This is a genomic window from Terrabacter koreensis (genome assembly GCF_054783315.1).
The window spans coordinates 227,501-283,171 of the sequence record NZ_BAAGQU010000002.1; the positions used below are offsets into that span (position 1 = coordinate 227,501).

The following is a 55,671-nucleotide window of genomic DNA, read 5'->3' on the forward strand; positions in this document are numbered from 1 at the left end:
GTCGGCCCGGTCGGTGGCTCGTCCGGCGCGGCCGACCTGCTGGTAGTAGGCCACCGGTGACGACGGGGCGCCGAGGTGCAGCACGAAGCCGAGGTCGGGCTTGTCGAAACCCATGCCGAGGGCCGACGTCGCGACGAGGGCCTTGACCTGGTTGTCGCGGAGGGCCTCCTCGAGCCTGATGCGCTCGGCCGGCTCGGTGCGCCCGGTGTAGGCCGCCACCTCGTGGCCGGCCTCGCGCAGCGCGACGGCGACGTCCTCGGCGGCGGCCACGGTGAGGGCGTAGACGATGCCCGAGCCCGGCAGCTCGCCGAGGTGGGCGATGAGCCAGGCCAGCCGCTGCTCGGGAGCGGCGAGCGGCAGCACCCCGAGCCGCAGGGAGGCCCGGGCCAGAGGGCCGCGCAGCGTGAGCACGTCACGGCCACCGGCGCCCAGCTGCTCGACGACGTCGGTGACGACGCGGGCGTTCGCCGTGGCCGTCGTGGCGAGCACAGGGGTGCGCTCCGGCAGGGTCGTCAGCAGGTCGCGGATGCGGCGGTAGTCGGGCCGGAAGTCGTGCCCCCAGTCGCTGATGCAGTGGGCCTCGTCGACGACGAGGAGACCGCACGACTCGGCGAGCGCCGGCAGCTGCTCGTCGCGGAACCGAGGGTTGTTGAGGCGCTCGGGACTGACGAGCAGCACGTCGACCTCGCCCCGGGCGAGCGCACCGGAGACGGCGCCCCACTCGTCGGCGTTCGTGGAGTTGAGCGTCACGGCCCGGATGCCGGCGCGCCCGGCGGCAGCGATCTGGTCACGCATGAGGGCCAGCAGGGGGCTGACGATGACCGTAGGGCCCGCACCCTCGGCGCGGCGCAGGGCCGTCGCCACGAAGTAGACGGCGGACTTGCCCCAGCCGGTGCGCTGGACGACGAGCACCCGTCGCCGGCCCGCGACCAGCTCGCTGATCGCCTCGAGCTGGCCGTCACGGAAGTCGACGTCGTCGCGACCCACGAGACGTCGGAGAGCCGTCGTGGCCCGCTCGCGCAGCCCGGGGTCGACGTCGGCTGCAGACAGGGCGGCGGGGGAGGTCGACATGGCACCCAACCTACGTGGCGGGACAGACGGCGCCGACCGGCATACCCGGGCTGTGGACGAGGCGGCTCGTCCGCCAGGGGGATGGGGACGACCTCGCCCGACCGTGGCTGGAAGGATGGGCCCATGACGCAGACCGGCGAACCGCAGGTGAAGCCCTATGCCGCGCAGGTGTCGCTGCGCTGGTCCGACATGGACGCGTACGCCCACATCAACAACGTGCAGTTCCTCCGGCTGCTCGAGGACGCCCGCGTGATCGCCTTCCGCGACTGGTTCGACGGCGGCGGCGCAGGGGACAAGTCGCTGCTCGACGAGGGCGTGCTCGTGTCGCGCCACGAGATCGAGTACCGGCGACCGCTCGGCTTCCGGCACGAGCCCGTCGAGATCCAGCTGTGGGTCTCCCGGGTGGGCGGCGCCGGTTTCGACGTCGCGTACATCGTCACCGACCCCGACGGGGTCGAGACCCCCGACGGCGAGCGCCGCGTCTACGCCGTGGCCGAGACCGAGCTCGCTCTCTACGACTTCGCGACCGAGTCGCCCCGCCGAATGCGCCCCGAGGAGCGCGCATCACTGCGCACCCACGAGGGCGAGCCGGCACCCTTCCGTCGGCGGCGCCGGTGACCGGCACCGCGCAGATCGACTTCGGCGACCCCCGGGGCCTCGCCGACCTCGGCACCTACCTGGGGCGCGCACGGAAGGCGAACCCCGACGGTGCGGTGCGCCTGCAGGTGCTCGGGACGCTGCTCGTCACCACTGTCGCCGTGATCGAGGGCAGCGGCCTGATGGGCGACGGCACGGTCCTCGGTATGCGGGTCGTGACCATCGCGCCGTCCGACGCGGTCGACACGACGGTGTCGTTCACGTCGGTGGCCGATCGGCTCGCCCGTGACGGCGCAGGCTCCGTCCTCAGCGTGCCGCCGACGACGGTGCGCGCTCCGTGGAGCGGCCTCACGCCACCGCGTGACGGTTGGGAGCCGGTGGGTCAGCTCGACGGTGACGTCGTGGACTCGATTGCGCGGCAAGGAATCTCGCAGGTCGCGGAGGGAACACCCGACGGCGCCGGAGCACACGCCGTCGACGCGTTGCGACGCCGCACGTGGGCGGCCATGAGCGACACGGTGCCGCCGATCGCGGGCGGTCTCGCGTTCGGGGCCCACGTGCTCGGCTTCACCGCGGCGGGGGAGGCGGCAACCATCTCCGCCCACGGGCGCTGGACCCGGCTCAGCACCGCTCGCGGGCACGTGCTCGTGCGCTGAGTCGACGGCTGCTGTCAGGGCCGCCCCGTCCACTCCCCGCGCTCCACGAGGACGTCCTTGAGGACGTCGATGCGGTCGCTGACGAGGCCGTCGACCCCGAGGTCCAGCAGCCGGTGCATCTCGTCGGCCTCGTCGATCGTCCACACGTGGACCTGCTTGCCGTAGCGGTGGGCGGCCTCGACGAGGCCCCGCGTGACCACCCGGACGGACCGCCCCCGCAGCGGCACGCTCGGTGGGACCTGGAACACGTCGGCGGGCGTCCGCAGCAGGGCGGTCACCCAGCGCGGACCGAACCTGGCCAGCGCCGTGCCCACCTCGGCGGCGGCGGTGGCGACGCGGCCTCGGGAGAGGCGCCGGAACTGGGAGATGTTGCGCTGCGAGAAGGAGCCGACACACACCTGGTCGTGCAGGCTCCGCTCCTCGATGAGCCGCCACAGCGGCAGCGCGGTGCCCGGCGCCTTGAGGTCGATGTTGAGGTTGATGTCAGGCCACGCGTCCAGCACGTCCGTGAGCAGGGGGACGTGCTCGCCGTCGCCGATCACGGCATACGAGACCTGCGACCAGGGGAGGTCGCGGATCAGGCCGCGCGTGTTGCTCACCCGGTCGAGCCGCGTGTCGTGGAAGGCCACGAGCATCCCGTCGTGGGTGATGTGCACGTCGGTCTCGAGGTGCGTGTAGCCGAGCGCCACGGCGTTGCCGAAGGCGGTCATCGTGTTCTCCAGACCGATGTTCGGCGCGTAGAGCGAGCCGCCGCGGTGGGCCAGCGCCACAGGCGTGCGGTCGAGGTAGGGCCTGCGCGTCACCATGCCGCCGAGGCTATCCGGCTCCGCTGCCGGCTTCGCGCAGTCCGCCTCCAGGACTCGGATCTTGCTCCCCTCCGCGGAGCAAGGTCCGAATGGACGCGGGCACACGAGCTTCACTGCCGACCGAGCGCCGGCCCGGCGGACGTTCAGTCGTCGATCGGACGCTCGACGAGCCACGCGCGCCGTCCACGCTCCTCGCCTTCGGTGGTGGCCTCGAACCAGACGAAGAACGAGTCCTGTGCCTCGTCGTGGTCGCTGCGCCAGACCTCAGCGATGCGGCGGCACGCCTCGTCGGACGTCACCGGCCACGGTCGGAAACCATCTCGAGTCACATCACCCGGGATAAGCAGTTGTGACAGGACGAGCTCGGTGACGAGGCCGATGGCTTGCTCGACGAAGGCGTCCTCGTCGGTCGGCCAGGCGAACCTGGCGACGTCGAAGACGTCACCGGGTTGGACCCAGTCATCCGCCGCACGTGCGAGGATCTCGTCCAGCTGCTCCTCGCGTGTCATCTGCGAAGCCGGTTGCCCCATCTCACGACGCAGATCTGCCCGCGTAGTACTCCGCGCGCCGATCGAGATAGGAGCGCCAGCGCGCCACGATCGCGGCAGTGCCCACCTCGGTGCCTTCATGCACCGGGAGAAAGCGAACGAAACCCTGCATCTCCTCGGGATAGTCGAAGTCTGCGTAGACCGATTCGACCTCTGCCAAGGGATCCGCGACGGCATCGCGGTTGTTCCACAGGTCGGCCAGCACGAGGAAGAGCCAGACCTGTAGAGGGTCCGCAGCAGCCGGGTCCTGGTCAGCCCGCTCCGGGATCAAGTCATCGATTCGCCTGTAGTCGTCGGACAGGAGGAGGGCTGTCTCCTCGATCCAGTCCGGGACGGTCCCGCCGTCGCTCAGCAGGCGCTCTGCCACCTGCACAGCTCCGCTGGCGTCGAGGAAAGCCGCCCGGTAGCCCGCGGTCAGTTCGTTCGGGGTAAGGGCCACGAGTCCCAGCACGAATGAAGCCGGGATCGGTCCGTGAGTGAGTTTGTGGTTCATGGCTTGATCGGCACTCCGTTAATCCCGCCGCCGCGAACGAACATCTGGTGGGTTATGCGATCTCCATCGATGATCCACTCGAAGCGTCCATCGACGCCGTTGACGTTACCGGGGAGCTGAATCAGCGTGCGCTTGACTCCGTCTCCACCCACTATGACGAAAGCGGTTCCCTTGGTCCTGATCTCGTCCGTCACCCAGGAACCCGAACGATGCCAGACGTCGTCCTTGAGAGCCGACCCGGTGGGATGAGCTCTCGTCAGCCGGTCAGCAGCTTCGGCTGGGGACGTAGTGTAAGTGCCATCGGCCCGGGAGATCGCGTGCTCCGGCAAGCCTTTGGGCCGAGTCTCCTTGAGGCGCTCCGTCGTCCCGCCGTCGCGGACGGCGTTCCACGCAGCCCGGATCTCGTCCTCGCGGGCCTGGCGGAGCGCCTCCGCCGTAGGCAGGGTCGGAGCCCGGCCAGCTCCCCGGGTGAACGCGCCAGCGGCGCCGACTGAGGCGCGACCCACGAGGGCCTCGATGCTCGCGAGGAGGGCAGCGCGCCGCTCGTCGTCGAGCTCGGTCTGCTCGAGCTCGACGTCCGACCGGATCGCGGCGATGAGGAGGTCCTCCTCGGCGGTGCGCAGGGACCCGCCGGACGCGTACGTCTGCGCCATGGAGACGAGCCCGGCCGGCCCGCCGCGACGGATCTCGTCGACGACGTGGACGGCCTCCGCGAGGCCCTCCCACGCCGCCTTGTTCAGTTCGTCCTGGCGGCGTGCCACCGCCACGAGGGCCGCGGAGGCGGCCTGGTCGAAGAAGCCGAGTCGTGCGACTGCGGGCATCACGTCGAGCCCAGATGCCGCAGCCTGCTCTGCTCGCTGCAGCTCGCTTCGGAGCAGGCTCTCGTACGCCGTGGCCGGCTCCCGCGCGTGCAGTCCCGTGCCGGTGTCGACGGCGAGGGCCGCCACCACACCGGCCAGCTCGCGGGCGTCCAGCATCGGCTGCGGCCCGTCGGCGGTGTCCGCGCTGTAGCCGCGAGTGAAGCTGTCGAGCGGCTGGCCGAGAGCGCGGTCGATGTTCGCGTGCATCGCAGAGAGCCACTCGATCACCTGTTGCTCGACCACTGCTGGCCCGCGGTCGTAGATGCGGGTCGTGGAGGCTTCGCGCATCGCGAAGTCGCTGGTGCGCGAGACCTCGAGCATGAGGCGGGCACGCGTCTCCGCCGCCTCGACGGTCGTGGCCGTGGAGATGCTCGGGAGCAAGCGCGTGAGGGCGGCGTCGGTCTCGAGGCGAAGGTCGTGGTGCGTCTGGGTCCCGTTGGCCTCGAACGTGATCCAGCGCCTGACAAGGTGCTCGCCCACCGTGAGCCGGTCGCCGCGGCTGTTGGCGAGCGCACCGCCGGCCACGGTCGAGCCCGGAAGGGGCTCGGCCAGCAGGGCGGCCTGTTCGGCGGGGTCGTCGCACACCTCCGTCAGGAGCAGGTGGAGGGCGTCGCCGCCGAAGTCGGACCGGTCGAACCACGACGCGAACGTGGCATCGCCTGCCGGGTGGATCGTCGTGCCGTGCCGCAGTTCGGCGTCGGCGTCCCGGGTCTCGGCGACCTCGGCAGTCGCCGTCGCGGCGGCGGCACGGCGCACGAGCCGGGCGGGCAGTGGCCGCGAGTCGCCGGACAGGCGGGCACCGGCCATCATCTGGCCGAGAAGCCAGTAGCCGCCGGCACGTTGCCCGGAGGCCCCGCCGGAGACCGTGCGCGTGGCACCCGCGACGAGGTGGTCGGCGAGCAGGGCCGACCCCGAGGCGAGCCGCGCCCTGGTGCGCGGGTCGGTGCCGGCCGGCGCCGACTGCTGGGCCGCCGTGATGACGACGGACCCCAGCACGGCCAGGAGCTGTCGGACGGTGTCGAGGCTCACTGAGGACGACGGGTCGCCGGCCTGCAGGGCCAGACGACCGAGCCCGTCGGTGCCGACCTCCTCGACGAGCGCCTGAGCGTAGACGGGGTCTTCGGCGTGCGCTCGCAGGCGTGCGACGATCGCGGCGACGTCGTCCTCACCTACCGGTGTGCGACCGCCCGCAAAGGAGGACAGGAGCCGTCGGAGCAGTGCGCCGTCGGCGAGAGCCACGTCGCCCGACCGTCGCGTGGCCTCCATCCCGTCGGCGAACCACATGCCACCGGTCACGGCGGCGCGCACCGCGGACGGGCTCGCCGAGCTGCCGTGCGGGACGGTCACGTCGGAGACGGCGAGGAGCCTTCGACTGCTCCGCAGAGCGACCGTCTCGAGCTCGTCGATGACGCCCCGATACGCGCGGCTGAGCCGCACCCGACCCGTGAGTCGCACCTCGTCGGCTCGCTGTCGGAGCGCCGCACCGAGCGCCCCCGTGAGGTCCGGCGAGTGGGTGACCCCGACGAGGGCCACGGCATGCTCGAGCTCCAGCGCGTCCCACTGACCCTGCAGCGCGAGGACACGGCGTCGGGCGATCTCGAGCGCGACGGCATACGCCCGCAGTGAGTGTGCGGCCACGGTCAGGGCATCGACGGCGCCTCGCGACCTGAGGCCGAGCTGGTGGGCCTCGGCCTCGGCGGCCGACGCAGCATCGCCCGTCCACACGGCGCGGAGGCGCGGGCCCATCGTGCCCGCGACGGTCGTCGTGGCACGCGCGCGGGCGGCAGCGCGGTCGAGCGTGCGGGCGGCGTGGTGCAGCTCGTCCGGTCGCCCCGTCGGGGTGGGCAGGGCATCGGCTCCGGCAACCGCACCCGTCGTCCTCTCCTCGTGGACTCGGCTCATCGGCCACCCACGACGCCTGCCGCCTCGGCCAGTGACGACGTGACGAGCAGCTCGACCGACCGGGCCTCGGCGGTGGACTCGTCCAAACGGTCACCCAGCGCCGCCGCGGCATCGGCGACCGCGTCGAGCGCGCGAGCGTGCACCGTGCGGAAGCGGTCGAGCGACGCGCGCAGGCCGGCCGCCTGCGACCCGGCGGCCGCCATGGCTCCCGCGGTGGCCACGGCGACGGCCGACGCGCACGCCCGCAGCTCGGCGGGGTCGTGGGCCAGCGCCAGGCGCTCGCGGGACACCCCGCCGACGTCGATCGAGTAGCGCGTCATGGCCCGACCGTAGGTGCGCGGCCGACCACGCGTCGGGCGTCATCCACAGGCTCGCGAGGCCCACGTATGCCGTGAGGCCCCGTCCGGGCGGACGGGGCCTCACGACGTCGTCGGCCGGTGGCCGGTCAGTGGTTCAGCAGGTCAGGACCAGATCGCCCAGACCGTCGTGTCGGTGGGCACGAGGCCGTCCTCCAGCGGACCGGAGGCGACGACGACCTCGGCGCCCTGGGGCAGGCCGACAGGCTCGGCACCGAGGTTGGCGACCACGAGCAGCCGCTCACGCTGGTCGGCGCCGTTGGTCAGCGCGACGACGTCGGCGGCATACCCGTCGACCCACGTCAGCGACCCGGTGCCCAGGGAGAGGCGGCGACGGTGCGCGAGGAGCGAGCGGTAGAGCTCGAGGGTCGACCCGGGGACGCCCTCCTGCTGGTCGACCGCGTACTGCGCGTAGACGTCGGGCTGCGGCAGCCAGGTGCTGGCGCCCGGGCCGAAGCCGAGCGAGGGGCCGTCGGCCGACCACGGCATCGGCACACGGCAGCCGTCGCGGCCGGTCTCGGCGCCGTCGGTGCGCGCGAAGGTCGGGTCCTGGCGGAACTCGGCCGGCATGTCGGTCGAGTCGGGCAGGCCCAGCTCCTCGCCCTGGTAGATGTAGGCGCCACCGGGGAGGGCCAGCATCAGGGTGGTCGCGGCGCGGGCGCGGCGCAGGCCGAGGGCCCGGTCGGGCTGCGGGTCGGTGGCCGAGATGCCGTTCATCCGTGGCGTGCCCGGCGCGAACCCGAGGCGCGACGCGTGGCGCACGACGTCGTGGTTCGACAGCACCCACGTCGAGGGAGCGCCGACCGAGTCGGCGGCCTCCAGCGACGAGGTGATGACCGCCTTGAGGTCCTCGGCGATCCACGACGAGGTGAGGAAGTCGAAGTTGAACGCCTGGTGCATCTCGTCGGAGCGGACGTACTTCACAGCACGCTCCTGCGGCTCCACCCACGCCTCGGCGCAGAGGATGCGGTCGGGCGTGCCGTAGGACTCGAGGATCGTGCGCCAGGCGCGGTAGACCTCGTGCACGCCGTCCTGGTCCCACATCGGGCTGCGCTTGGTGTGGTCGATGCGCGGCGCGTCCTCCTGCTGGACGGCCGGGGTGGCATCGTCGTCGTGCTCGGCGTGGCCGAGCATGACGGTGCGCTCCTCCTCGGTGTCGGGCAGGCCCTGCTCCTTGATGAGGCCGTGGGCGACGTCGACGCGGAACCCGTCGACGCCCCGGTCGAGCCAGAAGCGCAGGATCGACTCGAACTCGGCGCGCACCTCGGGGTGCTCCCAGTTGAAGTCGGGCTGCTTCGGGTCGAAGAGGTGCAGGTACCACTGGCCCGGGCGGCCGTCGGCCTCGGTGACGCGGGTCCAGGCGGCGCCACCGAAGACGGACTCCCAGTTGTTCGGGGGCAGCTCGCCGTGCTCACCACGGCCCTCGCGGAACATGTAGCGATCGCGCTCGGCAGACCCGGGGCCCGCGGCCAGCGCGGCCCGGAACCAGACGTGCTCGTCGGAGCTGTGGTTCGGCACCATGTCGACGATGACCTTGAGGCCGAGCTCGTGGGCGCGCGCGATCATGGCGTCGGCGTCTGCCAGCGTGCCGAAGATCGGGTCGACGTCGCGGTAGTCGGCGACGTCGTAGCCGGCGTCGGCCTGCGGCGAGGTGTAGAACGGCGAGAGCCAGATGGCATCGACGCCGAGAGCCTTGAGGTGCGGCAGTCGCGAGGTGATGCCGGGCAGGTCGCCGATGCCGTCGCCGTCGGCGTCGGCCCACGAGCGCGGGTAGATCTGGTAGATGACGGCCTGCCGCCACCAGGCGGCGTCGGGCCGGTCCGCCGCGTGGACGGGGGTCATCTCCTCGCGCACCTCGAGGTCGCCGAGGGGGTGGGTCAAGGTCTGGGTTGCTGATCGCGTCACGGGCCACCATCGTTCCCCATCAGGGCGAAAACTCAAAGAAAGTTCTGCAACTTCTTGCAGTGCGGTCGACCGGGCCCCGCTCTGTCGGTGCCCGTTGGTAGGAACAGGACATGAGGAGCGGCTTCGTCATCCCGTATGCCACCGAGCGCGAGTTCGCCGACCTGGCTCGGCTGGGGGAGCAGTGCGGATGGGACGCCGTGCTCGGCTGGGAGGCGCTCTACGGCGTCGACGCGTGGGTGCAGCTCGGTGCGGCGGCCATGGTCACCGAGCGCATCCGCCTCGGCACCCTGCTCACGCCCGCGGCCCGGCACCGTCCGTGGGACCTCGCCTCGAAGGTCGGTTCCGTCGACCGCGTCAGCGGCGGCAGGGCCTTCATGTCGGTGGGACTCGGGGCGCTGCACCCCGGCTGGCTCGCCTACGAGCCCGACGAGGGCCGCGCCGTCCGCGCGAAGAAGCTCGACGAGTGCCTCGACGTCTACGCCGGCCTGCTCGGCGACGCGGCCACGTTCACGTATGCCGGCGAGCACTACAGCGCTCAGGCCAACGACTTCATGCTCCCGCCGCCCACACCGCAGCGCCCGCATCCACCGGTCTGGGTCGTCGGGGCGCCGACACCGGGCGGGGGCCGGCAGCGCTCCCTGGAGCGGGCTGCGCATTGGCAGGGGCTCATCCCGGCGATCCATCCCACGGACGACGGGCCCAAGACGCTCGACGCCTTCGCCGCGGTCGTCGAGCCGGTGCGCCGGCTCCGCGAGGGCCTGGGCCTGCCGTGGGACGGCTACGACGTCGTCATCGAGGCCGACTCGTGGGGCGACTTCACGAGCCTCGAGCCGGCGGAGCCGGCAGCGTTGGAGCAGGCCGGGGCGACGTGGTGGATCGAGAGCTGGTGGGACGTCCCACAAGGTCCGGAGGGGCTGGCCGAGGTGCGCCGGCGCGTCGAGTCCGGGCCTCCGGGCCTGCGCTGAGACGGCCTAACGGTCCCGGACGTCCTGCCGCGCCAGGAGCTCGCGGTGCTCGTCCGTGAGCGCGGTGAGGCGCTGCAGGTGATCGGTGAGGATCGACAGCTGCTCGGCCGACAGCTGCTCGAGCACCGGCTCTCCCGCCCGGACGAGCGGGCCGTAGGCCTCCCACATGAGCCGGTGGCCGAGCTCGGTCACCTCGACGAGGACGGTGCGGCGGTCGGTGTCAGGTCGGCTGCGGCGCACCAGGCCACGGCGCGCCAACCGGTCGATGAGGGCCGTCGTCGCGGCGGGGCGCAGACCCGTGGCGGCGCTGACCGCGCCGGCCGACGCCGGGCCGTCGGCGAGCCGGTCGAGGCAGCGCAGGTCGGCGGGCCCCAGCCCGAGGCGCCGTCCGACGGCGTCGTCGAACGCCTGGACGGACCGCTGGTAGCCCTGCATCGCCTCGCCGAGTGCGTGCACCAGACTGGCCTGAGAGGGGTGACCGGCCGGCGCCATGGACCCTGCCTTTCGATGATCGGAACGTCCGATGTTCGTGAGGAAGGCTAGCGAGCCGGCGGACGGCGGTCCTGCGCGACGGCGTCGGTGGCGGCCGGCCGACGACCCCGCACTAGCGTCTGGGACATGACGACCTTTGTCACGGCCGCGTTCTGCCTCGTGCGCGACCGTCAGCTCCTGACCGTCCGCAAGGCCGGTTCCCAGCGGTTCATGCTCCCCGGCGGCAAGATCGACCCGGGGGAGAGCGCCCGCGAGGCAGCCGATCGCGAGGTCATGGAGGAGGTCGGGCTCGACGTGGCCGGGATGGGGCTGCCGCTCGGCCGGTTCCACGACGTCGCGGCCAACGAGGAGGACTCGTGGGTGGACGCGACGGTCTTCGTCACCGACCTCGACCCCGACCACGCGCCGACGCCCCTCGCCGAGATCGCGGAGCAGCGCTGGCTCGGGCTCGACGACGAGCTCCCCGGCGACCTGGCGCCCCTGCTGCGCAACCACGTCGTGCCGGCGCTCCGAGCCCGTCTGGGCACCGACTGAGTGCTGCGACGCCACCCGACCGACCTCCACGTCGACGGGTGGCGCCCGTGATGAACGGCGTCCGTGTCAGCGCGGCCCGTCGTGCATCCCGTCGTGCATGTCGATGATCCCGGCCTTCGCCGCCTTCTTCACCGCGTCCGCCTCGGCCTGAGTCAGCTTGCCGTCCTTGACCGCCTGGGCGAGCCGGTCGTCGAACGCCTTCTGCTCGTCGGCCTCGTGGGCTGCGCGCAGGTCGGCGATGGCCGTCTTGACCTTGGCGGCGTCGATGCCGAGCTTGGCGGCGAGCTTGGTGGCGACCTCGTCCTGCAGCGCCGAGAAGTCGGGTCGAGCCTGACCAGGGGTGCGCGCGGCGCGGATCTCGTCACGCACCGCCTTGAGGGCGTCCTTGAGCTTCGTCTCGTCGACCCCGAGCTTGGTGGCCAGGGCGGAGAGGTCGGCGCCGCGGCCGACGCCGAGGCCCGGCCCGCCCGGTCCGCCCGGTCCGCCGTGCCGACCGCCGGGACCCCAGCCCTTGCCGTTGCCTGGTGTCGTGCCGTCGGTCGTGCCCTTGTTCGGGTCGCCCTGGGTCGAGGTCACCGTCGGTGTCGGGGTGGTCGTGCTGGTCGTGCTGGTCGTTGTCGCGTCGTCGGCGCGCGCCACCTGGGAGACGCCGAGCCCGATGACGGCCGCTGCGGCACCGACCGCCGCCACGCTGGCCGCCTTCTTGTTGATCGACACCATGTCGCATCCCTCTCGTCGTGGGTTCGCCTGTCTCCAGAGAACACCAGAGGGGGGCGCCGCGACCCGTGAAACGGCTGTGACTTGCTGTGAGTCCCCGCAGCGCCGGCGGCTCAGAACGTGCCGTCGGGCCCCGGGCTGTTGACGAGGGAGTACGCGGCCCGTGTGAGGTAGTCGCGCAGCCGGTCGTCGTTCTCGGGCGAGAGCTCGAGCGTGTCGACGGCGTTCATCATGTGCAGCAGCCACCGGTCGCGCATGTCGGGCGTGACCTGGAAGGGCATGTGCCGCATGCGCAGCCGCGGGTGGCCACGCTGCTCGGAGTACGTCGTGGGACCGCCCCAGTACTGCTCGAAGAACATCCGCAGGCGCTCCTGGGCGGGGCCGAGGTCGTCCTCCGGGTACAGGGCGCGCAGCGGCTCGTCCTCGGCGACGCCTCGGTAGAACTCGCGCACGAGCTTCGCGAACGTGTCGTGGCCGCCGAAGTCGTCGTAGTAGCTCACGCCGGCCAGTCTCCCAGAGCCGTGGGGCAGCTCACTTGTGAGGGGTTCCGCCGAAGGGCGGCAGCATCGGCATCGGGCTGCGCACACCCTCCCGGTCGAGGGCCACCTTGATCCGCTCGCGCATCTCGCGCTGCACGCCGAACTGCTCGTTGGCGATGGTCTTGGCGATGATGCGGATCGTGATGGCGCCGTTGGCGATCGACTCGACGCCGACGACGTTCGGCTCGTCGAGCAGGATGTCCTTGTACGCGCCGTCGTCGTCCATGACGCTGACGACGTCGCGGATCACCGAGATCGCCTTCTCGACGTCCTGGTCGTAGGCGATGGCGATGTCGACGATCGCGGTCGACCACCCCTGCGTCTTGTTGCCGATGCGGATGATCTCACCGTTGCGGACGTACCACGTCATGCCGTCGGCGTCACGCAGCTGCGTGACGCGCAGCGACACGTTCTCGACGGTGCCGACGACCTCGCCGGTGTCGATGACGTCGCCGACGCCGTACTGGTCCTCGACGATCATGAAGACGCCGGAGAGGAAGTCCTTGACGAGGCTCTGCGCGCCGAAGGCCAGGGCGACGCCGCCGACGCTGGCCGAGGCGAGCATCGGACCGAGCGGGATGCCGACGAGCGACAGCACGGTCAGGGCCGTGATGCCGCCGACGACGAACGTCGTGATGCTCTTGAGCAGGGCGCCCATCGTCTGGGTGCGCTGGACGTGGCGCACGTTGGCGACGCCGACGGCCTGGAGCGCGCGGCCGGCGCCGGGGAGGCTGGCGATCCGCTCGGCCCGGCGGGACGTCGCGGTCGTCACGACCCGGTTGATGAGCCGGTGGAGCAGGAACCGGGCGAGCAGACCGACGGCGACCACCGTGATGATGAGCAGCGGCGTGCCCACCAGCCAGTCGCCGACGCCGGACCAGGTCAGGCTCGAGAGGTCGGGCATCGAGAGGTCCACGGGCAGCTCCTGCAAGGGAGACGGGGAGGGGGTGGGGCTCGGCGGCGGGGTGCCGTCGGCGGTGTGCAGTGCGGGCAGTGCGGTCAGGTTCGTGAAGGCGTGGATCACAGGGTCTCAGTCAGGGGTCGGGTTCGGGCGTGAGGTCGTGGGCCGACCCGGCGGTGCAGGGTCGGCCCACGACGAGATCAGGTCAGCCGCGGCGGTCGCGCTCCTGGGCCACGAGCGCCCGCGCGACGGTGTCGCGGTTCTCGGCCACGGTACGCACCAGTCCGGCGGCGGCGTCGGGGTGGGCCTCTAGCCAGGCGTCCGAGGCCGCCTTGAGCTGCTCGCTCGCGAGCGAGAACGGGTAGAAGCCGCCGACGACGCGCTCGCCGATGGCGACGCTGCGCTCGGCCCACGCGTCGACGAGCATGGCGTGGTAGCGCTCGACGAACGGCTCGAGCAGCGACAGGTCGGTGCTGCGACGGAAGCCGGCGCCGATCGCCTCGACCATCTGGTTCGACAGGTCGTTGCGCTCGACGGCCTTGGCCCACGCGTCGGCCTTCGCCTCGGCTGTCGGCCGAGCCGCGAGCGCCTCGGCGGCGCGCTCCTTGCCCGTGGCGGTCGGGTCGCGGTCGAGCTCGGCCTTGATCTCCGCCTCGTCGGCAGCACCGAGGGCCGCGAGTGCCTTGGTGAAGGTCCAGCGCAGCTCGGTGTCGACCTTCAGGTCGGGCAGCGACTCCTCGCCCGAGAGCAGGGCGCGCAGCCGCGGCTCGTCGTCGCGGTCGGCGGTGTTGCCGGCCCACGCCTCGACGAGCTGGAACTGGGCGTCGCTGCCCGGCTCGGCGGACTCGGCGAGCGAGCGCAGCGAGGACGAGAGCAGGGCCGAGACCTCGGCGCGGTGCTCGGGGGCCGTGTAGAGACGGGCGGCCGTGGAGGCCTGGCCGAGCAGCACCCGCAGCAGGGTCGAGTCGGTCTCGCCCGGCAGCGACTCGAGGACGAAGCGCACGAAGGCGCGGGCCGGCATCTCGCCGTCACGCGTCATGTCCCAGGTGGCACCGAGCACGAGCGAGCGGGGGAGCGAGTCCTGGAAGCCTCGGGGGAGAGCGAGCGCCGTCGCGAGCGACCGCTCGTCGAGGCGGATCTTGCCGTAGGCGAGGTCGTCGTCGTTGAGCAGCAGCAGGTCGGGCTGCTCCTGGCCGACGAGGGCGGCGAGGTCGGTGCGCTCGCCGGCGACGTCGACCTCGTCGTAGCCGACGCGCTCGAGCACGTCGCCCGCGTCACCCTGCCGCACGGCATACCGGCCGATGCCGATGCGGTGTGGGCGAAGGGTCGGGTACTCGTCCGTGGCGGTCTGGGTGATCGCGAACGAGCTGTAGCGGCCGTCGGCGTCGACCTCGAAGACCGGGCGCAGCGTGTTGACACCGGCCGTCTCGAGCCACAGCTTGCTCCACTCGGTCAGCTCGCGGCCCGAAGCCTTCTCGAGCTCGCCGAGCAGGTCGGAGAGGGTCGTGTTGCCCCACGCGTGCTTGCGGAAGTACTCGCGCAGCGCGGCGACGAACGGCTCACGACCGACGTACGCGACGAGCTGCTTGAGCACGGACGCACCCTTGGCGTACGTGATGCCGTCGAAGTTGACCTCGACGTCCTCGAGGTGGCGCATGTCGGCCGCGATGGGGTGCGTCGAGGAGAGCTGGTCCTGGGTGTAGGCCCACGCCTTCTCGGACGTGCCGAACGTGGTCCACGCGCTCGTCCACTCGGTGGCCTCGGCCTGGCACGTCGTCGACGCCCACTCGGCGAACGACTCGTTGAGCCAGAGGTCGTCCCACCACTTCATCGTCACGAGGTTGCCGAACCACATGTGCGCCAGCTCGTGCAGGATCGTGAGGGCGCGGCGCTCGATCTTCGCCTCGGACACCTTGGAGCGGAAGACGTAGATCTCGGTGAACGTCACGGCACCGGCGTTCTCCATCGCGCCCATGTTGTACTCGGGCGTGAAGATCTGGTCGTACTTCGCGAAGGGGTAGGGCTGGTCGAACTCCGCCTCGAAGAAGGCGAAGCCCTTCTTCGTGCAGTCGAAGATGTTGTCGGCGTCGAGGTACTGGGTCAGCGACTTGCGGCAGAACACACCGAGCGGCACGACACCACCTCGCGTCTGCACCTCGTCGCGCACCTCGTCGTACGGGCCCGCGACGAGAGCCGTGATGTACGAGGAGATGCGCTGCGTCGGCTCGAACGACCACGTCGCGCGCTCGACACCGTCGGCCACGCCCGCCGCCGTCGGAGCGGGCGTGGGGGAGTTGCTGATGACCTTCCAGTGGGCGGGCGCGGTCACCGTGAAGCGGAAGGACGCCTTGAGGTCAGGCTGCTCGAACACGGCATACATGCGGCGGGAGTCGGGCACCTCGAACTGCGTGTAGAGGTAGACCTCGTTGTCGACGGGGTCGACGAAGCGGTGCAGGCCCTCGCCGGTGTTGGTGTAGCGACCGGTGGCGTCGACCGTCAGCTCGTTCTCGGCCGCGAGGCCCGGCAGCGCGACGCGCGAGTCCGCGAAGACCTCTGCGGGGTCGAGGTCGACACCGTTCAGGGTCACCCGCTCGACCGAGTCGGCGATGAGGTCGATGAACGAGTCGGCGCCGGGCTCCGAGCAGGAGAACGTGACCGTGGTGACGGTGCGGAAGTTCTCCGGACCCGTCGTCAGGTCGAGGCTGACGTCGTACGCGTCGACGCGCAGGATGCCTGCGCGGGTCGCCGCCTCGTCGCGGGTCAGGTTCTTGCCGGGCACGTAGGGACCTCCTGGGACGGTGTGTGGGCGCGGCGCAGCGTCGGTCCGACGGCGCCGTCGCGGGCCATCCTCGCACGGAAAGCCGCGGCCTCCACCACCGCGCGGGGCAGGTGGCGAGCAGTGCCATGATGGGCCGCATGGCCGAGACGACAGACCCGCAGAAGGCCCTTCGCACGGACGCGCAGCGCGCCGAGGTGGAGATGTGGTTCGACCCGATCTGCCCGTGGGCGTGGATGACGTCGCGCTGGCTCATGGAGGTCGAGACCCTGCGCGACATCGACGTGACCTGGTCGGTGATGAGCCTCGCCGTGCTCAACGAGCACCGTCACGACCTCGACGCCGCCTACCGGGCGCGCATGGACGAGGCGTGGGGCCCGGTCCGCGTCATCATCGCGGCGGTCGAGGCGCACGGCGACTCCGTCATCAAGCCGCTCTACGACGCGATGGGCACGCGCATCCACCTGCGGAAGATGAGCGACTTCGACCAGGTCGTCCGCGAGTCCCTCGAGGAGGTCGGCCTGCCCGCCGAGCTCGCGAAGGAGGCCCACCACAAGAAGTTCGACGCCGCCCTGCACCGTAGCCACAAGCGCGGCATCAGCCTCGTGGGCACCGAGGTCGGCACCCCGATCATCTCGGTCGGTGGCGTCGCCTTCTTCGGTCCGGTCGTCACTCCCGCCCCCAAGGGCGAGGACGCCGCGAAGCTGTGGGACGGCTGCGTCCTCGTCGCGAGCACACCCGGATTCTTCGAGCTGAAGCGCACCCGTACGCTCGGCCCGATCCTCGACTGACAACCCCCGGCACCCGACGCACCCAAGGACCCAGATGCGCATCCACATCGGCGGCGACCACGCGGCCTACGAGCTCCACCAGTCCCTCCTCGCGCACCTGCGCGAGGCCGGCCACGACGTCGTCGACCACGGGCCCTTCGCCTACGACGCGCAGGACGACTACCCGGTCTTCGTGCTGCGCGCGGCCGAGGCGGTCGCCGCCGAGGAGGGCTCGCTCGGGGTCGTGCTCGGAGGGTCGGGAAACGGTGAGCAGATGGCCGCCAACAAGGTGCGGGGCATCCGCGCCGCCTTGGCGTACAGCGCCGAGCTCGCGAGCCTGGCCCGCGAGCACAACAACGCGCAGGTCGTCTCCATCGGGGCGCGGTTCACCTCTGATGCCGTCGCGAAGCAGATCGTCGACACGTTCGTGGCGACCGCGTTCACCGATGAGGAGCGCCACAGCCGGCGTCTGGGTATGGTTTCCGCGTACGAAGACACGGGGGATCTGCCTGCACTGCCGGACGCCGCGCTCTGACGCGACCGCGTCGGCACTTCCCCCTGTCGTTTCCCCTCAACGCCGCAAGGGAGGCCCGTGGCCCACAACGAGAGCATCGTCTCTCGACACTCGCGCTACGGTGCCGGACCGATCAGACGCCTTCGCCTGCTGGGCCCCTGGCTCGGCCGTGCCCCGTGGGCCCTCGTCTGCCTGTTCCTGCTGCTGAGCGTCTTCGCCACCGCGGCCGTCGGTAAGTTCCCCGACCAGGTCCCTTGGGGCGTCTACGGTTTCGTCGTCGTCCTCGCCGGGCTCTTCCTCGAGCCGCGGTACCTGCTCGTCGTCTACATCGGACTCTTCCTCTCGATGGCGATCCTCGGCGCGTACCTGGGCGGCGTGAAGTCGACGACGACCGGTGCGCAGATCGTCACCGTCGCGACGATGATGCTCATGCTGTGGCTCTCGCACGCGCGGGCCCAGGTCGGTGTCGTCGGCGTGAGCGGCGAGTCGATGCTCGTCGACATGCGCGACCGGCTGCGGGCCCAGGGTGAGCTGCCCGAGCTGCCGCCGTCGTGGGGCGCCGAGGTCGCACTCGAGTCGGCGTTCGGCGACGGCTTCTCGGGTGACTTCGTCGTCGCGAGCCGGTCGACCGACGGCTGCACCCTGGAGGTCGCGCTGGTCGACGTGTCGGGCAAGGGCCGTGAGGTCGGCGCCCGCTCGCTGCTGCTCTCCGGCGCGCTCGGGGGACTCCTCGGCGAGCTGAGCGAGCGCGGCTTCCTCCAGTCGGCCAACAACCACCTGTTGCGGCTGCGCTGGAGCGAGGGGTTCGCGACGGCCGTGCACGTGGCCGTCAACCTCGAGACCGGCAACTTCACCATCGGGTATGCCGGCCACCCCGCCGCGGCGCAGTTCACCGCGGGCTCGGGGCGGTGGCGCATGCTCGCGGGCGGGCGCGGCCCGCTGCTCGGGGTGATCGAGAACGCCGAGTTCCCTCGCGAGAACGGCACCCTCCGCCGCGGCGATGCGCTGGTGCTCTACAGCGACGGCGTCATCGAGGCGCGTGACAAGGCGCTCGACGACGGCATCGACCGCATGCTGGGTCGCGCCGAGTCGTTCATCCGCACCGGGTTCGAGGGGCTCGCCCAGCGGCTCTGCGACCAGGCCGCGGCCGGCTTCGGTGACGACCGCGCGGTCGTCACGATCTGGCGCAGCTGACGCGCGAAGGGCCGGCCGCCACGCAGCGCGGTTCGGACCGCCGCGACCGGCTCACTACGATTCCTGCGTGACCGACGACCCCACCGACCTCTCACGCGACCCGAGCGACCTGACCGAACCGACCGGGCAGAACGGGCCGGCGCGCCCGGTCCGGCGCAAGGAGCACCAGGTGCCCGAGCTCCCCGCCGGCGTGACACCCGCTCGGGTGCGCACCTTCGTGCGTCGCGGTCGCCTCTCGTCGCTCACCCGTGACCGCGTCGAGCGGCTCGGCCCGGCCCGCTCGCTGCCCGAGGGCCCCTTCGACGCCGCGGCCGCCTTCGGTCGCACCGCCCCCGTCGTCCTCGAGATCGGCTGCGGTCACGGGCATGCGGCCATCGCGTATGCCGCCGCGTTCCCCGAGCACGACATCCTCGCCATGGACGTCCACACCCCCGGGCTCGCGCGGATGCTCGCCGACGCGGACGAGGCCGGGGTGCCCAACCTCCGCGTCGAGATCGGCGACGCCGTGCTCTTCCTCGAGGACCGGGTCGCGGACGCCACGTTCGAGGCGGTGCACCTCTTCTTCCCCGACCCGTGGCGCAAGCAGAAGCACACGAAGCGCCGGTTCGTCAGCCCCGGCAACCTCGACCTGCTCGCGCGGGTGCTCAAGCCCGGCGGGCACGTGCTCGTCGCGACCGACCAGGACTTCTACGCCGAGCACGTCTTCGCCGAGGTGGCCGCGCACCCGCGTTTCGAGGCGCAGCGCGTCGAGCGGCCGACGTGGCGCCCCGGCGACGGGTTCGAGGCCAAGGGCATCGCGGCCGGGCGCACGATCAACGAGCTGCGCCTCGACCTGCTGCCACAGCGTCGATGAGTCGGGGTGACAGGATTTGAACCTGCGGCCCTTGCGTCCCAAACGCAATGCGCTACCAAGCTGCGCCACACCCCGTGGCGTCGGAATCGTAGCCGACGTGCGGTGACGAGCCGAGCCGGAGCGCCCGTGGGCGCGTCGATTCGGTGGAGCGGGGGCAAGCCAGTAGGATGTCGCCTCGGATCGCCGGCACCGTCCGACGGCCTGCGGGCGTAGCTCAATGGTAGAGCCTCAGTCTTCCAAACTGATTACGCGAGTTCGATTCTCGTCGCCCGCTCCGAAACCCACTTGGCCGCACCGGCCGCGTCTTCCTACCGTTGGGGCCATGTTCAGCCCCGACCTCCAGGACGCCCTGCGCGACCGCGACGCGGTGCTCCGGTCGTTCCTCTCGCCCGACGGCACCCTCACGAGCATCCCGACGAAGATCCGCAAGCGTCTGGTCGTGCTCGACCTGCTGGCGCAGGAGTTCGAGCCGGGGGAGAAGTACGACGAGACCCAGGTCAACCACCGCCTCCGTGCCTTCCACCCCGACGTCGCGGCCCTGCGGCGCTACCTCGTGGAGGAGGGCTTCCTCGACCGCGCCGACGGGCTCTACTGGCGCGCCGGAGGCACCGTCGACTGACGGCCTTCAGTCGAGGGCGCTCAGCGGAAGCCGAGCGCCTCGCTGAGGTGGCTCTCCGCCCCGTCGGCCTCGAGCCCGGCCTCGACCGCGGCCGCAGTGCGTGCCGACGGCCAGCCGTGCACCCAGAAGAGGGCCAGGCCGCCGGGCAGGGCGATGAGCAGCGGCAGCCACGAATGGGGCGTGAACGCGAACGAGCAGGCGAACGCCACGAGCACGGGAGCCTCCGCCAGGGCGGTGCGCAGCGTCGTCGTCGACGTGAAGTAGCGCAGGCTGGTCGCCTCGGCGTTCTCACGCGGCAGGCCGTGCGGCAGGGCGGGCACGGCATACCCGACGTAACGGATGAGCGCGGCCGAGCCGACGAGCGCGACGAGCGTGACCGCGACCGCCCACGGCGAGGGCAGCGGAGCCGACGGGTCGACGATGATGCGCACCGCGCTGATCATGAGCGCGCCCATGCCGACGGCGACCGACACCATCTGGATCGGCCGCAGGGCGGCGTTCGCGGAGGAGGCGAAGGGGCTCGGCGGTGTGCTCATGGCCCCCGAGCATAGGCGTCGCACGACCACGGACGATCCGCGCATTTAGCCATCGGCCGCATGGCCTATAGCATGGTGCGCTGGCCCGTCCGTTCACCGTCGACGACCACGTCGGCACCACCCCAATGGAGTACCCCGCAGTGAAGAGTGCGCTCGAGACCCTCAGCCCGACCCGGGTCAAGATGACCGTCGAGGTCCCGTTCGAGGAGCTCAAGCCGAGCCTCGATGCGGCCATCAAGCACATCGGTGAGCACATCCAGGTTCCCGGCTTCCGCAAGGGCAAGGTCCCGGCCCGCATCATCGAGCAGCGCGTCGGTCGCGCGGCCGTCCTCGAGGAGGCCGTGAACAACGCCCTCCCGACCTTCTACGGCCAGGCTCTCGAGGAGAACTCGGTGCGCCCGCTCGGCCAGCCCGAGATCACCGACCTCAAGGTGCCCGCCTCCGACGGCGAGGACTTCACGTTCACCGCCGAGGTCGACAAGCGCCCCGAGATCGACCTGCCCGACTTCAGCGACATCGAGCTGACCGTCGACGAGGCCAAGGTCGAGGACGAGGCCGTCGAGCAGCGCCTCACCGACCTTCGTGCCCGCTTCGGCACGCTCAAGGGTGTCGACCGCGCCGTCCAGGACGGCGACTTCGTCTCCATCGACCTGTCGGCCGAGATCGACGGCGAGCAGATCGACTCGGTCACCGGCGTCTCCTACGAGGTCGGCAGCAAGAACATGCTCGAGGGCCTCGACGAGGCGCTCATCGGCATGACCGCCGACGAGACCAAGAACTTCACCGCCCCCCTCGCCGGTGGCGACAAGGAGGGCCAGGACGCCGACTGCACCGTGACCGTCACCGCGGTCAAGGAGCGCGAGCTGCCCGAGCTCGACGACGAGTTCGTCCAGCTGGCCTCCGAGTTCGACACCCTCGACGAGCTCAAGGCCGACCTCACCGCCAAGGCCGAGGTCGACGCGAAGTTCGCCCAGGGCGTCGCCGCCCGCGACAAGCTGCTCGAGGCCATCCTCGAGAAGATCGAGGTCCCGATCCCCGAGAGCGTCGTCGAGGCCGAGGTGCACAGCCACCTCGAGGGCGAGGGTCGTCTCGAGGACGACGAGCACCGCGCCGAGGTCGACGAGAGCACCCGCAAGGGCCTCAAGACCCAGCTCGTGCTCGACGCCATCGCCGAGAAGGAAGAGGTCAAGGTCGAGCAGCAGGAGCTCATCGAGTTCCTCGTCATGAGCTCGCAGCAGTACGGCATGGACCCGAACCAGTTCGCGCAGTCGCTCGACCAGGACGGCCAGATCCCCGCGATGGTCGCCGAGGTCGCCCGCCGCAAGGCGCTCGCCACGGTCCTCGAGAAGGTCTCCGTCAAGGACACCGCCGGCAACACCATCGACCTCAACGAGTCCGTCCCGGGCACCGAGGGCGACGAGCTCGTCGAGATCGAGGAGATCGACGACGAGGCCGAGGACACCCAGAGCACCGAGAGCACCGAGAGCACCGAGAAGGCCGACGCCTGAGCGTCCCCTCCTGCACGCCACTGGGCCGGTTCCCGCACGGGAGCCGGCCCGGTGCCGTCTCCGGGCCCGGGCCACCGCAGGAGCGGTGGTTCCCGAGCCCCGGCCCGTGGGTACGTGTCTGCTGGTCCTCGGTCCGTCGAGGGCCACCAAGCGTGACCTGGACGAAGGAGCCGAGATGACCGCGTACGACGACCTGACCGACTCGAGCCCTGAGAGCCCGCCGTCGACCGACGCGGAGTCGCTCGCCGACCAGCCGGGCGGCGCGGCACAGACGCCCAGCGGGATCGGTGGCAGCGACGACCAGGTCGACCCGTCGGGCGACCCCGGTGGCGACGCCGACCTCGGTGACGGGCTGGGCGGTGCCGACGACGAGACCAGCGCCGGGCCCGGCGTCGACAGCTCGGACGCCGACCGGGGCAACCTCGATGGCAGCACTGCTGGAGAGACGTCCCGGGAGCAGTCGCTCGACGACGCAAGCGACGCCGTGCGTGACCCGTCCGGCGCGAGCGCCGACGCCGTCGGCGGAGACGACCTGTCGTCCTACACCGACGCCGGAGACTCCGGGCAGGACAACGGCCTCAACGAGTAGGCCACGCATCCCCCGAGACCCCGCCCGACGGCATACGTCGGCGGGGTCTCGTGCGTCCGGTTGCGCGTCATCCACTCAAGCTTGTGCGCTCACGGCGAACAGAGTGCGGTTCGGGAAATCTGGTCCGGGGGTCGGGCGTTAGGGTCAGTGACGAGCCAGCCGGCGCCGCATCCCGCGGCGAGAGGCTGGACCACTTCGACGATGGAGACTTGGGTGACTTCGGAGACCTCCGCCAACGGCAACGGCATGCCGGGTGGTCTGGACGACCACATCTACAACCGCCTGCTCAAGGAACGCATCATCTTCCTCGGGTCCGACGTCCGCGACGACAACGCGAACGCCATCGCCGCGCAGCTGCTGCTGCTCTCGGCCGAGGACCCCGAGAAGGACATCTGGCTCTACATCAACAGCCCCGGCGGGTCGATCTCGGCCGGAATGGCCATCTTCGACACGATGAACTGGATCCCCAACGACGTCGCGACCGTCGCCATGGGCATGGCCGCCTCGATGGGCCAGTTCCTGCTGTCGGCCGGCACCAAGGGCAAGCGCTACGCCACGCCCCACGCCCGCGTCATGATGCACCAGCCCTCGGGCGGCATCGGCGGCACCGCCACGGACATCAAGATCCAGGCCGAGCAGATGCTCTACGTCAAGAAGCAGATGGCACAGCTCATCGCCGAGCACACCGGCCAGACGGTCGAGCAGATCGAGAAGGACTCCGACCGCGACCGCTGGTTCAGCGCGGAGGAGGCCAAGGAGTACGGCTTCGTCGACCACGTCTTCAGCCGGTCCGACCAGGCGGTCGAGGGCAAGGGCGTCGGCCAGGCCGACGCCAAGGGCGAGAACTGACCGCGGCCTGAACAGGACTTGGAGACCACACACATGAACATCGAACCCACCAACCGCCTTGCGGTCCCGGCCCCGTCGAGCCGCTACATCCTGCCGCAGTTCGAGGAGCGCACCTCCTACGGCATGAAGCGGTCCGACCCCTACAACAAGCTCTTCGAGGACCGCATCATCTTCCTCGGTGTGCAGGTCGACGACGCGTCGGCCGACGACATCATCGCCCAGCTGCTCGTGCTGGAGTCGCTCGACCCCGACCGCGACATCCTCATGTACATCAACAGCCCGGGTGGCTCGTTCACCGCCATGACGGCGATCTACGACACGATGCAGTTCGTCCGGCCCGACATCCAGACGTTCGTCATCGGTCAGGCCGCGTCGGCCGCCGCGGTGCTCCTCGGCGCCGGCGCGCCGGGCAAGCGCTACGCCCTGCCGAACTCGCGCATCCTCATCCACCAGCCGGCGCTCTCGGGCGGCGACTACGGCCAGGCCTCCGACATCGAGATCCAGGCCAACGAGGTGCTGCGCATGCGCACCTGGCTCGAGGACACGCTCGCCGGCCACACGGGCCGCACGTCGGAGCAGGTCCGCAACGACATCGAGCGCGACAAGATCCTCTCCGCCGAGGACGCCAAGGAGTACGGCCTCATCGACGAGGTGCTCGCCTCGCGCAAGGCCTCCCTCGAGGTCTGAGCCTCCTGCGCCCACGGGCGACCCCGTATGCCGCCGGGCCCGGTCACCTGACCGGGCCCGGCGGCATACCTGCTTGGATGGGGGCTCCTGACGTCGAGGGTGGAGGTCCAGTCATGGCGAGTGCGGAGTTCGAGCAGGCGGTCGAGGCGGTCAAGGGGCTGACCGACGACCCGGGCAACGACGTGAAGCTGAGGCTCTACGGCCTGTTCAAGCAGGTGACCGAGGGGGACGTCAGCGGCTCCCGGCCGGGTTTCACGAACCCCGTCGGGCGCGCGAAGTACGACGCCTGGGCCAAGCTCTCCGGCACGTCGCAGGAGGCGGCCGAGGAGCAGTACGTCGCGATCGTCCGCGACCTCAGCGCAGGCTGAGCGCCACCGACGTACGCTTCGCCCCATGAGGGCGTATGCCGTTCGGGTCGTCGCGGTGCTCGGCCTCGCCCTCCTGGGGGTGACCGGGGGAGCGGCGCCCCGTGCCGTCGCGTCCTCGTGCGTGCCGCAGGACCCGGCCGCGGTGGCACGTGAGGCCGACGTCGTCGTCACCGGCCGCCTCACCGAGGTCGGCGAGGCCGCGGCGGACCGCCACCCCGTTCCGGTGCTCTGGACGATCGAGGTGCTCGGCGTCCACCGCGGTCAGGCGCCACAGACGCTCTACGTCGAGGCGAGTGGCAACACGCTGGCCGACCCCGGGTCGCGCTACGTCATCCCGCTCCGGCAGGTCGGTGACCGTCTCGTCGTGAACGACTGCGCGGTCTACCCGTTCGGCACCACCGAGGCCGAGGCGACCATCGCGACGGCGGGAGCCGCGCGCGCGCCGGCCGTCGCCGACTCGCTGCTCGGCAGCACCCCGCCCGACATCCCGGGCACGGGTCCGTGGTGGTCCAGCCCGCTGGGGCTGGTGGCGGTCGCCGTGGGCGGCCTGCTCGTGCTCGTGGTCGGCGGCCTCGTGGTCGCCCTGCTGACCGGCCTCGCGGTGGGCGGCAGGCGACGTGCGCGACCCTCGGATCGGGCGTCCGGCCGGCGGGATTCGGCTGGAACCCCGTTCAAGTGACACCGGCGTCGTTTGTCCGCCATCAGCGGACGAACGGCGTTGCGCGAGCGGGGGCACACCCCTCCGTCGTCTAATAGGAGTCGGCCCCTAGGTTGGGGTCGGCCGGGTGCACCTCAGCGTTCGGCGCCGACGGACCAGGAGCGAATCGGTGGCACGCATCGGAGAAGGCGGAGACCTCCTCAAGTGCTCTTTCTGCGGAAAGAGCCAGAAGCAGGTCAAGAAGCTCATCGCCGGCCCCGGGGTGTACATCTGCGACGAGTGCATCGACCTCTGCAACGAGATCATCGAGGAGGAGCTCGCCGAGAGCAGCGAGCTGGGCCTCGACCACCTGCCCAAGCCCCGCGAGATCTTCGACTTCCTCGAGAACTACGTCATCGGTCAGGACGTCGCCAAGAAGTCGCTCGCCGTCGCCGTCTACAACCACTACAAGCGCATCCAGGCCGGTGAGGGCGTCAAGCGCGACGACGACCACGTCGACATCGCGAAGTCCAACATCCTGCTCATCGGGCCCACCGGTTCGGGCAAGACCTACCTCGCGCAGACCCTCGCGAAGATGCTCAACGTCCCCTTCGCCATCGCCGACGCCACGGCGCTGACCGAGGCCGGCTACGTCGGCGAGGACGTCGAGAACATCCTGCTCAAGCTCATCCAGGCCGCGGACTACGACGTCAAGAAGGCCGAGACGGGCATCATCTACATCGACGAGGTCGACAAGATCGCCCGCAAGAGCGAGAACCCGTCGATCACCCGCGACGTCTCGGGCGAGGGCGTGCAGCAGGCGCTGCTCAAGATCCTCGAGGGCACCACCGCGTCGGTGCCGCCGCAGGGCGGGCGCAAGCACCCGCACCAGGAGTTCATCCAGATCGACACGACCAACGTGCTCTTCATCGTCGGCGGCGCGTTCGCCGGCCTCGAGAAGATCATCGAGTCGCGCTCCGGGCGCAAGGGCCTCGGCTTCGGCCAGCCGTTGCACAACCCCAAGGACCTCGGCGACAGCTTCCAGGACGTCATGCCGGAGGACCTCCTGAAGTTCGGGCTCATCCCCGAGTTCATCGGCCGCCTGCCCGTCCTCACCACGCTCGCGCCGCTCGACCAGCAGGCCCTCGTCAACATCCTCACGGTGCCCCGCAACGCGCTCGTGAAGCAGTACCAGAAGATGTTCGAGATCGACGGCGTCGACCTCGAGTTCACCGAGGACGCCATCGCGGCAGTGGCCGACCAGGCGCTGCTGCGCGGCACCGGTGCTCGCGGCCTGCGCGCGATCATGGAGGAGGTCCTCCTCCCCGTCATGTTCGACGTGCCGAGCGACGACGAGATCGCACGCGTCGTCGTGACCCGCGAGGTCGTGCTCGACAACGTCAACCCGACGATCGTGCGCCGCGAGGCCGAGCCGCGCGCCAAGCGCCAGCGCAAGGAATCTGCCTGACGCCCACCGCCGCGTGCGCCCAGCCCACGTCACCGGAGGCCGACGCGATGCCCGCTCCCTTCCGCCTCGTCGCGGGTGACCACGCGCCCGTGCAGCAGACGTCGACGACGTGCGGGTCGGCGTCGCTGACGATCGCCCGCATGCTCGTGAACACGGCGTTCGCGGCGTGGATCCGTGACGGCATACGCAAGGACGCCCGTGAGGGGGACCTGCCCGACACCGGCACCGAGGCGCAGCGGTTCGCCGCCTACGAGCAGGTCGTCGCGGCACGCACGAATTCGCTGGTCGGGGCCGGCCGCCGGCTGCAGCTGCCGTGGCCGCGGGCGCTCGGCACCCCTCCGTGGGGCGCTCTGAACGAGCTCGAGCTCGGTGCGTCCGACCCCGAGGCCGACTACGAGGTGGCCTGGTTCCGCCAGCGGGGGCGGGTGGGCCTCGCGCACACGTACGCCGACCTGCGGGCCCGGGTGCGCGCCGGCCGTCCCGCGCTGCTCTACGTCGGCAGTGCGTGGGCGCCGCGCCACGTCGTGCTCGTCATGCCCGCGACGGGCGAGCAGGAGCTCGACGTCTACGAGCCGTCGGTGGGGCGGGTCGTCGACCTGCCGCAGCACGCGTTCGTCGAGAAGCGCCTGCAGGTCGGTGGCTGGAACCATCCCTGGGCCGCCGTCTGGGCACGATCGAAAGAGCGATCCGTCCCCCGGTGACACGCGACCACGGGGTCGCACGGGCAGGGACGGATCGCTCTTTCGATGGGGAGTCAGCCCATGTGGGCGGGGGCTGCTCCGTCGCTCGCGAGCTCCTTGTGGCGCACGTTGAGCGCGACGAGGGTGATGACGCCGCCGACGGCGATCATGATCGCGGCGACGAGGTAGGCCCGGCTCGCGCCGTAGGTGAAGGCCTCGTCGGAGATCATCTTCTGCGCGGCCGCGAGCTGCTCGCGGGTCGGTGCGGGACCACCCTGCGGCAGCTTCGCCGTCAGCTCGGCGACCTTGTCGTTGAGGTTGTTGACGAAGATCGTGCTCAGCGTCGCCAGGCCGATCGTGCCGCCGACCTGCTGCATCGTGTTGAGCACCGCCGACGCGACCGACGAGTCCTCGTGGGCCACGCCGTGCACGGCGGTCAGCGTGAGCGGCACGAAGATGAGGCCCAGGCCGAACGCGAGGACGACGATCCACGGCAGGAGGTCGGCGGCATACGTGCTCTGCGGCGTGAGATGGGTGAAACCCCACATGCCGAGCGTCGCGAACGCGGCGCCGGCGCCGGAGATCCATCGCGGGTCGACCCGCGCGATGAGGAACGACGCGACCTGCGCCGCGACGACGATGCCGACCGAGAAGGGCAGGAACGCGAGGCCCGACTTGAGCGGGGAGTAGCCGAGGATGTTCTGGATGTAGATGCCGAGGAAGTAGAACATGGCGAACATCCCGGCGCCCACGACGAGCATCACGAAGTACGAGGTGCCGCGCGTGCGGTCGCCCGGGATGCGCATGGGCAGGAGCGGGTGCGCGACGCGGGTCTCGATGACGACGAAGGCCACGAGCAGCGCCGCGCCGATCGCGAGGTAGGTGACGGTCGTCGCGTCGCCCCACGACGTGCTCGCCGCGTGGGTGAGGCCGTAGACGAGGGCCGACAGACCGGCGATCGAGGTGATCGCCCCGGGGATGTCGAGGGAGCCCCGGCCGTCCTCGGACTCGGTGAGGATGCGCTGCGCGAAGACGGCGACGAGCACGCCGATCGGCAGGTTGATGAAGAAGTTCCAGCGCCAGTCGACCTCGGTGAGCGCGCCACCGAGGATGAGACCGATGGCGGCGCCGGCGCCCGACATGGCGGCGAAGACGCCCATCGCGCGGTTGCGCTCCTTGCCGGCGGGGAAGGTGGTCGTGATGAGCGCGAGCGCGTTCGGGGCGGCGAGCGCGCCGCCGAGACCCTGCACGGCACGGGCGGCGAGCATCATCGCCTCGTTCTGGGCGACGCCGGCCACGAGCGAGGCCAGCGTGAAGAGCACGATGCCCCAGACGAACATGCGGCGCCGGCCGTAGAGGTCGCCGAGGCGGCCGCCGAGCAGGAGCACGCCGCCGAACGCGAGCGTGTAGATGGTGACGACCCACTGGAGGTTGGCCTGGCTGAACGCCAGGTCGGTCGCGATGTGGGGGAGTGCGATGTTCACGATCGTGCCGTCGAGCACGATCATGAGCTGGGCGGCGCAGATGACGATCAGCGCGAGGCCGAGCCGCCGGGGCGGGGTGTCGTGCGAGGTGAAGTCGCCCGTGGGCTCTCCCACCTGCAGCGATGTGGTCGAAGACATGGGGTTCCTCTCGGGAGCACGCCTCGGGCGTGCGGAACGGATGCGCCGTGGCGCGTGCGGGATCGGCGCGCGGCGACGTCGGCGGGCGCGATGGGGCCGGCCGAGGCCGGCGGGTGGTGTGGTCGGGCCGGTGGTGCGTGTGGTGCGTGTGGTGCGTGTCGTGCTTTGGTGCGGGGGTGCTGTTGGTCGGGTGCCCGGTCAGCGCGCCTCGGGCGCGGGGGCGAGGGTGGCGGCGCAGGCCGGGAGGACGACGGCGTCGACGAACTCGGCGATGCGCTCCGGCCCCGGCCGCCTCCCCGAGAGCAGCGCCTCGTGGATCGACAGGGACGGCAGGATCATGAGCAGGGTGTCGAGGTCGGCGTCGGCGCCCACCTCGCCCCGGCCCCGGGCGTTCTCGAAGACGGTGCGGGCGGCCGCGATCTTCGGGGCCACGAACCGCTCGTGGATGCCGCGGGCCAGCTCGGGCTCGCGGTGGATGACGGGGAGCAGGGCGCTCCACGTGCCGAGGACGACCTCGTCGTCGAGGCCGCCGTCGGCGCACGCCTGTGCGAGCAGGTCGCCACGGAGCGAGCCGGTGTCGGGGTCCTGCTCGGCAGGACAGTCGACGAAGAGGCCCACGGCGTCGATGACCAGGTCGCGCTTGTGCGGCCAGCGCCGGTAGAGCGTCGCCTTGGACGCCCGCGCCGCCGTGGCCACCGCATCGAAGGTCAGTCGGTCGTAGCCGAGGTCGCGCAGCACGTCGATCGCCGACTCGAGGATCTCGACCTCGCGGTCGCCGGCCACGCGAGGGCGACTGGCGGGCTGCGCCCCGGTCGCGTCTGCGCTCGTGCTCATCCCGTCCTCACTCTCCGATGGATGAAACGAAACTGTTTCGTTTCATCCGAAGAGTAGATCGCGTCTCACCGAAGTGCAAGCGCCTTCCGTGCCGTACCCGGGGGAGGGGGGTTCACTGGTGCTCGAGCGGCGGGCTCGTGCGCATGAGCCAGACCGCGACCGACACGCCGAGCAGACCGATCACGTATGCCGCCGGGCTGAGCGGGTTCGAGCGCCCGGCGAGCAGCCCCGCGAGCAGTGTGACGGGGACGGCCGCGAGGAAGGCCACCCAGGTGTGGCGCAACCAGCGGCGGCCGGTGCGCGGCGTGAACGAGCCGGCCGGCGGCGACGACGCGGACAGGGCCGTGGCCGCGTGGCCCACCACGCATCCCGCCGCACCGGGCAGCGACCACCACGAGAAGGAGCCGGCAGGGGTGAGGGTGAACCATCCGAAGAGCAGCAGTCCCCAGTAGAGGAGCGGAGCGGCCGAGCCGGCCCACATCATCGTCAGCAGCGGCAGCAGGACGAGGGACCACCAGACGGCGTCGAAGCCGCCGGCGGCGAGCCACAGGCTGACGAGGTAGACGAGCACACCACCCATCGCCGCGGCCGTCGCGCCGAGCTGGCTGAGGGACCACTCGGGGCCGGAGCCGAAGCTGAGCGTGCGGCGCACCGGGTGGACTGCCCGGTGTGCGTCCGGGTGCCCGTCGGGCGTCCCGGGCCCGATCGGTGCCTGGGGCACGGTCATCGCCTCGCCATCCGGGGCGCGGAGGCGCGGCGCGCGATGTCGCGCAAAACGTTGTCGAGCGACCCGGGGCCGCGCCACGGCACGACCGGCACGCCGCGCATCCGGAGGTTGTGCACGTCGGCCTCGCGCCCGAGCAGTCGGATGCGCCACGCGAGCGCCTGGTAGATGCTCTTCGGGTCGTGCACCAGATGGTCGGGGAAGGTGTCGACGACGACGACCGTCATGCCGCGGGCGGCGAGCGTGTGCGCCAGCTTCACCATGGTCGGCTCGACGAGCGGCGACAGCACGAGGCAGAGGGCCGCCGGGTCGACCCCGCGGATCGCGTGCTCGCCGGTGTCGCGCCGCTCGGTCGCCGGCACGATCGTGGCGAGCGTGTCGAGGACGCGCCGGAGGTGGTTCGTCCCGGAGCCGACCCCCAGGGTGGGCACCTCGGCAGCCCCGACGGTGCGCAGGGTCAGCCGGTCGTTGCTGCGCAGGAAGTGCTCGCTGATCGCGCCCGCCGCCCGCACGGTGACGTCGAGGCTCGTCGGGCGCCCGTCGATTCCCTCTCGGGGGCCGAGGTCGCTGAAGCAGTCGACGAGCAGGAAGACGTGGGCGTCCTCGTCGGTGAACGTCGATGCCACGTGCAGGGTCCCGGTGCGCATCGAGACCGGCCAGTGGATCCGGCGCAGCCGGTCGCCAGGGTGGAACGGGCGGATCGTGTTGAACTCGGACCCGGAGCCGGGCCGGTTGGAGCGGTTGAGGCCGACGATCCCCCGGGGGTGCGGCGTCGGCGCGCTCGCGTCGAACGCGGCCGGCACCGGGAGCGTGGCCGCGTCGAGGTCGGGCAGGTCGACCGGCCCGGCCCGGAACGCCCCCCACGAGCTGAACAGGGTGATGCTCACCGTGCCGATGCGGCGACGACCCCACCGGGTCGAGCGCAGACCGATGGTGGCCGAGCCGTCGTCGAGCTCGGCGATGCCGCTCGACGGCTTGCGGTCCATCCACGGGACGCGCGCGACGGTCACGACTCCGTGCACGTCGGGCAGCTCCGGTTCCGTGTGCACGTAGAGGCCGGTCACCGACCCCTCGCGGAGGGTCGACTCGCCGAGCCGGGCCGTCCCGGTCACCTCGGCGCGGGGCCGGGTCAGGTGCCCCCAGACGGCGGCCACGACGAGGGGCGTGACGATGACGAGCAGGTCGGGGCGCCGGCCCAGCACCGCGGTGACCGCGCCCGCGGACCCCAGTAGGATCGCCCGCTGGTGGGCAGCCGTCGGCTCCCACGTGCCGAGTCGGCGCGAGGAGGTGCGATGGGGGCGCCAGCTGGTCACGGCCGGTCAGCCCGCCGACGGGCCCGGCACCACGGCCTCGCGTGCCGACGGCGTCGCCACCGTGCGCAGCAGGCTCTCGACGACCGCCGCCCCCGAGGCGTTGCTCATCCACAGCTCCGGCTTGACGGTGATGCGATGGGCCAGCACCGGCACGGCCACCGCCTTGACGTCCTCGGGGGTGACGTAGTCGCGACCGTCGACCACGGCATACGCCCGGGAGCAGAGCAGCAGGCCGAGCGCACCGCGCGGCGAGGCGCCCATGAGGACGTCGCCGTGGCCACGCGTTGCGGCGGCGAGGGCGACGCAGTAGCGGCCGACCGACTCGTCGACGACGGTCGCCTCGATCGCGGCCTGCATCTGCACGAGCGTCTCGGAGTCGACGACGGCCCGCAGCTGCTGCTCCTCCTGCTGCCGCGCCATCCGGTTGGCGAGGATCTGCCATTCCTCGTCGAGCGAGGGGTACCCGAACGAGATGCGCATGAGGAAGCGGTCGAGCTGGGCCTCGGGCAGGGGGTAGGTGCCCTCGTACTCGACGGGGTTGGCGGTGGCGAGCACGTGGAAGGGCCGGGGCAGCTGGAAGGTGCGACCCTCGACGGTGACCTGCTTCTCCTGCATCGCCTCGAGCAGGGCCGCTTGCGTCTTCGGAGGCGTGCGGTTGATCTCGTCGGCGAGGAGCAGCCCGGCGAAGAGCGGGCCCGCGCGGAACTCGAAGTCGCCCGCCCGCTGGTCGTAGATGAACGAGCCCGTGATGTCGCCGGGCAGCAGGTCGGGCGTGAACTGGGCCCGCTTGAACTCCAGACCGAGGGTCTGCGCGAAGCTGCGGGCGGCCAGCGTCTTGCCGAGGCCGGGGAAGTCCTCCATGAGCACGTGGCCACCGGCGAGGATGCCGGCGAGCACCAGGCGCAGCGCCTCGTCCTTGCCGACGACGGCGCGTCCGACCTCGTCGAGGACCGCGCGGCTGCGCTCGCTGACGCGGGAGAGAGGCATCACGGGCATGTCGGTCATGGTCACCACTGCTCGATTCGTCGGAGGATGGGGTCGAGTCGCTGCGGACGGTAGAGGTCGGTCGGCGGCAGCCCGACGAGGAGGTCCCAGAGGTCGGGCGGCGTGACCCCCTGGGCCCACTTCGGCTCCTCCTCGGCGATGATGCCGTGCTTGGCGAAGAGCCGTTCGCGGATGAGCACCTGCAGCTGCAGGTGCAGGTCGTGGACCAGCGACTCGCGGCCCTCGCCCCGGGTGTCGGCGGCCTCGAGCCGGCCGGCGAGGTTGGCCACCCGGAAGTCGTTGCCGCGTCCCTGGCTGCCCAGCTCGCTGTCGACGAGTGGCCAGACGGTGAGGTGCTGGGGCGCCGTGTGGTCGAGCACCTGCCAGACGATCAGCGCCACGGCGACCAGGATCGCGAGCAGGCCTGGCACGTCGGGCTGCAGGCCCAGGGCGGCAGTGAGCAGGGCGACCCCCGCCCACACGGCCACGAGGCCCGCGAGCCGCCGCTTCCACGGCCGCAGCGCCTCTCGGAGGGCGGCGATGGTCGACGTCCGCACGCTCACGGCGCCCCCTCGTCGGGTCGGCCGACCGCACGCGCGGACGCCCCGGCACCGTTCGTCGAGCTGGCACGTGCCGACTTGGCGACGCTCGCCTGCTCGTCCGCGACCCGCTCGAGGTCGGCGATGAGGATCCGGAGGTCGCCGATCGCCCGCGCGCGGTGCCCCTCGCCCAGCGGGTGCACCGAGAAGCGCGCCTCACGGTAGAGAGCTGCGAGGTCGGCGAGGCGCTCGCGGTCGACCGCCCACACGGTGATGACGCGTTCGGTGTACTCGGTCGACGTCTCGGACGCCTGTCGCGGCAGGCCCGTCGCAGCCGCGGACCCCTCGAGGTCGAGCCAGGCTGCGACGATGGCGTTGCGGGGCTCACCGGACTCGAGGTCGCGCAGGCGCTCCCGCGCCGCCTCGAGGAGCTCGGCAGGCACGAGCGGCACGGCGAAGGTCGGCTCCTCGTGCACGACCAGGTGCGGCTTGCGCAGCAGTGCCACGAGCAGCCGCGCGAAGGCGAGCAGCACGACCAGGACCGTCCCCACGAGGAAGATCTGCACGAGGGCGATGAGGAACGGCGAGGGCTCGAAGGGAGCCGTGTCGGTGGTGACCGTCGCGGACGGCAGGGCGTTCGTGTCGAAGGTCCGCGTCGCGGTGGGCACCGGGGGGACCGTCGGTACGAAGGCGGACGGCCTCGACAGGAGCGGCAGCGGGCGGCCGGTGGACGCCACGACCAGTGCGGCCATGACGACGGCACCGACGGCGATGCTCAGCTGCACCCCCCGCCTCGACATGCGCGAAACCCTATGCCAGCGAGGTCGCGCCCACCCGGATTGGCGTCAGATCGTTGCCGTCCCGAGAGGTCGGGACGGCAACGAGGGGTCGTTCACGCCTTGGCGGGCGACTTCTCGACGGGGACGAGCTCGGCGTCACGCACCTCGACGGACTCGCCCTCGGCGTACGTGAGCTCGCTGATGCGACCGCTCGCGCGCAGGTCGGCCTCGGCGGCACGGATGCGCTCGACGGAGGCGGCCGGCGCCACGAGGGTCATGGTGCGCACCTCGGCGCGCATGCCGACCTTGGCCTCGGACTTGACCTTGCGGACGCCGGCCAGGGCCGCACCGACCGCGGGCAGCACCGCGGCGTCGCCGCCGGACGGCAGCTCGTCGCGCGTCGGCCAGGACTGGCGGTGCACCGAGCCCTCGCCGAACCACGACCAGACCTCCTCGGTGGCGTAGGGGATGAACGGCGCGAGCAGGCGCAGCAGCGTCTCGAGCGCGAGGCGCAGCGCGGCGCGGGCGCTCGCCGCCGCCTCGTCACCCTGACCGCCGTAGGCGCGGTCCTTGACGAGCTCGAGGTAGTCGTCGCAGAAGGTCCAGAAGAAGCTCTCGGTGACCTCGAGTGAACGCGTGTAGTCCCAGCCCTCGAAGCCCTGCGTCGCCTTCTCGACGACGTCGGCGAGCGCCGCGAGCATCGACAGGTCGAGGGGGTTCGTGACCGCGGAGCGCAGGTCGCCCGACACGTCACCGAAGCCGAGGGCGAACTTGCTCGCGTTGAGCACCTTGATCGCGAGCCGGCGCCCGACCTTCATCTGGCCGGTGTCGTAGGCGGCGTCGGTGCCGAGGCGACCGGAGGCCGCCCAGTAGCGCACGGCGTCGGCGCCGTTGGCCTTGACGACGTCCTCGGGCGTCTCGGCGTTGCCCTTGGACTTGCTCATCTTCTTGCGGTCGGGGTCGAGGATCCAGCCGCTGATGGCGGCGTGGCGCCACGGTGCGACGCCGTGCTCGAAGAACGACCGCGTGACGGTGGCGAAGAGCCACGTGCGGATGATGTCGTGCCCCTGGGGGCGCATGTCGTAGGGGAAGATCGAGCCGAACAGCGACTCGTCGGAGCCGAGGCGCTCGCCGTCGGGGGCGCCCTCGCGCACCGGCCAGCCGGCCGCGATCTGGGGCGTCAGCGACGACGTGGCCCAGGTGTCCATGATGTCGGGGTCGGCGACGAAGCCACCGGGCACGCCACGCTGCGACTCGTCGTAGCCCAGCGGCACGTCGACCTGCGGGTCGACCGGCAGCGACGCCTCGGGGGCGACGATGGGGTGGTCGTAGTCGGTCTCGCCCTCGGCGTCGAGCGGGTACCAGACCGGGAACGGGACGCCGAAGAAGCGCTGGCGCGAGATGAGCCAGTCACCGTTGAGGCCCTCGACCCAGTTCTTGTAGCGCGAGCGCATGAAGGCGGGGTGGAAGTCCACGGCGTCGCCCATGCCGACGAGCTTGCCGCGGAGGGACTCCTCGCGGCCACCGTTGCGGATGTACCACTGGCGCGACGTGACGATCTCGAGCGGCTTGTCGCCCTTCTCGTAGAAGTTCGCCTTGCGCTGTGTCTTCTGCGGCTCGCCGTCGAGGTCGCCCGACTCGCGCAGCGCCGCGACGACGGCCTCGCGGGCGCTGAAGGTGGTCTTGGTGGCGAGCGACTCGGCGTAGAGGGCCTCGCCCGGGCCGCCGGCGATCCACTCGGGGGTCTCGGCCTGCAGGCGGCCGTTGCGGGTGATGAGCGAGCGGATCGGCAGCTGCAGCTCGCGCCACCACATCACGTCGGTGAGGTCACCGAACGTGCAGCACATGGCGATGCCGGCGCCCTTGTCCATCTCGGCGGCGTGGTGGGCCAGCACCGGCACCTCGACGCCGAAGAGGGGCGAGGTCACGGTCGTGCCGAAGAGCGGCTGGTAGCGCTCGTCGTCGGGGTGCGCGATGAGGGCCACCACCGACGGGATGAGCTCGGGACGGGTCGTCTCGATGTGGACGGGCTCGCCTCCCGCGCGGTGGAACGCCACCCGGTGGTAGGCGCCCGGGTAGTCGCGGGCCTCGAGCTCGGCCTGCGCCACCGCGGTCTGGAACGTCACGTCCCACAGGCCCGGTGCCTCGCTCTGGTAGGCCTCGCCGCGCTCCAGGTTGCGCAGGAAGGCCTGCTGCGCGACGGCGCGCGAGCGCTCGTCGATGGTGCGGTAGGTGATGTTCCAGTCGAGCGAGAAGCCGAGGCGGCGGAAGAGCGACTCGAAGGTGACCTCGTCCTTGACGGTGAGGATGTCGCAGAGCTCGATGAAGTTCTTGCGGCTGATCGCCTGCTGGTCGGCCGGCTTGATCGCCTTGCCCTTGGCGTCGACGCCCTCGGTGAACGGCGGCTCGTAGCCCTCGACGTAGGGCAGCGTCGCGTCACCGCGCACGCCGTAGTAGTTCTGCACACGGCGCTCGGTCGGCAGCCCGTTGTCGTCCCAGCCGATCGGGTAGAAGACCTCGAAGCCCTGCATGCGCTTGTAGCGCGCCATGCAGTCGGTGTGCGTGTAGGAGAACACGTGCCCGACGTGGAGCGAGCCGCTGGCCGTCGGCGGTGGGGTGTCGATCGCGAAGACCTGGTCGCGCGGCGCGGCGAGCGCCTTGGCGCGGTCGAACGAGTAGGTGCCCTCCTGCGCCCATACCTGCATCCACTTCTCCTCGAGGCCGTCGAGCGAGGGCCGCTCGGGGATCCGAGAGTCGGTGGTGGCGGGTGCGTCAGTCATGCGCCCAATCCTTCCATGGGCGAGAGGGTGCCCTCGACCGGCTTTCAGGGCGTATGCCGTCGCGCCGGGTGAGCGGCTGCGTTCCGTGTGCGCCGTCGCCCGTTCCGTCAGAAGTCGCAGCCGGGCAAGTCGCAGCCGTCGAGCCCGTCGCCGCACCCGGACAGACCCTCGAACGAGAAGAGCGAGTCGGTGGCGTCGGTGAAGCCGTCGACGCCGTCGAAGACGTCGCCGACGTCGAGATCGCCCAGGTCGCCCGCGGCGTCGCCGAAGTCCGTCAGGGCGTCGCCGAGGGAGACGTCGCCGCCGTCGCCGCCGAAGTCGTACCAGTCGAGCCCGTCGACGTAGTCGGTCCAGTGGCTGTCCTTCGCCAGCTCGCGCAGCAGCCCTGCGAAGTGGCCGGTCAGGCCGAACGCGACGGCATACGGCAGGTAGCTGCTGAGCAGGGCGCGCTTCTCCTCGAAGCGGAGGCGGTCGGCCTCGGCGGTCGCGAGGTACTCGCGAAAGCCGAGCGCCTGGATGCGCAGCGCGCTGCCCTCCGCGGTGCGCGGCGTGCGCGCCCCGCCCCAGCGGGCGAGGGTGACGAGGGCGAGGACGAGTCCCACGAGCAGCGGCGTGAGGGACCAGTCGTGCGCGTCGGCGAGGTCGGTGGCGAGGACGACCGCCGCGACGAGGGTGAGGGGGACGAGCACGACGAGGCCGACCGCTCGGGTGCGTCCGTTGCGGGCCCGCGGGTGCCGGGCGTACCAGCCGCGGTCGACGACCTCGCGGTAGAGGCCGACCTGGGCCTCGCGCATCGTCATCGCGAACGAGCCCTCGAGGCTCGAGAGCCGCACGGTGTCGCGCCCCTCGAAGAGTCGGTCCAGGAGCAGCTGCTCGAAGGCCGTGGGTGACTCGGCGGGCGGACTGGCGGCTCGACGCAGCTCCCAGTCCCGGGGCCGGCCCCGACCCGTGTCCGTGGCCGGGTCGGCCGAGCCGTGCTCGGGGTCGCGCTCGCGGCTGGCGTCGGCGCCGACCTCGACGATCCGGAACCAGCCGCGCACCGCGAGGTCGACCACCGTCGCGCTCACGTCGTGGGCGTGCGCGACGCCGTCCACGACCGTGCCGACGACGCCGGGCCGCACGTCGCGTGGGGGAGCGAACGCGGGGGCGACCACGCCCGACCACTCCCCGCCTCGCACCCGGTGGCGAGGGGCGTGGGCCGGGTCGTCGGGCACCAGCCCGGGGGTGACGGCGTCGAACACCTCGTCGCGGCCGCGCCACCACTTGACGAGGACGACGAGACCGGCGAGCGCGAGCGGCACGAGCCCGAGGGCCGTGGCACCCACGAAGGTCTGGCGGTCCACGAGGGCCGGCGCGGCGGCGTACGCGCCGGCCTGCCCGACCATCGGCCCGACCCCCGGCCAGGTGATGCTCATCACGTCGTCCCCTGTCGTCAGCCGGGGCCTGCGAGGCGCGCGGGGCCACCGGCGTGCCGAAGCGTAGCCGCGCAGGGCAGAGTGTCCCCATGGAGCCCGTCTACTCGTCCGTCATCGGCTTCGCCCGCGGGGTGTTCGCCATGCAGGGACTCAAGTTCACCATCCTCGGCGACGACAACGTGCCGCGCACCGGCGGCGCCGTCATGGTCGTCAACCACACGGGCTACATGGACTTCGCCTACGCGGGCCTCGCGGCGCAGAAGTCGGGCCGGCTCGTGCGGTTCATGGCCAAGGACGGCGTGTTCTCGCACCCCGTCAGCGGCCCGCTCATGCGCGGCATGAAGCACATTCCCGTCGACCGCACCGCGGGGGCGGCGTCGTATGCCGCCGCCGTCGACGCGCTCAAGGCGGGGGAGATCGTCGGGGTCTTCCCGGAGGCCACGATCTCGCGCTCGTTCGAGCTCAAGGACTTCAAGACCGGCGCTGCCCGGATGGCCGCCGAGGCCGGGGTGCCGATCCTCCCCGTGGTCATCTGGGGCTCGCAGCGGGTCTGGACCAAGGGGCACCCGAAGCGCCTCGGGCGCACCAACGTGCCGATCATCATGTCGGTCGGCGAGCCCATCCCGGTCGCGGCCGACGCCGACCCCGAGGAGGTGACCGCCCGCTACAAGGCGGTCATGGCGCACATGCTCGACGTCGCCCGGGCCGCCTACGAGCCGCTCACCGGTCCCGACCTCAAGTACCTCCCGGCGAGCATGGGCGGCACCGCCCCGACGCTCGCCGAGGCGACCCGGCTCGACGAGGCCGAGTCGGCCGAGCGGCAGCGTCGCGCCGACGAGCGGCGCGGCTTCTCGTCCGACGCGTGACAGGGGCACCTCCGCCGCGCCGGTAGCCTTTCGGGCATGGCTCGTCAGGCACGTCAGCGCGTCCCCGAGGGTCCGGCCCCGGACCCCGCGGTCCAGAAGCTCCGGATCCGCTACACGAAGCGGGGGCGCCTGCGGTTCACCTCGAGCCGCGACTTCCAGCGTGCGCTCGAGCGCGCCCTGCGCCGCGCGGACGTGCCGATGGCGTTCTCCGCGGGCTTCCACCCGCACCCGAAGATCAGCTACGCGAACGCCGCGGCCACGGGCACGGCGAGCGAGGCGGAGTACTTCGAGATCTCGGTGACGCAGCGCGTCGACGTCGAGTCGGTGCGGGAGGCCCTGGACGAGGCCCTGCCCGACGGCATCGACATCCTCCAGGTCGTCGAGGCGGCGCCCGGCGCGCTCGCCGACCGCCTCGAGGCGAGCGACTGGGTGCTGGAGTTCGCGGGGCTCCCCGTCGAGGTCCTCGAGACCGCCGTCCAGGCGCTGCTGGCCCGCGACACGGCCGAGGTGACACGCATGACGAAGTCGGGTCCGCGCACCTTCGACGTGCGTGGATCCATCGTGTCGGCACGCGTGACGACCTCTGCCGACGCGCTCACGGACGTCGTGGCGACTCACGTTGTCGGCGACGACTGTGCGATACTGCGCATGGTCGTACGGCACACCACACCTGCTGTACGCCCCGACGACATTCTGACCGCGCTGCGTGAGATCGCCGACCTGCAGCCTCCGCGTCCGCCACTGGTGACGCGTCTGGCGCAGGGACCGCTCGACACCGCAACCGCGAGGGTGACCGACCCGTTGGAATGACCCACCAGGTCATGACGGCGAAGCGGTTGCCGACGAGAACGCCGACGGCATTCGATCACGGGGCCGCGCCCAGCGCGAACCGTTTTCGGGTGTAGCGAGACGACTTCCGTCCCGCCGCACTCGCGGCGCGACGACTGCAACCGCACTCGTGCGGTGTTGACGGCCCCGGCCGGCGTGTGGGTCACACCGCACCTGACGGGAGACTGCCTGATGGCACCCAACGACAACACCAACGGCGAGAACTCCGGCGAGGGCTTCGGCGAGAGCGTCCGCGACAGCGCGGGCGACGACACGCTGTTCCCGGCCGAGAAGGCCCCCCGTCGTCGAGCCACGCGCCGCACGACGAAGAAGGCAGCCGCCGCCGAGCCGGCCCTCGAGCCGGCATCCGTGCAGGAGGCGGAGGCCGCTGCCGAGGCCGGTGCCGAGGTCGGTGACACCGGAGCGGCGCCTGCGGAGGCCGCCGACACCACCGGCACAACCGACACCACCGACACCACCGACACCAAGCGTCCGGCCCGCAAGCGCGCCACCCGCAAGAAGGCCGCCGACGCCGGTGAGGTGGCACCGGCCGCGAAGGCGACCTCGAGGCGCGGATCCCGCACCACCAAGGCAGACCGTGCCGCCGCGGCCCTCGAGGAGCTCATGGCAGAAGTGGGGTCCTCCGACCCCGTCGAGGCGCCGACCGACGCCGTGACCGAGGGTCTGACCGAGGCGCCCACGGACGCACCGCTCGACCCCGCGTCGCTCGTCGACGTCGAGGCGCTCGACGAGACGGAGGAGCCCGAGGCGATCTTCGGCGCGAAGGGCAGCGACGACTCGGGCGACGACGACCGCCCCGCGGCGGTGGTCCCCAGCTTCAGCGTCCTCTTCCAGGCCCCCGACGCGTCCAAGGCGGCGCCGACCCGACGCCGCCGCGCGGCCTCCGCGCCCGAGCAGGCTCCCCAGCCTGCCGCGGACGCCGAGGACGCCGAGGACGTCGAGGAGGTCGAGGAGCCGCAGGCCGCCGACGAGCGGGGCCCAGTCGACGAGCAGACCGACGACGACGCCCCTCGACGCTCGCGCCGCCGTCGTGGTGGCAAGGGCCGCCGGGGTCGCGCCTCCGACGAGGACGAGTCGCAGGACCAGACAGCTGACGAGGCCGACGACGAGGGCGGTTCGCGCCGCTCCTCCGCCGATGCGGGAGACCGCGACGAGTCCGACGTGGAGTCGGCCGGCGACTCGGCCGATGGCGAGGGCGAGGGCGACGACGAGGGTGGCTCGAGCCGCCGTCGCCGGCGTCGTCGCCGTGCGGGCTCCTCCTCCGACGCGGGTGACGACAGCCCCAACGTGTCCACCCGCGTGCGCCAGCCGCGGGCCCAGAGCGACGAGCCGGTGGCGGTCAAGGGCTCGACCCGCCTCGAGGCCAAGAAGCAGCGCCGCCGCGAGGGCCGCGAGGCCGGGCGTCGCCGCACGATCATCACCGAGGCCGAGTTCCTCGCCCGCCGCGAGGCCGTCGACCGTGTCATGGTGGTGCGCAACAAGGACGGTCGCACCCAGATGGGTGTGCTCGAGGACGGCGTCCTCGTCGAGCACTACATCGACCAGGCCACGAACGTGTCGATGGCCGGCAACATCTACCTCGGCCGCGTCCAGAACGTGCTGCCCTCGATGGAGGCCGCCTTCGTCGACATCGGCAAGGGTCGCAACGCCGTGCTCTACGCCGGTGAGGTCAACTGGGATGCCGCCGGTCTCGAGGCCAACCAGCCCAAGCGCATCGAGAACGCGCTGAGCTCCGGCCAGACGGTGCTCGTCCAGGTGACGAAGGACCCGATCGGCCACAAGGGCGCGCGTCTGACCTCGCAGATCTCACTGCCCGGCCGCTACCTCGTCTACGTGCCCAACAGCTCGATGACCGGCATCAGCCGCAAGCTGCCCGACACCGAGCGGGCGCGCCTGAAGAAGATCCTCCGCGAGGTCGTCCCGGACTCGGCGGGCGTCATCGTACGCACCGCGGCCGAGGGGGCGAGCGAGGAGGAGCTGCGCGCCGACGTCGAGCGCCTCACGCGTACGTGGGAGGACATCCAGGCCAAGGCCGAGGCCTCGTCGACCCCTCGTGCCGGCAAGAGCAAGGGCAAGAAGAAGAACGGCGGCTCGGGCTCCGCGACCGGCGGCGGCCAGGCCCCGATGCTCCTCCACGGCGAGCCCGACCTCACGGTGCGCGTCATCCGTGACGTCTTCAACGAGGACTTCAAGCAGCTCGTCGTCGCCGGCGACCAGGCGTGGAACGAGATCCACCCCTACATCAGCGCGGTCGCTCCCGACCTCGCCGACCGCGTCACGAAGTGGACGGCGGAGGAGGACCTCTTCACGCACCACCGCGTCGACGAGCAGCTCTCCAAGGCGATGGACCGCAAGGTCTGGCTGCCCAGCGGTGGCTCGCTCGTCATCGACCGCACCGAGGCGATGACGGTCGTCGACGTCAACACCGGCAAGTTCGTCGGCTCGGGTGGCAACCTCGAGGAGACCGTCACCAAGAACAACATCGAGGCGGCCGAGGAGATCGTGCGCCAGCTCCGGCTGCGCGACATCGGCGGCATCATCGTCATCGACTTCATCGACATGGTGCTCGAGAGCAACCGCGAGCTCGTGGTCCGGCGCCTGCTCGAGTGCCTCGGCCGTGACCGCACCAAGCACCAGGTCGCCGAGGTCACCTCGCTCGGCCTCGTCCAGATGACGCGCAAGCGGGTGGGCTCGGGCCTCATCGAGGTCTTCTCCGAGACGTGCGAGCACTGCAACGGGCGCGGCTTCATCATCCACGCCGACCCGGTCGACCGCGGCGCGCACCAGCACGAGTCCGGCCAGGGCGACGGGGGCGGCAGCAGCAGCCGCCGGCGTGGGCGCGGTCAGGGCGGTCAGGGTGGCGGCCAGGGCGGTCAGGGCGGCAGCTCGTCCGGCGGCAACCAGGGCTCCGGTCAGGGCGGCTCGCAGGGCAACGGCCAGCAGGCCCCCGGCCACGCCGAGAGCAAGCCGAGCGGGCCCACGGCGGCGCAGATCGCCGCGGCTGCCCACGCGGCGGCGCTCAAGAGTGCCTCGGGCCAGCCCGCCGGTGAGGCGGCCGAGGAGGCCATCGCCGAGGTCAAGGCGGAGGTGGCAGCCGAGGTCGCAGCCGGGGCGAAGGCCGACGGGCACCCGCACGCGTTCCCCGAGGACTCCGGGCCCTGGTCCGGTGACGACGCCCACGAGGGTGCGTCCGACGACCAGGGCACTCAGGGTGGCTCGCACGTCGAGCTCGAGTCCGACGTCACCGACGAGACGCCCACCGAGACCTCCACCGACACCTCCACCGAGACGCCCACCGAGGAGCCGGCCGAGGTGCCCGTCGCCGCGTCGGTCGAGTCTGAGGGCCCGACCCGGGTCGAGGCCGTCGTGGACGTGCAGCCGGCAGCGCGTGGCCGACGTCGTCGCGGCCGGGTGGTGGCCCCTGCCGGGCCGCCGCGTGCGACCGGTGGGTCAGGCCCGTCGAGCGAGGCCTGACCTCGGTTTGGAGCTGGGCCGTCCCAGCCGGTAATCTTGTTCCTTGGTGCGCCCACCGGGCCCGTGTTGACGGGCCGGTGCCGAAAGCGGCGTTCCGAACCCTGATGAGAGAGTGAGTTTCACTGTGTACGCGATTGTTCGCGCTGGCGGTCGCCAGGAGAAGGTGTCGGTGGGCGATGTCCTGCTCGTCGACAAGGTGACGGGTCAGCCCGGCGATGCCATCGAGCTCACGCCGCTGCTCCTCGTTGACGGCACGACCGTCACGTCCGACGCCGACAAGCTGTCGAAGGTGTCGGTCAAGGCCGAGGTCGTCAAGGCCGCCAAGGGCCCCAAGATCGTCATCATGAAGTACAAGAACAAGACCGGCTACCGCAAGCGTCAGGGCCACCGTCAGCCGCTGACCCAGGTCAAGATCACTGACATCACCGCGTGATCGACGCCTGACCGGCTCGGCACAGAACCTCTCAAGGAGTAACTGACATGGCACACAAGAAGGGTGCGTCCTCGACCCGCAACGGTCGCGACTCGAACGCACAGTTCCTCGGCGTCAAGCGTTTCGGTGGCCAGAAGGTCAACGCGGGCGAGATCCTCGTCCGTCAGCGCGGCACGCACTTCCACCCGGGTGAGGGTGTCGGTCGCGGTGGCGACGACACGCTGTTCGCCCTCGTCGCCGGCGCCGTCAAGTTCGGCACCAAGCGCGGCCGCAAGACGGTCAACATCGAGCAGGTCGAGACCGCCGCTGCCGAGTGATCACCTGATCACGCACTGAGCTTTCTTCGGAAGGGCGGGCCCGCGTGGCCCGCCCTTCCGCCTTTCCCGGCCCACCCGGCATACGTCATCGCGTATGCCGGTGGGCCACCCTGATCTGGAAGAGTGACCTCCCATGGCAGTGACCTTCGTCGACCGCGTGGTGCTGCACCTCAGCGCCGGAGCGGGCGGGCACGGTGTGGCCTCCGTCAAGCGCGAGAAGTTCAAGCCGCTGGGCGGCCCTGACGGCGGCAACGGCGGCCGGGGCGGCTCCGTCATCCTGCGGGTAGACCCGCAGTCGACGACGCTGCTCGAGTACCACCGCCACCCGCACCGCAAGGCCGGCAACGGCGCGCCGGGTGCCGGTGACGAGCGCAACGGCGCCGACGGTGACGACCTCGTGCTTCCCGTGCCGGAGGGGACCGTCGTCAAGGACCGCTCGGGCGAGGTCATCGTCGACCTCGTCGGCATGGGCACCGAGCACGTCATAGCCGCGGGCGGCCGTGGGGGACTCGGCAACAAGGCTCTGGCCAGTGCCCGGCGCAAGGCTCCGGGCTTCGCCCTGCTGGGCGAGCCGGGCGAGGACGTCGAGGTCGTGCTCGAGCTGAAGTCGCTCGCCGACGTCGCCCTCATCGGGTTCCCGAGCGCGGGCAAGTCCTCCCTCGTTTCGGTGCTGTCGGCGGCCAAGCCGAAGATCGCCGACTACCCGTTCACCACGCTGGTGCCGAACCTCGGCGTCGTGACGGCCGGTTCGAGCCGGTTCACGATCGCCGACGTGCCGGGTCTCATCCCGGGCGCCCACGAGGGCAAGGGCCTGGGCCTCGAGTTCCTGCGCCACGTCGAGCGCTGCTCGGTGCTCGTGCACGTCATCGACTGCGCGACGCTCGAGCCGGGCCGCGACCCGATGACCGACCTCGACGTCATCGAGAAGGAGCTGTCGCTCTACGTGCCCGACGCCTCGCTCGGTGGCCGGCCGCTGTCCGAGCGCACCCGCATCGTCGTGCTCAACAAGGCCGACGTCCCCGAGGCGCGCGAGCTGGCCGAGATGGTCAAGCCCGACCTCGAGGCGCGCGGCATCGAGGTGTTCATCGTCTCGGCGGTCGCCCACCAGGGCCTGCGCGAGCTCACCTTTGCGATGGCCCGGCACGTGGACCAGGCGCGGGCCGAGATCGAGGCCGAGGCGGCGGTGCCGAAGCGGGTCGTGCTCCGGCCGAAGTCGGTCGACGACAAGGGCTTCGCCGTCACGAAGGAGAACGGCTCCGACGGCGTCTTCTTCCGCGTCACCGGCGACCGCCCGGTCCGCTGGGTGCGCCAGACCGACTTCAGCAACGACGAGGCCGTCGGCTACCTCGCCGACCGCCTCGGGCGGCTCGGCGTCGAGGACGAGCTCTTCAAGGCCGGGGCCGTCGCGGGCGACACCGTCGTCATCGGCGCGACCGACGATGCCGTCGTCTTCGACTGGGAGCCGACGCTGCAGGCGGGTGCCGAGCTGCTCGGCTCGCGTGGCACCGACCTGCGCCTCGCGGAGTCCTCGCGTCCGACGCGTGACGAGAAGCGCGAGGCCCAGCGCGACCGCTACGCCGCGCGAGCCGCGACGCAGGAGGAGCTCGAGGCCGAGCGCCGCTCGGGCCTGTGGCATCTCGCCGCCGACTCCGACGACGACGCCTGACGGGAAAGCGCGCACTCGACGCCAACCCCACTCGAGTGCTCACTTCCTGACGGCATGGCCCCGTCGAGTGCTCAGTTCCTGAGGTCGGAAAGTGAGCACTCGACGTGACGGGAGCGCGGCAAAGTGCCCACTCGACGGTGGGGGCGGCCGTCGCGCCTTAGGGTGTCGGCATGAGCTCGTGGGGCACGCTGTGGCGTCGCGGTCACCTCGGCACCGAGGCCGACCGCGCCACCTACCGCACCCTGCACACGGCCCTGCTCGCCTCGCCGCCGCTGCGGATGGGCCTGACGCCCACGGCAGCCGAGCGCTCGCTCAAGCACCTGCGTTCGCTGCTCGGCGCGCCGGCCGTGGCGATGACCGACACGAACGGACTGCTCGCCTGGGACGGCGGCCGCTCGCACCACTCGCACCAGCCGGCCGTGATCTCCGCGGGCACGCTCGGTCACGGCCGCACGACGGTCGTCGACGGCGCCGACGTGGCCTGCGCCGAACCGTCGTGCGTGGTGCGCCAGGCGATCGTCGCACCGCTGGACGTCGACGAGAAGGTCGTCGGGACCTTGCAGGTCTTCACGGGCAACGCCTCCGCCGGCCTCGTGCGCGCGACCACCGAGGTGGCGCGCTGGGTCTCGGGTCAGCTCGAGCTGGCCGAGCTCGACGCGTCGCGCACCCGTCTCATGGAGGCAGAGGTGCGGGCCCTGCGCGCGCAGATCAGCCCGCACTTCATCTACAACTCGCTCACCGCGATCGCCTCGTTCACCCGCACCGACCCCGAGCGCGCGCGTGAGCTGCTCGTGGACCTCGCCGAGTTCACCCGCTACTCGTTCCGTCGGCACGGCGAGTTCACGACGCTCGCCGAGGAGCTGCGCTCGATCGAGGCGTACCTCGTCATCGAGAAGGCCCGCTTCGGCGACCGGCTCACGGTGACGGTCCGCGTCGCGCCCGAGGTGCTGCCCGTCGTCGTGCCCTTCCTCTGCCTGCAGCCGCTCGTCGAGAACGCCGTCCAGCACGGCATCGAGGGCCGGGCCGGCGAGGGCCAGATCAGCATCCTCGCGCAGGACGTCGACCACGAGTGCGTCGTGACGATCGAGGACAACGGTGTCGGGGAGGACCCCGAACGCGTACGCCGGGTGCTCGCGGGCGACCCGGGCAGCGACTCCGTGGGGCTGGCCAACGTCGACGAGCGGCTGCGCACGGCCTTCGGCGACGACTACGGGCTCGTCGTCGAGACGGCGCCCGGCGCGGGCACGAAGGTCGTCGTGCGCCTGCCGAAGTTCCGACCGGGGGTGCACGTGTGAGCAGCACAGCCACCTCGCCCGCGCCGAACGGCAACCAGCTGCTGCGGGTGCTCGCCGTCGACGACGAGGCTCCCGCGCTCGACGAGCTCGTCTGGATGCTCGGCCGCCACGAGTGCGTGCGCCAGGTCGTGCCGGCGGGTTCGGGCGAGGCCGCGCTGCGGGTGCTGCACGAGGGGCAGGTCGACGCGATCTTCATGGACGTGCAGATGCCCGGCCTCAGCGGCCTCGACCTCGCGCGGGTGCTCTCGCGGTTCTCGACGCAGCCGCCCATCGTCTTCGTGACGGCGCACGAGCAGCATGCCGTCGACGCGTTCGAGCTCAACGTCGTCGACTACGTGCTCAAGCCGGTGCGTGACGAGCGGCTCGACCAGGCCGTCCGGCGCGTCGTGCGGCAGGTCCAGGGCCGCGAGAGCGCGGCGGAGACCTACGACGACGAGCAGATCGTCGTCGAGCTGGCCGGGGTGAGCCGGCTCGTGCCGAGGTCCGAGGTTCTCTTCGTCGAGGCCCAGGGAGACTACGCACGCCTGCACACAGCGAGCGAGAGCCACCTCGTGCGGGTCCCGCTCTCCGCGCTCGCCGACCAGTGGCGCGAGGCCGGCTTCGTGCGCATCCACCGCTCATCGCTCGTCGCGCTCGGTCACATCACCGAGTGGCGCACCGAGGCGGGCCGCACCACCGTCGTCGTCGGTGGCCACGAGCTCGTCGTGAGCCGTCGCCACACGCGTGCCCTGCGCGACCTGCTCGTGCGTCGCGCGCAGCCGCTCGGGCGGGGCGGGTCGTGAGCGCAAGCGACGACACCACCCCTGGCCGTATGCCGCCGGGCGGGGGAGAGCGGCCGGCCGCCGACCCTGCCCCGGCGCCCGGAGGGGCAGCGCGTGCCAGGGTGCGGGTGACGAGCCCTCGCACGTCGGCCGCCCGCACGCGTACGGTCTCGATCGCCTCCGAGATCGACGAGCAGACGCGGCTCGGCGAGGTCTACATCACCTCGCTCATGCGCAGCCAGCTGCGCCTGGCCCTCGGCGTGCTGCTCGTCATCGCCTCGACGCTGGGGCTGCTCCCGCTCGCGTTCCACCTCTTTCCCGAGATCGGGCGGGTCGACGTGCTGGGGGTGCCCCTGCCGTGGCTGCTGCTCACCGTCGTGGCGTTCGCCGAGATCATCACGCTCGGATGGCTCTACGTGCGTCGGGCCGAGCGCAACGAGGCGACCTTCAGCGACCTGCTCGAGGGTCGGTGAGCGACGTGGCCGCTCCGACGCGGGGGAGCGAGCCGTGACCAACACGGCCAGCATCGTCGCCGTCATCCTCGTGTCGATCGCCTCGCTCGCCGTCGGGGCGTTCGGGCTGCGGTTGTCGCGCACCATGAGCGACTTCTACGTCGCCTCGCGTGGCGTCAGCCCGGTGCTCAACGCGTCGGCCATCAGCGGCGAGTACCTCTCTGCCGCATCGTTCCTCGGCGTCGCTGGCCTCATCCTGGCGCGTGGCGTCGACATGCTGTGGCTGCCGATCGGCTGGACCGCCGGCTACCTGCTGCTGCTCGTCTTCGTCGCGGCTCCACTGCGTCGCTCGGGTGCCTACACGCTGCCCGACTTCGCCCAGCTGCGGCTCGAGTCCGTCGTCGCGCGCCGCGTCTCGAGCCTGCTCGTCGTCGCCATCGGGCTGCTCTACCTCATCCCGCAGTTCCAGGGCGCCGGCCTGACCCTGCGCACCCTGACCGGGGCGCCGTCCTGGGCCGGCCAGCTCGTCGTCGCCCTCGTGGTCTGTCTCAACGTGCTGCCCGGTGGCATGCGCAGCGTCACGCTCGTGCAGGCGTTCCATTACTGGCTCAAGCTGTTCGCGCTGCTGACGCCGCTCTTCTTCTTCCTCGGGGCGGTCGGCTCGCGCAGCGGCGGCCCCGACGTCGGCACGGTGTTCGTCGCCGACTGGGTCGAGCCCCTCGGGGGTCAGAACGCCCTCTACCTCACCTACTCGCTCGTGCTCGCCACCTTCTTCGGCACGATGGGGCTGCCCCACGTCGTCGTGCGCTTCTACACCAACCCCGACGGCCGGGCGTCGCGCCGCACGACGCTCGCGGTGCTGGTGATCCTCTCGGGCTTCTACCTGCTGCCCGTCGCCTACGGCGCCCTCGGGCGCTGGTTCGCCTCCGACCTCGTGGCCGCCGGGCGTGCTGACTCCGTCGTGCTCGAGCTGCCGAGCCGCGTCTTCGACGGACCCCTCGCAGAGGGGCTCACCGCCCTGCTCGCAGCCGGTGCCTTCGCCGCCTTCCTGTCCACGTCGACCGGCCTCGTCGTCTCCGTCGCAGGCGTGCTGAGCCAGGACCTCGTGCGATGGGGAAGCGGGCACCGACAGGGAATTCGCGCGTTCCGCATCTCGACCGTGGTCGTCGTCGCCGTGTCGCTCGGGCTCACCTTCGTCGCGGCCGGGGTGCCCGTGGCCCGGGCCGTGGAGCTGACCTTCGCCGTGGCCGCGTCGACGTTCTGCCCGATGCTCCTGCTCGGCATCTGGTGGCGCGGCCTGACCGCGACCGGCGCGATCGCCGGCCTGCTCGTCGGCGGCGGGCTCTCCATGGGGGCGGTGCTGTCGACGACCTTCGGCCACGGCAGCGACGGGTGGTTCGGCGTCGTCATGACGCAGCCGGCGGCCGTCAGCGTGCCGCTGTCGTTCGCGACGATGGTCCTCGTCTCGCTCGCGACGCGGTCGCGCACCCCCGAGCACGTGTCGCAGACGATGGTCCGGCTCCACGCGCCCGAGCACATCGACCTCAACCGCGGCTCGTTCCACCCGGAACGCTGGAACCGCAGCAGCGCCCGCACCGGCACGACCTCCGCCGAGGTGTCCGGTCCGCACGGTCCGAGCGACGCGCGAGGGCCTGCCGACCCGGGAACTGCGGCGTCGTCCGGGGCGCCGCACACGGCATACGGGAGCGGGGAGCCGACCGCTCGTCGCCGGGGAACGACCGTTCGTCGCGGCTGAGCCCGCGCACGGCGAGTCGTCGCCGCCACTGGGCGATGCCGCCGGTGCTGCGGCTGCCGGTGGGCCTCCTGCGCTCCTACCTTGGGTGTCGCCGGCCGCGTGGCCGTCACGACAAACCGCCCCGGAGGTGGCCAAGTGAGCAAAGAAGCTCCAGAGCGCGTGGTGGACGACGCCAATGTCGCCATGCAGAACTCCGCCGAGTTCGCCCAGCTGCGGACCAAGTTCCGCAAGTTCGTCTTCCCGCTGACCGCGCTGTTCCTCGCGTGGTACTTCCTCTACGTCCTGCTGTCCGTGTTCGCCAGGGACTTCATGGGCACCCGCGTCGTCGGCAACGTCACGTGGGGCCTGATCCTCGGGCTCCTGCAGTTCGTGTCGACGTTCGTGATCACGATGGTCTACGCCCGCTGGGCCGACCGCGTCTTCGACCCCGAGGCCGAGGCCCTGGCCCGCAAGATGGGAGAGCACCAGTGAGCGCGCTCGTCACGTCCGTCCCCTCGATCGCGCCCGCGGCGACGACCGTCGGCAACCCCGCGATCAACATCGGCATCTTCGCGCTGTTCGTCGTCGTCACTCTGGCGATCGTCATCCGGGCGTCGCGCAACAACCGCAGCGCCGCCGAGTACTACGCCGGGGGCCGCGCCTTCACCGGACGGCAGAACGGCATCGCCATCGCAGGCGACTACCTCTCAGCCGCGTCGTTCCTCGGCATCGCGGGGGCCATCGCGCTCAACGGCTATGACGGCTTCCTCTACTCGATCGGCTTCCTCGTCGCCTGGCTCGTCGCGCTCCTGCTCGTCGCCGAGCTGCTGCGCAACGTCGGCAAGTACACGATGGCCGACGTGCTCAGCTTCCGGCTGCGCCAGCGGCCCGTCCGCATCGCCGCCGCCATCTCGACGCTCGTCGTCTCGTTCTTCTACCTGCTCGCCCAGATGGCCGGTGCCGGTGGTCTCGTGGCCCTGCTCCTCGGCATCGACGGTGCGGTCGGCCAGCGCCTCGTCATCGCCGTCGTCGGCGTCATCATGATCTTCTACGTCATCTACGGCGGCATGAAGGGCACGACCTGGGTCCAGATCATCAAGGCCGTGCTGCTCATCATCGGCGCCGGCGTCATGACCGTCTGGGTGCTCGGCAAGTTCGGGCTCAACCTCTCGAGCCTGCTCGGCGACGCGTCGACGGCGTCACAGTCGGCCGGTGGCAAGGACCTGCTCCAGCCCGGGCTGCAGTACAAGAACCCGATCGACTTCATCTCGTTGTCGATGGCACTCGTCCTCGGCACCGCGGGCCTGCCCCACGTGCTGATGCGCTTCTACACCGTGCCGACCTCCCGCGAGGCGCGCCGCTCGGTGGTCTGGGCGATCTGGCTCATCGGCATCTTCTACCTCTTCACCCTCGTGCTCGGGTTCGGGGCCGCTGACCTCGTCGGTGCCGCCGAGATCAAGAACGCGCCCGGTGCCGTGAACTCCGCAGCCCCGCTGCTCGCCTTCAAGCTCGGTGGCGAGATCCTGCTCGGCATCATCTCCGCGGTGGCGTTCGCGACGATCCTCGCCGTGGTCGCCGGCCTCACCATCACGGCGAGTGCCTCCCTGTCGCACGACATCTACAACACGGTCGTCAAGCAGGGCCGGGCCACCCCGGAGGAGGAGGTCAAGGTCGCCCGCATCGCCGCCCTGGTGCTCGGCGCCATCGCGATCGTCGGCGGCATCTTCGCCCTCGGCCAGAACATCGCGTTCCTCGTCGCCCTCGCCTTCGCCATCGCGGCGAGCGCGAACCTGCCGACGATCCTCTACTCGCTGTTCTGGAAGCGGTTCAACACCCGGGGCGCGCTGTGGTCGATCTACGGCGGCCTGGTCAGCGCGATCACGCTGATCATCTTCAGCCCGGTCGTCTCCGGCAAGGCAATCGACCCGGTCACGAAGAAGAGCCCCTCGATGCTCCAGGGCGTCGACTTCCACTGGTTCCCGCTCGACAACCCGGGAATCATCTCGATCCCGCTCGGCTTCCTGCTCGGCTACATCGGCACCGTGACGAGCAAGGAGTACAACGCGGCCAAGTACGCCGAGATGGAGGTCCGCTCGCTCACCGGCCACGGCGCCGAGGCGGCGACCCACCACTGAGGTCGCGTCGACATTGAGCGACCCACCGTTCGAGTGGCCGTGCACCGTCAGGTGCACGGCCACTCGGCTTCTCGGCGGACAGGCGCGTCAGAGGATGACGAGGTCGTCGCGGTGGATGACCTCGCGCTCGTACTCCGGACCGAGGTCCTGGGCGAGCTCGCGGGTGGAGCGGCCGAGCAGCGACGGCAGCTCGTTCGAGTCGTAGTTCACCAGGCCACGGGCGACGGGGGTGCCGTCGGGTGCGCAGACGTCGACGGGGTCCCCGTCGTGGAAGGTGCCCTCGACCGCAGTGATGCCGGCCGGCAGCAGCGACTTCTTGCGGTGGACGAGCGCGGTGACGGCGCCGTCGTCGATGACGAGCCGGCCGCGCGCCGTCGTGGCGTGCTCGAGCCACAGCCGGCGGGAGCGGCCGCGCACCCCGATGGGCAGGAAGACGGTGCCGACGTCCTCGCCGGCGAGCACCTCGGTGACCCGGTCGGCGGCGGTGACCGAGGTGATGACCCCGGCAGCGGTGGCGATGCGGGCGGCCTCGATCTTCGTCGTCATGCCGCCGGTGCCGACCTTCGAGCCGGTGCCGCCGATCTCGACGTCGACGAGGTCATGGGGGCCGCGGACGACCGGAATGCGCTGTGCCCCGGGCCGGCTCGGCGGTCCGTCGTAGAGCGCGTCGACGTCGGAGAGCAGCACGAGGGCGTCGGCGTCGATGAGGTGGGCGACGAGCGCGGCGAGCCGGTCGTTGTCGCCGAAGCGGATCTCGCTCGTGGCGACCGTGTCGTTCTCGTTGACGATCGGCAGGACGCCGAGGTCGAGGAGCCGCTCGAGGGTGCGGCGGGCGTTCGCGTAGTGGGTGCGCCGGGTGACGTCGTCTGCCGTGAGCAGCACCTGACCGACCGTGATGTCGTGGCCGGCGAAGGCGAGCGTGTAGGCCGCGAGCAGCGCACCCTGCCCGACCGAGGCCGCCGCCTGCTGCGTCGCGAGGTCGCGCGGCCGGGTGGCGAGGCCGAGCGGGTGGATGCCCGCCGCGATGGCACCCGAGCTGACGAGCACGATCTGCGTGCCGTCGAGGTGCTTGCGGGCCAGGGCGTTGGCCAGGGCGACGAGCCGGGCGTGGTCGAGGCCACCGTCGACACCGGTCAGCGAGCTCGAGCCGACCTTGACGACGAGGCGGCGGGCGCTGCTGATGACCGACCGAGGAGACACGTGGTCAGCCTAGTGACGGCCGGGCGCCGTCAGCCGGGCTGACCACATGTCGTCGTCGGGTCAGGGGGCCAGGTAGACGGTCGAGCCGAGCTCGACGAACTCCCGGCTCTTCTCCTCCACGCCGGCCCGTGAGGCCACGTCGTGCGTGAGACCCCGCTCGGCGGCATACCTCCTGACGTCCTGGCTGATCCGCATGGAGCAGAACTTCGGACCGCACATCGAGCAGAAGTGCGCCGTCTTGGCCGGCTCGGCCGGCAGCGTCTCGTCGTGGAAGGCGCGCGCGGTGTCGGGGTCGAGCGAGAGGTTGAACTGGTCCTCCCAGCGGAACTCGAACCGGGCCCGCGACAGGGCGTCGTCCCAGTCACGCGCGTACGGGTGCCGCTTGGCGACGTCGGCGGCGTGGGCGGCGAGCTTGTAGGTGATGACCCCGGTCTTGACGTCGTCGCGGTTCGGGAGGCCGAGGTGCTCCTTCGGCGTGACGTAGCAGAGCATCGCGGTGCCGTGCCAGGCGATGTGGGTGGCGCCGATCGCCGAGGTGATGTGGTCGTAGCCGGGGGCGACGTCGGTGGCGAGCGGCCCGAGCGTGTAGAAGGGCGCTCCGTGGCACCACTCCTGCTGCAGGTCGACGTTCTCCTTGACGAGGTCGAGCGGCACGTGGCCGGGACCCTCGACCATGACCTGGACGTCGAACTCCCAGGCGCGAGAGGTGAGCTCGGCCAGCGTGCGCAGCTCGGAGAGCTGGGCCTCGTCGTTCGCGTCGGCCGTGCAGCCCGGCCGCAGGCCGTCGCCGAGGCTGAACGCGACGTCGTAGCGGGCGAAGATCTCGCAGAGCTCGTCGAAGTGCGTGTAGAGGAAGTTCTCCTCATGGTGGGCGAGGCACCAGCCGGCCATGATCGAGCCTCCGCGGCTGACGATGCCAGTGATTCGCTGGGCGGTCAGCGGTACGTAGCGCAGGAGCACGCCCGCGTGGACGGTCATGTAGTCGACGCCCTGCTCGCACTGCTCGATCACGGTGTCGCGGAAGACCTCCCACGAGAGGCGGCTCGCGTCGCCGTCGACCTTCTCGAGGGCCTGGTAGATCGGGACGGTGCCAATCGGGACGGGGGAGTTGCGCACGATCCACTCGCGGGTCGTGTGGATGTCGTCGCCGGTCGAGAGGTCCATGACGGTGTCGGCGCCCCACTTGGTGGCCCACGTCAGCTTCTCCACCTCCTCCGCGATCGAGCTCGTCACGGCGGAGTTGCCGATGTTGGCGTTGACCTTCACGAGGAAGGCGCGCCCGATGACCATGGGCTCGCTCTCCGGGTGGTTGACGTTGTTCGGGATGATGGCGCGCCCGGCCGCGACCTCCGAGCGCACCAGCTCGACCTCGCAGGCCTCGCGGGTGGCGACGAACTCCATCTCCTTCGTCACGATGCCCGCACGGGCGTACGCCATCTGGGTGACGCGTCGGGACCCCTTGGCGCGCAGGGGCTCCCGGCGTTCGCCACGCCACTCGCGGGACGCCTCACCGCGGCGCACCGCCGAACGCCCGTCGTCGGCGAGCGACCGCTCGCGGCCGGCATACGCCTCGACGTCGGCCCGCTCGGACACCCAGTCCGCGCGCAGCGGCGGTAGCCCCACCTCCGGCTCGCTGCCGGGACCCGACGTGTCGTAGAGGTGGAAGGGGGCGTGGCCCCCCGAGAGGGTGACCTCGGTCGACGGCACGGGTATGCCGTGTGGCCGGCTCGGCGTGTGGACCTTGCGTCTGGCGGCGGGCCGGGTCTCGGGCTCGGTGTCGGGCTCGGTGTCGGGCTGCCTGTCGGTCATGCGGAGTCTCCTCTGGAGTCGGTGGTGGTCGGTGCGAGGTGGCTGACGGGTCCGCGGCCACGGCCCAGCTGCCAGCCGGCTGCTGCGGTGAGGCAGCTCCGGACGAACGCCCCGGCGTCGCCCACGGCCCTCTCGACAGGGCGTCCGTGGGCCAGTCCGGCGGCGACCGCGGCGGCGAAGGTGCAGCCGGTGCCGTGGTCGTTCGAGGTGACGAGGTCCGGGCCGGTCAGGACGTGGATGCCGGTTCGTGTCGCGAGCACGTCGTGCCGGGCTCCCTCGGTGAGGCCTCCCGTGATGAC

General features: G+C 71.5%; 54 protein-coding genes and 2 tRNA genes (2 of these 56 only partly in view). 30 read left to right on the forward strand and 26 right to left on the reverse strand.

Annotated elements, in window-relative coordinates:
• Nucleotides 1-1,071 carry the start of a RecQ family ATP-dependent DNA helicase gene (locus ACYVNR_RS01420; RefSeq protein WP_461046061.1) on the reverse strand. Its footprint begins 1,071 nt before the window's first position, so the window shows 1,071 of its 2,142 coding nt (coding positions 1-1,071); it begins with the start codon at nt 1,069-1,071; its stop codon lies off the left edge, out of view.
• 123 nt (nt 1,072-1,194) lie between these two features.
• On the opposite strand from ACYVNR_RS01420, the gene ACYVNR_RS01425 reads away from it, so the two are divergent.
• Complete coding sequence (locus ACYVNR_RS01425; protein ID WP_461046063.1) at nt 1,195-1,689, forward strand: acyl-CoA thioesterase; 495 nt, start codon at nt 1,195-1,197, stop codon at nt 1,687-1,689.
• Nucleotides 1,686-2,324, forward strand: coding sequence for a hypothetical protein (locus tag ACYVNR_RS01430; protein WP_461046065.1), 639 nt, complete (start codon nt 1,686-1,688; stop codon nt 2,322-2,324). Before ACYVNR_RS01425 ends, ACYVNR_RS01430 begins: the two co-directional genes overlap by 4 nt.
• A gap of 14 nt (nt 2,325-2,338) precedes the next feature.
• On the opposite strand, the gene ACYVNR_RS01435 is transcribed toward ACYVNR_RS01430, so the two are convergent.
• The 6 genes from ACYVNR_RS01435 to ACYVNR_RS01460 all read right to left on the reverse strand — a co-directional run bounded on the left by ACYVNR_RS01435 (nt 2,339) and on the right by ACYVNR_RS01460 (nt 9,131).
• Nucleotides 2,339-3,130, reverse strand: coding sequence for a glycerophosphodiester phosphodiesterase (locus tag ACYVNR_RS01435; RefSeq protein ID WP_045190153.1), 792 nt, complete (start codon nt 3,128-3,130; stop codon nt 2,339-2,341).
• 143 nt (nt 3,131-3,273) lie between these two features.
• Nucleotides 3,274-3,639: a hypothetical protein gene (locus ACYVNR_RS01440; protein WP_461046067.1), complete on the reverse strand. Its 366-nt coding sequence runs from the start codon at nt 3,637-3,639 to the stop codon at nt 3,274-3,276.
• Between the two features lie 22 nt (nt 3,640-3,661).
• On the reverse strand, nt 3,662-4,171 hold the full coding sequence (locus ACYVNR_RS01445) for a DUF2247 family protein (protein WP_461046069.1): 510 nt from the start codon (nt 4,169-4,171) through the stop codon (nt 3,662-3,664).
• Nucleotides 4,168-6,933: a hypothetical protein gene (locus tag ACYVNR_RS01450; protein ID WP_461046071.1), complete on the reverse strand. Its 2,766-nt coding sequence runs from the start codon at nt 6,931-6,933 to the stop codon at nt 4,168-4,170. Before ACYVNR_RS01450 ends, ACYVNR_RS01445 begins: the two co-directional genes overlap by 4 nt.
• Nucleotides 6,930-7,253: a hypothetical protein gene (locus ACYVNR_RS01455; RefSeq protein WP_045190150.1), complete on the reverse strand. Its 324-nt coding sequence runs from the start codon at nt 7,251-7,253 to the stop codon at nt 6,930-6,932. Before ACYVNR_RS01455 ends, ACYVNR_RS01450 begins: the two co-directional genes overlap by 4 nt.
• 141 nt (nt 7,254-7,394) lie before the next feature.
• Complete coding sequence (locus tag ACYVNR_RS01460; protein WP_461046361.1) at nt 7,395-9,131, reverse strand: glycoside hydrolase family 13 protein; 1,737 nt, start codon at nt 9,129-9,131, stop codon at nt 7,395-7,397.
• A gap of 173 nt (nt 9,132-9,304) precedes the next feature.
• Between ACYVNR_RS01460 and ACYVNR_RS01465 the strand changes: the two genes are divergently transcribed.
• The gene (locus ACYVNR_RS01465) at nt 9,305-10,159 is read left to right on the forward strand and encodes an LLM class flavin-dependent oxidoreductase (protein ID WP_461046073.1); all 855 of its coding nucleotides are present in this window, start codon (nt 9,305-9,307) and stop codon (nt 10,157-10,159) included.
• 6 nt (nt 10,160-10,165) lie between these two features.
• Here ACYVNR_RS01465 and ACYVNR_RS01470 read toward each other — a convergent pair whose 3' ends face one another.
• Nucleotides 10,166-10,615, reverse strand: coding sequence for a MarR family winged helix-turn-helix transcriptional regulator (locus ACYVNR_RS01470; protein WP_461046075.1), 450 nt, complete (start codon nt 10,613-10,615; stop codon nt 10,166-10,168).
• Nucleotides 10,616-10,777: 162 nt separating this feature from the next.
• On the opposite strand from ACYVNR_RS01470, the gene ACYVNR_RS01475 reads away from it, so the two are divergent.
• Nucleotides 10,778-11,185, forward strand: a complete 408-nt coding sequence (locus ACYVNR_RS01475; RefSeq protein ID WP_045190145.1) for an NUDIX hydrolase — start codon at nt 10,778-10,780, stop codon at nt 11,183-11,185.
• A 66-nt stretch (nt 11,186-11,251) separates the two neighbouring features.
• Here ACYVNR_RS01475 and ACYVNR_RS01480 read toward each other — a convergent pair whose 3' ends face one another.
• From ACYVNR_RS01480 to pepN, 4 genes are all read right to left on the reverse strand, one after another.
• Nucleotides 11,252-11,905, reverse strand: coding sequence for a hypothetical protein (locus ACYVNR_RS01480; protein WP_052677205.1), 654 nt, complete (start codon nt 11,903-11,905; stop codon nt 11,252-11,254).
• A 110-nt stretch (nt 11,906-12,015) separates the two neighbouring features.
• Entirely contained in the window at nt 12,016-12,402 is a 387-nt protein-coding gene (locus tag ACYVNR_RS01485) for a globin (protein ID WP_082080838.1), read from the reverse strand.
• Between the two features lie 31 nt (nt 12,403-12,433).
• Nucleotides 12,434-13,357 carry a mechanosensitive ion channel family protein gene (locus ACYVNR_RS01490; RefSeq protein WP_458803531.1) on the reverse strand — a complete coding sequence of 308 codons (924 nt, stop codon included), beginning with the start codon at nt 13,355-13,357 and terminating at the stop codon, nt 12,434-12,436.
• A gap of 190 nt (nt 13,358-13,547) precedes the next feature.
• A complete protein-coding gene (gene pepN / locus ACYVNR_RS01495; RefSeq protein ID WP_045190142.1) occupies nt 13,548-16,121 on the reverse strand; it encodes an aminopeptidase N in 2,574 nt (857 codons plus the stop codon).
• A 137-nt stretch (nt 16,122-16,258) separates the two neighbouring features.
• Here pepN and ACYVNR_RS01500 point away from each other — a divergent pair, with 137 nt between their 5' ends.
• From ACYVNR_RS01500 to trmB, 4 genes are all read left to right on the forward strand, one after another.
• A complete protein-coding gene (locus ACYVNR_RS01500; RefSeq protein WP_045190350.1) occupies nt 16,259-16,909 on the forward strand; it encodes a mycothiol-dependent nitroreductase Rv2466c family protein in 651 nt (216 codons plus the stop codon).
• 34 nt (nt 16,910-16,943) lie between these two features.
• On the forward strand, nt 16,944-17,423 hold the full coding sequence (locus ACYVNR_RS01505; RefSeq protein WP_461046080.1) for a ribose-5-phosphate isomerase: 480 nt from the start codon (nt 16,944-16,946) through the stop codon (nt 17,421-17,423).
• Between the two features lie 57 nt (nt 17,424-17,480).
• Nucleotides 17,481-18,596, forward strand: a complete 1,116-nt coding sequence (locus tag ACYVNR_RS01510; RefSeq protein ID WP_045190137.1) for a PP2C family protein-serine/threonine phosphatase — start codon at nt 17,481-17,483, stop codon at nt 18,594-18,596.
• Nucleotides 18,597-18,663: 67 nt separating this feature from the next.
• Nucleotides 18,664-19,449, forward strand: coding sequence for a tRNA (guanosine(46)-N7)-methyltransferase TrmB (gene trmB / locus ACYVNR_RS01515; RefSeq protein ID WP_461046083.1), 786 nt, complete (start codon nt 18,664-18,666; stop codon nt 19,447-19,449).
• Between the two features lies 1 nt (nt 19,450).
• Here trmB and ACYVNR_RS01520 read toward each other — a convergent pair.
• A tRNA-Pro gene (locus ACYVNR_RS01520) sits at nt 19,451-19,524 on the reverse strand.
• A 128-nt stretch (nt 19,525-19,652) separates the two neighbouring features.
• Here ACYVNR_RS01520 and ACYVNR_RS01525 point away from each other — a divergent pair.
• Nucleotides 19,653-19,723 (forward strand) — tRNA-Gly (locus tag ACYVNR_RS01525).
• 48 nt (nt 19,724-19,771) lie between these two features.
• Nucleotides 19,772-20,068 (forward strand): DUF2087 domain-containing protein, encoded by a 297-nt coding sequence (locus ACYVNR_RS01530; RefSeq protein ID WP_461046085.1) that lies wholly within the window; start codon nt 19,772-19,774, stop codon nt 20,066-20,068.
• A gap of 20 nt (nt 20,069-20,088) precedes the next feature.
• Here the strand turns inward: ACYVNR_RS01530 and ACYVNR_RS01535 are convergent, their stop codons facing one another.
• Nucleotides 20,089-20,604, reverse strand: a complete 516-nt coding sequence (locus tag ACYVNR_RS01535) for a hypothetical protein (protein WP_458803521.1) — start codon at nt 20,602-20,604, stop codon at nt 20,089-20,091.
• Nucleotides 20,605-20,744: 140 nt separating this feature from the next.
• On the opposite strand from ACYVNR_RS01535, the gene tig reads away from it, so the two are divergent.
• The 8 genes from tig (at nt 20,745) to ACYVNR_RS01575 (ending at nt 27,411) form a co-directional block, all read left to right on the forward strand.
• Nucleotides 20,745-22,112 (forward strand): trigger factor, encoded by a 1,368-nt coding sequence (gene tig / locus ACYVNR_RS01540; RefSeq protein WP_461046087.1) that lies wholly within the window; start codon nt 20,745-20,747, stop codon nt 22,110-22,112.
• Nucleotides 22,113-22,287: 175 nt separating this feature from the next.
• Entirely contained in the window at nt 22,288-22,701 is a 414-nt protein-coding gene (locus ACYVNR_RS01545) for a hypothetical protein (protein WP_461046089.1), read from the forward strand.
• Nucleotides 22,702-22,902: 201 nt separating this feature from the next.
• Nucleotides 22,903-23,550 carry an ATP-dependent Clp protease proteolytic subunit gene (locus tag ACYVNR_RS01550; protein ID WP_045190128.1) on the forward strand — a complete coding sequence of 216 codons (648 nt, stop codon included), beginning with the start codon at nt 22,903-22,905 and terminating at the stop codon, nt 23,548-23,550.
• Nucleotides 23,551-23,583: 33 nt separating this feature from the next.
• A complete protein-coding gene (locus ACYVNR_RS01555) occupies nt 23,584-24,237 on the forward strand; it encodes an ATP-dependent Clp protease proteolytic subunit (RefSeq protein WP_045190126.1) in 654 nt (217 codons plus the stop codon).
• A gap of 113 nt (nt 24,238-24,350) precedes the next feature.
• On the forward strand, nt 24,351-24,605 hold the full coding sequence (locus ACYVNR_RS01560; protein ID WP_045190124.1) for an acyl-CoA-binding protein: 255 nt from the start codon (nt 24,351-24,353) through the stop codon (nt 24,603-24,605).
• A gap of 25 nt (nt 24,606-24,630) precedes the next feature.
• Nucleotides 24,631-25,284, forward strand: a complete 654-nt coding sequence (locus ACYVNR_RS01565) for a hypothetical protein (protein WP_461046092.1) — start codon at nt 24,631-24,633, stop codon at nt 25,282-25,284.
• 148 nt (nt 25,285-25,432) lie between these two features.
• Nucleotides 25,433-26,710, forward strand: coding sequence for an ATP-dependent Clp protease ATP-binding subunit ClpX (clpX, locus tag ACYVNR_RS01570; RefSeq protein WP_458803512.1), 1,278 nt, complete (start codon nt 25,433-25,435; stop codon nt 26,708-26,710).
• Nucleotides 26,711-26,757: 47 nt separating this feature from the next.
• On the forward strand, nt 26,758-27,411 hold the full coding sequence (locus tag ACYVNR_RS01575) for a hypothetical protein (protein ID WP_461046094.1): 654 nt from the start codon (nt 26,758-26,760) through the stop codon (nt 27,409-27,411).
• 53 nt (nt 27,412-27,464) lie between these two features.
• On the opposite strand, the gene ACYVNR_RS01580 is transcribed toward ACYVNR_RS01575, so the two are convergent.
• From ACYVNR_RS01580 to ACYVNR_RS01620, 9 genes are all read right to left on the reverse strand, one after another.
• Complete coding sequence (locus ACYVNR_RS01580) at nt 27,465-29,012, reverse strand: DHA2 family efflux MFS transporter permease subunit (RefSeq protein ID WP_458803508.1); 1,548 nt, start codon at nt 29,010-29,012, stop codon at nt 27,465-27,467.
• A 198-nt stretch (nt 29,013-29,210) separates the two neighbouring features.
• A complete protein-coding gene (locus ACYVNR_RS01585) occupies nt 29,211-29,846 on the reverse strand; it encodes a TetR/AcrR family transcriptional regulator (protein ID WP_052677202.1) in 636 nt (211 codons plus the stop codon).
• Nucleotides 29,847-29,958: 112 nt separating this feature from the next.
• Nucleotides 29,959-30,567, reverse strand: coding sequence for a hypothetical protein (locus tag ACYVNR_RS01590; protein ID WP_461046097.1), 609 nt, complete (start codon nt 30,565-30,567; stop codon nt 29,959-29,961).
• Between the two features lie 2 nt (nt 30,568-30,569).
• Entirely contained in the window at nt 30,570-31,883 is a 1,314-nt protein-coding gene (locus ACYVNR_RS01595) for a DUF58 domain-containing protein (protein WP_461046098.1), read from the reverse strand.
• A gap of 6 nt (nt 31,884-31,889) precedes the next feature.
• The gene (locus tag ACYVNR_RS01600; RefSeq protein ID WP_461046100.1) at nt 31,890-32,888 is read right to left on the reverse strand and encodes an AAA family ATPase; all 999 of its coding nucleotides are present in this window, start codon (nt 32,886-32,888) and stop codon (nt 31,890-31,892) included.
• A gap of 2 nt (nt 32,889-32,890) precedes the next feature.
• Nucleotides 32,891-33,430 carry a hypothetical protein gene (locus tag ACYVNR_RS01605; protein WP_461046102.1) on the reverse strand — a complete coding sequence of 180 codons (540 nt, stop codon included), beginning with the start codon at nt 33,428-33,430 and terminating at the stop codon, nt 32,891-32,893.
• Nucleotides 33,427-34,206, reverse strand: coding sequence for a DUF4129 domain-containing protein (locus ACYVNR_RS01610; protein ID WP_461046104.1), 780 nt, complete (start codon nt 34,204-34,206; stop codon nt 33,427-33,429). Before ACYVNR_RS01610 ends, ACYVNR_RS01605 begins: the two co-directional genes overlap by 4 nt.
• A gap of 92 nt (nt 34,207-34,298) precedes the next feature.
• Nucleotides 34,299-36,965 (reverse strand): valine--tRNA ligase, encoded by a 2,667-nt coding sequence (gene valS / locus ACYVNR_RS01615; protein ID WP_461046105.1) that lies wholly within the window; start codon nt 36,963-36,965, stop codon nt 34,299-34,301.
• A 107-nt stretch (nt 36,966-37,072) separates the two neighbouring features.
• Nucleotides 37,073-38,380 carry a DUF2207 family protein gene (locus ACYVNR_RS01620; protein ID WP_461046107.1) on the reverse strand — a complete coding sequence of 436 codons (1,308 nt, stop codon included), beginning with the start codon at nt 38,378-38,380 and terminating at the stop codon, nt 37,073-37,075.
• Nucleotides 38,381-38,469: 89 nt separating this feature from the next.
• Between ACYVNR_RS01620 and ACYVNR_RS01625 the strand changes: the two genes are divergently transcribed.
• The 12 genes from ACYVNR_RS01625 to ACYVNR_RS01680 all read left to right on the forward strand — a co-directional run bounded on the left by ACYVNR_RS01625 (nt 38,470) and on the right by ACYVNR_RS01680 (nt 52,363).
• On the forward strand, nt 38,470-39,246 hold the full coding sequence (locus ACYVNR_RS01625; protein ID WP_045190107.1) for a lysophospholipid acyltransferase family protein: 777 nt from the start codon (nt 38,470-38,472) through the stop codon (nt 39,244-39,246).
• Between the two features lie 36 nt (nt 39,247-39,282).
• Entirely contained in the window at nt 39,283-40,056 is a 774-nt protein-coding gene (locus ACYVNR_RS01630; protein ID WP_045190105.1) for a TIGR03936 family radical SAM-associated protein, read from the forward strand.
• 210 nt (nt 40,057-40,266) lie between these two features.
• Nucleotides 40,267-43,569, forward strand: a complete 3,303-nt coding sequence (locus tag ACYVNR_RS01635) for an Rne/Rng family ribonuclease (protein WP_461046110.1) — start codon at nt 40,267-40,269, stop codon at nt 43,567-43,569.
• A 124-nt stretch (nt 43,570-43,693) separates the two neighbouring features.
• Nucleotides 43,694-44,002, forward strand: a complete 309-nt coding sequence (rplU, locus tag ACYVNR_RS01640) for a 50S ribosomal protein L21 (protein WP_045190103.1) — start codon at nt 43,694-43,696, stop codon at nt 44,000-44,002.
• A gap of 47 nt (nt 44,003-44,049) precedes the next feature.
• Nucleotides 44,050-44,319: a 50S ribosomal protein L27 gene (gene rpmA, locus ACYVNR_RS01645; RefSeq protein WP_045190101.1), complete on the forward strand. Its 270-nt coding sequence runs from the start codon at nt 44,050-44,052 to the stop codon at nt 44,317-44,319.
• A gap of 133 nt (nt 44,320-44,452) precedes the next feature.
• Nucleotides 44,453-45,985 carry a GTPase ObgE gene (obgE, locus tag ACYVNR_RS01650; RefSeq protein WP_461046111.1) on the forward strand — a complete coding sequence of 511 codons (1,533 nt, stop codon included), beginning with the start codon at nt 44,453-44,455 and terminating at the stop codon, nt 45,983-45,985.
• A 170-nt stretch (nt 45,986-46,155) separates the two neighbouring features.
• Nucleotides 46,156-47,280 (forward strand): sensor histidine kinase, encoded by a 1,125-nt coding sequence (locus ACYVNR_RS01655; protein ID WP_045190097.1) that lies wholly within the window; start codon nt 46,156-46,158, stop codon nt 47,278-47,280.
• Nucleotides 47,277-48,062, forward strand: a complete 786-nt coding sequence (locus tag ACYVNR_RS01660) for a LytR/AlgR family response regulator transcription factor (protein ID WP_461046113.1) — start codon at nt 47,277-47,279, stop codon at nt 48,060-48,062. Before ACYVNR_RS01655 ends, ACYVNR_RS01660 begins: the two co-directional genes overlap by 4 nt.
• Nucleotides 48,059-48,514, forward strand: a complete 456-nt coding sequence (locus tag ACYVNR_RS01665; RefSeq protein ID WP_461046114.1) for a hypothetical protein — start codon at nt 48,059-48,061, stop codon at nt 48,512-48,514. Before ACYVNR_RS01660 ends, ACYVNR_RS01665 begins: the two co-directional genes overlap by 4 nt.
• A gap of 34 nt (nt 48,515-48,548) precedes the next feature.
• Nucleotides 48,549-50,249, forward strand: coding sequence for a sodium/solute symporter (locus tag ACYVNR_RS01670; RefSeq protein ID WP_461046116.1), 1,701 nt, complete (start codon nt 48,549-48,551; stop codon nt 50,247-50,249).
• Nucleotides 50,250-50,432: 183 nt separating this feature from the next.
• On the forward strand, nt 50,433-50,720 hold the full coding sequence (locus tag ACYVNR_RS01675) for a DUF485 domain-containing protein (RefSeq protein ID WP_458801088.1): 288 nt from the start codon (nt 50,433-50,435) through the stop codon (nt 50,718-50,720).
• Nucleotides 50,717-52,363: a solute symporter family protein gene (locus tag ACYVNR_RS01680; protein ID WP_045190327.1), complete on the forward strand. Its 1,647-nt coding sequence runs from the start codon at nt 50,717-50,719 to the stop codon at nt 52,361-52,363. The genes ACYVNR_RS01675 and ACYVNR_RS01680 overlap by 4 nt, the downstream gene beginning before the upstream one ends.
• An 87-nt stretch (nt 52,364-52,450) precedes the next feature.
• Here the strand turns inward: ACYVNR_RS01680 and proB are convergent, their stop codons facing one another.
• The 3 genes in view from proB to thiD are tightly spaced (at most 60 nt apart) and all read right to left on the reverse strand, a layout consistent with a single transcriptional unit that may run on beyond the window.
• Nucleotides 52,451-53,563, reverse strand: coding sequence for a glutamate 5-kinase (proB, locus tag ACYVNR_RS01685; protein WP_461046118.1), 1,113 nt, complete (start codon nt 53,561-53,563; stop codon nt 52,451-52,453).
• A 60-nt stretch (nt 53,564-53,623) separates the two neighbouring features.
• Entirely contained in the window at nt 53,624-55,372 is a 1,749-nt protein-coding gene (gene thiC / locus ACYVNR_RS01690) for a phosphomethylpyrimidine synthase ThiC (protein WP_461046120.1), read from the reverse strand.
• A protein-coding gene (gene thiD, locus ACYVNR_RS01695; protein ID WP_461046122.1) for a bifunctional hydroxymethylpyrimidine kinase/phosphomethylpyrimidine kinase crosses the window boundary here: on the reverse strand, nt 55,369-55,671 show its 3' end. 522 nt of this gene lie beyond the right edge of the window; only the last 303 of its 825 coding nucleotides appear in the window; its start codon lies off the right edge, out of view; the stop codon is at nt 55,369-55,371. The genes thiC and thiD overlap by 4 nt, the downstream gene beginning before the upstream one ends.

What these genes read in the sequence shown, in the direction of transcription:
- rpmA (WP_045190101.1), top strand. Translation starts at nt 44,050, where the DNA reads ATGGCACACAAGAAGGGTGCGTCCTCGACCCGCAACGGTCGCGACTCG.
- ACYVNR_RS01475 (WP_045190145.1), top strand. Translation starts at nt 10,778, where the DNA reads ATGACGACCTTTGTCACGGCCGCGTTCTGCCTCGTGCGCGACCGTCAG.
- ACYVNR_RS01560 (WP_045190124.1), top strand. Translation starts at nt 24,351, where the DNA reads ATGGCGAGTGCGGAGTTCGAGCAGGCGGTCGAGGCGGTCAAGGGGCTG.
- ACYVNR_RS01445 (WP_461046069.1), bottom strand. Translation starts at nt 4,171, where the DNA reads ATGAACCACAAACTCACTCACGGACCGATCCCGGCTTCATTCGTGCTG.
- ACYVNR_RS01545 (WP_461046089.1), top strand. Translation starts at nt 22,288, where the DNA reads ATGACCGCGTACGACGACCTGACCGACTCGAGCCCTGAGAGCCCGCCG.
- valS (WP_461046105.1), bottom strand. Translation starts at nt 36,965, where the DNA reads ATGACTGACGCACCCGCCACCACCGACTCTCGGATCCCCGAGCGGCCC.
- ACYVNR_RS01480 (WP_052677205.1), bottom strand. Translation starts at nt 11,905, where the DNA reads ATGGTGTCGATCAACAAGAAGGCGGCCAGCGTGGCGGCGGTCGGTGCC.
- ACYVNR_RS01425 (WP_461046063.1), top strand. Translation starts at nt 1,195, where the DNA reads ATGACGCAGACCGGCGAACCGCAGGTGAAGCCCTATGCCGCGCAGGTG.
- ACYVNR_RS01610 (WP_461046104.1), bottom strand. Translation starts at nt 34,206, where the DNA reads ATGTCGAGGCGGGGGGTGCAGCTGAGCATCGCCGTCGGTGCCGTCGTC.
- ACYVNR_RS01655 (WP_045190097.1), top strand. Translation starts at nt 46,156, where the DNA reads ATGAGCTCGTGGGGCACGCTGTGGCGTCGCGGTCACCTCGGCACCGAG.
- ACYVNR_RS01555 (WP_045190126.1), top strand. Translation starts at nt 23,584, where the DNA reads ATGAACATCGAACCCACCAACCGCCTTGCGGTCCCGGCCCCGTCGAGC.
- ACYVNR_RS01500 (WP_045190350.1), top strand. Translation starts at nt 16,259, where the DNA reads ATGGCCGAGACGACAGACCCGCAGAAGGCCCTTCGCACGGACGCGCAG.
- ACYVNR_RS01620 (WP_461046107.1), bottom strand. Translation starts at nt 38,380, where the DNA reads ATGAGCATCACCTGGCCGGGGGTCGGGCCGATGGTCGGGCAGGCCGGC.
- ACYVNR_RS01550 (WP_045190128.1), top strand. Translation starts at nt 22,903, where the DNA reads ATGGAGACTTGGGTGACTTCGGAGACCTCCGCCAACGGCAACGGCATG.
- ACYVNR_RS01465 (WP_461046073.1), top strand. Translation starts at nt 9,305, where the DNA reads ATGAGGAGCGGCTTCGTCATCCCGTATGCCACCGAGCGCGAGTTCGCC.
- ACYVNR_RS01630 (WP_045190105.1), top strand. Translation starts at nt 39,283, where the DNA reads ATGGCTCGTCAGGCACGTCAGCGCGTCCCCGAGGGTCCGGCCCCGGAC.
- ACYVNR_RS01675 (WP_458801088.1), top strand. Translation starts at nt 50,433, where the DNA reads ATGCAGAACTCCGCCGAGTTCGCCCAGCTGCGGACCAAGTTCCGCAAG.
- ACYVNR_RS01505 (WP_461046080.1), top strand. Translation starts at nt 16,944, where the DNA reads ATGCGCATCCACATCGGCGGCGACCACGCGGCCTACGAGCTCCACCAG.
- ACYVNR_RS01585 (WP_052677202.1), bottom strand. Translation starts at nt 29,846, where the DNA reads ATGAGCACGAGCGCAGACGCGACCGGGGCGCAGCCCGCCAGTCGCCCT.
- ACYVNR_RS01435 (WP_045190153.1), bottom strand. Translation starts at nt 3,130, where the DNA reads ATGGTGACGCGCAGGCCCTACCTCGACCGCACGCCTGTGGCGCTGGCC.
- thiC (WP_461046120.1), bottom strand. Translation starts at nt 55,372, where the DNA reads ATGACCGACAGGCAGCCCGACACCGAGCCCGACACCGAGCCCGAGACC.
- ACYVNR_RS01535 (WP_458803521.1), bottom strand. Translation starts at nt 20,604, where the DNA reads ATGAGCACACCGCCGAGCCCCTTCGCCTCCTCCGCGAACGCCGCCCTG.
- ACYVNR_RS01565 (WP_461046092.1), top strand. Translation starts at nt 24,631, where the DNA reads ATGAGGGCGTATGCCGTTCGGGTCGTCGCGGTGCTCGGCCTCGCCCTC.
- ACYVNR_RS01575 (WP_461046094.1), top strand. Translation starts at nt 26,758, where the DNA reads ATGCCCGCTCCCTTCCGCCTCGTCGCGGGTGACCACGCGCCCGTGCAG.
- ACYVNR_RS01460 (WP_461046361.1), bottom strand. Translation starts at nt 9,131, where the DNA reads ATGACCCCCGTCCACGCGGCGGACCGGCCCGACGCCGCCTGGTGGCGG.
- ACYVNR_RS01625 (WP_045190107.1), top strand. Translation starts at nt 38,470, where the DNA reads ATGGAGCCCGTCTACTCGTCCGTCATCGGCTTCGCCCGCGGGGTGTTC.
- ACYVNR_RS01635 (WP_461046110.1), top strand. Translation starts at nt 40,267, where the DNA reads ATGGCACCCAACGACAACACCAACGGCGAGAACTCCGGCGAGGGCTTC.
- ACYVNR_RS01530 (WP_461046085.1), top strand. Translation starts at nt 19,772, where the DNA reads ATGTTCAGCCCCGACCTCCAGGACGCCCTGCGCGACCGCGACGCGGTG.
- ACYVNR_RS01440 (WP_461046067.1), bottom strand. Translation starts at nt 3,639, where the DNA reads ATGACACGCGAGGAGCAGCTGGACGAGATCCTCGCACGTGCGGCGGAT.
- ACYVNR_RS01580 (WP_458803508.1), bottom strand. Translation starts at nt 29,012, where the DNA reads ATGTCTTCGACCACATCGCTGCAGGTGGGAGAGCCCACGGGCGACTTC.
- obgE (WP_461046111.1), top strand. Translation starts at nt 44,453, where the DNA reads ATGGCAGTGACCTTCGTCGACCGCGTGGTGCTGCACCTCAGCGCCGGA.
- ACYVNR_RS01450 (WP_461046071.1), bottom strand. Translation starts at nt 6,933, where the DNA reads ATGAGCCGAGTCCACGAGGAGAGGACGACGGGTGCGGTTGCCGGAGCC.
- ACYVNR_RS01455 (WP_045190150.1), bottom strand. Translation starts at nt 7,253, where the DNA reads ATGACGCGCTACTCGATCGACGTCGGCGGGGTGTCCCGCGAGCGCCTG.
- ACYVNR_RS01600 (WP_461046100.1), bottom strand. Translation starts at nt 32,888, where the DNA reads ATGACCGACATGCCCGTGATGCCTCTCTCCCGCGTCAGCGAGCGCAGC.